Annotated in this window: 48 protein-coding genes (2 of these 48 running past the window's edge); 20 read left to right on the forward strand and 28 right to left on the reverse strand. The window is 62.9% G+C overall.

Translation table 11 applies throughout. The features are described from left to right. Together C4J84_RS11180 and C4J84_RS11185 are read right to left on the reverse strand one after the other, a co-directional pair. Positions 1–655, reverse strand: partial view of a TonB-dependent siderophore receptor gene (locus C4J84_RS11180; protein ID WP_124370473.1) — the 5' end (the start) only. 1,787 nt of this gene lie to the left of the window's left edge; only the first 655 of its 2,442 coding nucleotides appear in the window; the start codon lies at positions 653–655; the stop codon falls past the left edge of the window. 109 nt (positions 656–764) lie between these two features. After that, positions 765–2,417, reverse strand: coding sequence for a cyclic peptide export ABC transporter (locus C4J84_RS11185; RefSeq protein ID WP_124370474.1), 1,653 nt, complete (start codon positions 2,415–2,417; stop codon positions 765–767). A 199-nt stretch (positions 2,418–2,616) separates the two neighbouring features. On the opposite strand from C4J84_RS11185, the gene C4J84_RS11190 reads away from it, so the two are divergent. Continuing rightward, positions 2,617–3,444, forward strand: coding sequence for a N(5)-hydroxyornithine transformylase PvdF (locus C4J84_RS11190; protein ID WP_124370475.1), 828 nt, complete (start codon positions 2,617–2,619; stop codon positions 3,442–3,444). A 624-nt stretch (positions 3,445–4,068) separates the two neighbouring features. Here the strand turns inward: C4J84_RS11190 and C4J84_RS11200 are convergent. Genes C4J84_RS11200 through pvdM form a run of 3 tightly spaced genes read right to left on the reverse strand, consistent with a single transcriptional unit; the run spans position 4,069 to position 7,598 of the window. After that, complete coding sequence (locus tag C4J84_RS11200; RefSeq protein WP_124370476.1) at positions 4,069–4,941, reverse strand: formylglycine-generating enzyme family protein; 873 nt, start codon at positions 4,939–4,941, stop codon at positions 4,069–4,071. Positions 4,942–4,971: 30 nt separating this feature from the next. Further along, positions 4,972–6,240, reverse strand: a complete 1,269-nt coding sequence (locus C4J84_RS11205) for an aminotransferase class V-fold PLP-dependent enzyme (protein ID WP_124370477.1) — start codon at positions 6,238–6,240, stop codon at positions 4,972–4,974. Next, positions 6,237–7,598 carry a pyoverdine-tailoring dipeptidase-like protein PvdM gene (pvdM, locus tag C4J84_RS11210; RefSeq protein ID WP_124370478.1) on the reverse strand — a complete coding sequence of 454 codons (1,362 nt, stop codon included), beginning with the start codon at positions 7,596–7,598 and terminating at the stop codon, positions 6,237–6,239. The genes C4J84_RS11205 and pvdM overlap by 4 nt, the downstream gene beginning before the upstream one ends. A 142-nt stretch (positions 7,599–7,740) precedes the next feature. On the opposite strand from pvdM, the gene C4J84_RS11215 reads away from it, so the two are divergent. Both C4J84_RS11215 and C4J84_RS11220 read left to right on the forward strand, forming a co-directional pair. Beyond that, positions 7,741–9,369: a PvdJ/PvdD/PvdP-like protein gene (locus C4J84_RS11215; protein ID WP_124370479.1), complete on the forward strand. Its 1,629-nt coding sequence runs from the start codon at positions 7,741–7,743 to the stop codon at positions 9,367–9,369. Positions 9,370–9,591: 222 nt separating this feature from the next. Then, positions 9,592–10,944, forward strand: a complete 1,353-nt coding sequence (locus C4J84_RS11220; protein ID WP_124370480.1) for a Fic family protein — start codon at positions 9,592–9,594, stop codon at positions 10,942–10,944. A 90-nt stretch (positions 10,945–11,034) separates the two neighbouring features. Here C4J84_RS11220 and C4J84_RS11225 read toward each other — a convergent pair whose 3' ends face one another. Beyond that, complete coding sequence (locus tag C4J84_RS11225; RefSeq protein ID WP_124370481.1) at positions 11,035–11,226, reverse strand: hypothetical protein; 192 nt, start codon at positions 11,224–11,226, stop codon at positions 11,035–11,037. A 116-nt stretch (positions 11,227–11,342) separates the two neighbouring features. Continuing rightward, a complete protein-coding gene (locus C4J84_RS11230; RefSeq protein ID WP_124370482.1) occupies positions 11,343–12,065 on the reverse strand; it encodes a pirin family protein in 723 nt (240 codons plus the stop codon). Between the two features lie 179 nt (positions 12,066–12,244). On the opposite strand from C4J84_RS11230, the gene C4J84_RS11235 reads away from it, so the two are divergent. Together C4J84_RS11235 and C4J84_RS11240 are read left to right on the forward strand one after the other, a co-directional pair. Beyond that, on the forward strand, positions 12,245–13,195 hold the full coding sequence (locus C4J84_RS11235; protein ID WP_124370483.1) for a GlxA family transcriptional regulator: 951 nt from the start codon (positions 12,245–12,247) through the stop codon (positions 13,193–13,195). A 149-nt stretch (positions 13,196–13,344) separates the two neighbouring features. After that, positions 13,345–14,796: a winged helix-turn-helix domain-containing protein gene (locus tag C4J84_RS11240; protein ID WP_124370484.1), complete on the forward strand. Its 1,452-nt coding sequence runs from the start codon at positions 13,345–13,347 to the stop codon at positions 14,794–14,796. Here the strand turns inward: C4J84_RS11240 and C4J84_RS11245 are convergent. Together C4J84_RS11245 and C4J84_RS11250 are read right to left on the reverse strand one after the other, a co-directional pair. Next, a complete protein-coding gene (locus C4J84_RS11245) occupies positions 14,743–17,514 on the reverse strand; it encodes a winged helix-turn-helix domain-containing protein (protein ID WP_124370485.1) in 2,772 nt (923 codons plus the stop codon). The genes C4J84_RS11240 and C4J84_RS11245 overlap by 54 nt on opposite strands. A 58-nt stretch (positions 17,515–17,572) precedes the next feature. Beyond that, on the reverse strand, positions 17,573–17,971 hold the full coding sequence (locus tag C4J84_RS11250) for a helix-turn-helix domain-containing protein (protein ID WP_124362564.1): 399 nt from the start codon (positions 17,969–17,971) through the stop codon (positions 17,573–17,575). Positions 17,972–18,175: 204 nt separating this feature from the next. Between C4J84_RS11250 and C4J84_RS11255 the strand changes: the two genes are divergently transcribed. From C4J84_RS11255 to C4J84_RS11275, 5 genes are all read left to right on the forward strand, one after another. After that, on the forward strand, positions 18,176–19,084 hold the full coding sequence (locus C4J84_RS11255) for a LysR family transcriptional regulator (RefSeq protein ID WP_124362565.1): 909 nt from the start codon (positions 18,176–18,178) through the stop codon (positions 19,082–19,084). 98 nt (positions 19,085–19,182) lie between these two features. Beyond that, entirely contained in the window at positions 19,183–19,773 is a 591-nt protein-coding gene (locus C4J84_RS11260) for an antibiotic biosynthesis monooxygenase (protein ID WP_124366795.1), read from the forward strand. Then, positions 19,770–21,608: an amidohydrolase gene (locus C4J84_RS11265; protein ID WP_124370486.1), complete on the forward strand. Its 1,839-nt coding sequence runs from the start codon at positions 19,770–19,772 to the stop codon at positions 21,606–21,608. The genes C4J84_RS11260 and C4J84_RS11265 overlap by 4 nt, the downstream gene beginning before the upstream one ends. Before the next feature lie 27 nt (positions 21,609–21,635). After that, positions 21,636–22,253 carry an isochorismate family cysteine hydrolase YcaC gene (ycaC, locus tag C4J84_RS11270; RefSeq protein ID WP_057722054.1) on the forward strand — a complete coding sequence of 206 codons (618 nt, stop codon included), beginning with the start codon at positions 21,636–21,638 and terminating at the stop codon, positions 22,251–22,253. Positions 22,254–22,449: 196 nt separating this feature from the next. Further along, positions 22,450–23,331, forward strand: coding sequence for a LysR family transcriptional regulator (locus C4J84_RS11275; RefSeq protein WP_124370487.1), 882 nt, complete (start codon positions 22,450–22,452; stop codon positions 23,329–23,331). On the opposite strand, the gene C4J84_RS11280 is transcribed toward C4J84_RS11275, so the two are convergent. Continuing rightward, complete coding sequence (locus tag C4J84_RS11280; protein ID WP_124407014.1) at positions 23,318–24,355, reverse strand: AraC family transcriptional regulator; 1,038 nt, start codon at positions 24,353–24,355, stop codon at positions 23,318–23,320. The genes C4J84_RS11275 and C4J84_RS11280 overlap by 14 nt on opposite strands. 1 nt (position 24,356) lies before the next feature. Continuing rightward, a complete protein-coding gene (locus tag C4J84_RS11285) occupies positions 24,357–25,271 on the reverse strand; it encodes a GGDEF domain-containing protein (protein WP_124362570.1) in 915 nt (304 codons plus the stop codon). Between the two features lie 380 nt (positions 25,272–25,651). Here C4J84_RS11285 and C4J84_RS11290 point away from each other — a divergent pair, with 380 nt between their 5' ends. The 5 genes from C4J84_RS11290 (at position 25,652) to C4J84_RS11310 (ending at position 32,110) form a co-directional block, all read left to right on the forward strand. Further along, on the forward strand, positions 25,652–28,156 hold the full coding sequence (locus tag C4J84_RS11290) for a TonB-dependent receptor (protein WP_124435337.1): 2,505 nt from the start codon (positions 25,652–25,654) through the stop codon (positions 28,154–28,156). 143 nt (positions 28,157–28,299) lie between these two features. Beyond that, entirely contained in the window at positions 28,300–30,159 is a 1,860-nt protein-coding gene (locus tag C4J84_RS11295) for a phytase (RefSeq protein WP_124435338.1), read from the forward strand. A 47-nt stretch (positions 30,160–30,206) separates the two neighbouring features. After that, positions 30,207–30,899, forward strand: a complete 693-nt coding sequence (tolQ, locus tag C4J84_RS11300) for a protein TolQ (protein ID WP_124370492.1) — start codon at positions 30,207–30,209, stop codon at positions 30,897–30,899. Positions 30,900–30,914: 15 nt separating this feature from the next. Then, positions 30,915–31,361, forward strand: coding sequence for a protein TolR (gene tolR / locus C4J84_RS11305; RefSeq protein WP_124370493.1), 447 nt, complete (start codon positions 30,915–30,917; stop codon positions 31,359–31,361). After that, positions 31,358–32,110: an energy transducer TonB gene (locus tag C4J84_RS11310; protein WP_124370494.1), complete on the forward strand. Its 753-nt coding sequence runs from the start codon at positions 31,358–31,360 to the stop codon at positions 32,108–32,110. Before tolR ends, C4J84_RS11310 begins: the two co-directional genes overlap by 4 nt. 121 nt (positions 32,111–32,231) lie before the next feature. Here C4J84_RS11310 and C4J84_RS11315 read toward each other — a convergent pair whose 3' ends face one another. The 6 genes from C4J84_RS11315 to C4J84_RS11340 form a co-directional block, all read right to left on the reverse strand. Beyond that, positions 32,232–33,176: a D-isomer specific 2-hydroxyacid dehydrogenase family protein gene (locus tag C4J84_RS11315; protein ID WP_124370495.1), complete on the reverse strand. Its 945-nt coding sequence runs from the start codon at positions 33,174–33,176 to the stop codon at positions 32,232–32,234. Further along, positions 33,173–34,342, reverse strand: coding sequence for an acyl-CoA dehydrogenase family protein (locus tag C4J84_RS11320; RefSeq protein ID WP_124435339.1), 1,170 nt, complete (start codon positions 34,340–34,342; stop codon positions 33,173–33,175). The genes C4J84_RS11315 and C4J84_RS11320 overlap by 4 nt, the downstream gene beginning before the upstream one ends. A gap of 121 nt (positions 34,343–34,463) precedes the next feature. Next, positions 34,464–35,804, reverse strand: coding sequence for an LLM class flavin-dependent oxidoreductase (locus tag C4J84_RS11325; RefSeq protein WP_124435340.1), 1,341 nt, complete (start codon positions 35,802–35,804; stop codon positions 34,464–34,466). A 10-nt stretch (positions 35,805–35,814) separates the two neighbouring features. After that, positions 35,815–36,789 carry an ABC transporter substrate-binding protein gene (locus C4J84_RS11330; RefSeq protein WP_124435341.1) on the reverse strand — a complete coding sequence of 325 codons (975 nt, stop codon included), beginning with the start codon at positions 36,787–36,789 and terminating at the stop codon, positions 35,815–35,817. 83 nt (positions 36,790–36,872) lie between these two features. After that, on the reverse strand, positions 36,873–38,456 hold the full coding sequence (locus C4J84_RS11335) for a rhodanese homology domain-containing protein (protein WP_124435342.1): 1,584 nt from the start codon (positions 38,454–38,456) through the stop codon (positions 36,873–36,875). Beyond that, positions 38,453–39,064 (reverse strand): cysteine dioxygenase, encoded by a 612-nt coding sequence (locus C4J84_RS11340; RefSeq protein WP_124366810.1) that lies wholly within the window; start codon positions 39,062–39,064, stop codon positions 38,453–38,455. The genes C4J84_RS11335 and C4J84_RS11340 overlap by 4 nt, the downstream gene beginning before the upstream one ends. 213 nt (positions 39,065–39,277) lie before the next feature. Here C4J84_RS11340 and C4J84_RS11345 point away from each other — a divergent pair, with 213 nt between their 5' ends. Together C4J84_RS11345 and C4J84_RS11350 are read left to right on the forward strand one after the other, a co-directional pair. Continuing rightward, positions 39,278–40,183, forward strand: a complete 906-nt coding sequence (locus C4J84_RS11345) for a LysR family transcriptional regulator (protein ID WP_124366811.1) — start codon at positions 39,278–39,280, stop codon at positions 40,181–40,183. 167 nt (positions 40,184–40,350) lie between these two features. Continuing rightward, positions 40,351–41,145, forward strand: a complete 795-nt coding sequence (locus C4J84_RS11350) for a class II aldolase/adducin family protein (protein WP_124435343.1) — start codon at positions 40,351–40,353, stop codon at positions 41,143–41,145. A 53-nt stretch (positions 41,146–41,198) separates the two neighbouring features. Here the strand turns inward: C4J84_RS11350 and tkt are convergent, their stop codons facing one another. After that, positions 41,199–43,256, reverse strand: coding sequence for a transketolase (gene tkt, locus C4J84_RS11355; RefSeq protein WP_124435344.1), 2,058 nt, complete (start codon positions 43,254–43,256; stop codon positions 41,199–41,201). 174 nt (positions 43,257–43,430) lie between these two features. Here tkt and C4J84_RS11360 point away from each other — a divergent pair, with 174 nt between their 5' ends. Beyond that, positions 43,431–43,655, forward strand: coding sequence for a DUF465 domain-containing protein (locus C4J84_RS11360; RefSeq protein WP_124370504.1), 225 nt, complete (start codon positions 43,431–43,433; stop codon positions 43,653–43,655). Between the two features lie 75 nt (positions 43,656–43,730). Here C4J84_RS11360 and C4J84_RS11365 read toward each other — a convergent pair whose 3' ends face one another. Then, positions 43,731–45,107: a VOC family protein gene (locus C4J84_RS11365; protein WP_124435345.1), complete on the reverse strand. Its 1,377-nt coding sequence runs from the start codon at positions 45,105–45,107 to the stop codon at positions 43,731–43,733. A gap of 198 nt (positions 45,108–45,305) precedes the next feature. Here C4J84_RS11365 and C4J84_RS11370 point away from each other — a divergent pair, with 198 nt between their 5' ends. Beyond that, positions 45,306–47,942 carry a glucosidase gene (locus C4J84_RS11370; RefSeq protein WP_124435346.1) on the forward strand — a complete coding sequence of 879 codons (2,637 nt, stop codon included), beginning with the start codon at positions 45,306–45,308 and terminating at the stop codon, positions 47,940–47,942. Positions 47,943–48,066: 124 nt separating this feature from the next. On the opposite strand, the gene C4J84_RS11375 is transcribed toward C4J84_RS11370, so the two are convergent. Further along, positions 48,067–48,381, reverse strand: a complete 315-nt coding sequence (locus C4J84_RS11375) for an SCP2 sterol-binding domain-containing protein (protein WP_124362592.1) — start codon at positions 48,379–48,381, stop codon at positions 48,067–48,069. Positions 48,382–48,436: 55 nt separating this feature from the next. After that, the gene (locus tag C4J84_RS11380; protein WP_124435347.1) at positions 48,437–49,147 is read right to left on the reverse strand and encodes a histidine phosphatase family protein; all 711 of its coding nucleotides are present in this window, start codon (positions 49,145–49,147) and stop codon (positions 48,437–48,439) included. A 192-nt stretch (positions 49,148–49,339) separates the two neighbouring features. On the opposite strand from C4J84_RS11380, the gene sohB reads away from it, so the two are divergent. Next, the gene (sohB, locus tag C4J84_RS11385; protein ID WP_124370507.1) at positions 49,340–50,365 is read left to right on the forward strand and encodes a protease SohB; all 1,026 of its coding nucleotides are present in this window, start codon (positions 49,340–49,342) and stop codon (positions 50,363–50,365) included. A 133-nt stretch (positions 50,366–50,498) separates the two neighbouring features. Here sohB and dhaL read toward each other — a convergent pair whose 3' ends face one another. From dhaL to C4J84_RS11420, 7 genes are all read right to left on the reverse strand, one after another. Continuing rightward, positions 50,499–51,143 carry a dihydroxyacetone kinase subunit DhaL gene (gene dhaL / locus C4J84_RS11390; protein WP_124435348.1) on the reverse strand — a complete coding sequence of 215 codons (645 nt, stop codon included), beginning with the start codon at positions 51,141–51,143 and terminating at the stop codon, positions 50,499–50,501. A 3-nt stretch (positions 51,144–51,146) separates the two neighbouring features. Beyond that, positions 51,147–52,148, reverse strand: a complete 1,002-nt coding sequence (locus C4J84_RS11395) for a dihydroxyacetone kinase subunit DhaK (RefSeq protein WP_124435349.1) — start codon at positions 52,146–52,148, stop codon at positions 51,147–51,149. Between the two features lie 84 nt (positions 52,149–52,232). Then, positions 52,233–53,348 carry a zinc-binding dehydrogenase gene (locus C4J84_RS11400; RefSeq protein ID WP_124370510.1) on the reverse strand — a complete coding sequence of 372 codons (1,116 nt, stop codon included), beginning with the start codon at positions 53,346–53,348 and terminating at the stop codon, positions 52,233–52,235. Positions 53,349–53,374: 26 nt separating this feature from the next. After that, entirely contained in the window at positions 53,375–54,130 is a 756-nt protein-coding gene (locus C4J84_RS11405; RefSeq protein WP_124435350.1) for an SDR family oxidoreductase, read from the reverse strand. Between the two features lie 148 nt (positions 54,131–54,278). Next, a complete protein-coding gene (locus tag C4J84_RS11410) occupies positions 54,279–55,286 on the reverse strand; it encodes a substrate-binding domain-containing protein (protein ID WP_124366823.1) in 1,008 nt (335 codons plus the stop codon). Positions 55,287–55,320: 34 nt separating this feature from the next. Then, complete coding sequence (locus tag C4J84_RS11415) at positions 55,321–56,298, reverse strand: ABC transporter permease (RefSeq protein ID WP_124362600.1); 978 nt, start codon at positions 56,296–56,298, stop codon at positions 55,321–55,323. Further along, positions 56,295–57,671, reverse strand: the 3' portion of a protein-coding gene (locus C4J84_RS11420; RefSeq protein WP_124370514.1) for a sugar ABC transporter ATP-binding protein. The gene runs 111 nt beyond the window's last position; the window shows 1,377 of its 1,488 coding nt (coding positions 112–1,488); its start codon lies beyond the right edge, outside the window — the gene reads right to left on this strand; its stop codon occupies positions 56,295–56,297. Before C4J84_RS11420 ends, C4J84_RS11415 begins: the two co-directional genes overlap by 4 nt.

Raw genomic sequence — 57,671 nt, forward strand, 5'->3', positions numbered from 1 at the left:
CGTACTGGAAACTGTTGACCGAGAAACCACGGGAATAGTAGTTGGTACGGTCGCTGTCATAGGCCGACACCGTGATGCCCGGGGTGTGGCGCATCACGTCATCCATGTTGTTGAGGCCGAAGTCCTCGATGTGCTGGCGGGTGAGCACTGTGATCGACTGCGGGGTTTGCCGGGGTGTCAGGGTCAGGCGCGTGGCGGTGGCGATAGTGCCCGGGGTATAGGAACCCGAGCCTTCGGTGATGTTGCCCAGGTAGTTGGCGGTTACCTGGGTTGGGCTCAGCTCCAGCCCGCCACCCGCGCTGGCAGCAGCAACGGTCAAGGTATTGCCGTTGAGGCTGTAGGTGGTCTGGCTGCCTGCCAGCAATGCATCGATGGCCTGCTGCGGCTGCAGCTTGCCCTTGATGGCCCGGCTGTTCTTACCCTGCACATCGCCAGGGCTGTACAACACTTGCACATTGGTCTGGCGCCCGAATTCCTGCAGCGCGCTCCCCAGCGGCTGGGCAGGAATGTTCAACTCGATCTCCTGGGCCTGTACATAGCCTGCAATCGGCAGCGACACCGCCAGTGCCAAGGCACTCGGAAGAAGGTTCATGTTCAGGGCCCTGCGCATGGATAACACTTTGCTCAGGGGGCTGAGACCGAGTCGTGCTGGCATGGATGCTTTCTCTTCTAGGTTTTAAGTGGGCAGTTATACGTATCTATTGAGGTTAATTCTCATTACCACTAGTGAGACGTTCCTACCTCGAAAAACCGGAAAATAAAATTCACGCCGGTTCCATCTCGTGCACCACTTGGCCGGCGCGCAGGCGCACCAGTTGATCGGCGATGTCGAAGTAACGGTCGTCGTGGCTGATCACGATGATGGTCTTGCCCAGGCGCTTGAGGTCCGGCAACAGCTCGGTGTAGAAGATTCGGCGGAAGGCGGGGTCCTGGTCGGCGGCCCATTCGTCGAACACCAGCACCGGGCGTTCTTCCAGCCAGGCGTTGACCAAGGCCAGGCGCTTGCGCTGGCCGGTGGAGAGGTCGGTGGTGCTGAACACACCGTCCTTGACACTGACTTTGTGCGCGATTTCCAGGCGTTCCAGGTATTTAGTGGCGCTGTCCAGGGACTGGGTGGCGCTGCCTTGCACCAGGTCGTCGAACAGGTAGTAGTCGGAAAATACCGTGGTGAACAACTGGCGGTAGTCGTCGCGTTCCGGGTCGGTGACCGCTTCGCCGTTCAGGCGAATCTCGCCTGTCTGGGGCGGGTACAGGCCCAATAAAAGCTTGATCAGGGTGGTCTTGCCGCTGCCGTTTTCACCGACGATAAACACGATGTCGCCTTGCTTGATGCTCAGGTTGATCGGCCCCAGGTGGAACGGCTCGCTGCCTTCGACCGCTGGCGGGCTATAACTCACGTCGCGCAGCTCGAGGCTGTTGACCACCGGCTTTGGCGCTTCGCTGTCGTCCATCAACAGGTGGGGTTCCGGCGACGAGAAGCGTTCCGACAGCTCACTGATGCGGCCAAAGGCAATCTTGGCCTTGCCGACCACAGGCAGGTAACCGAGCAGGTGCTCCAACGGGCCTTTCATGTACAGCAGCACCAGCACGAACCCGGTGATTACGGTCGGATCAGGATTGGGGTTGTACGCCTGCATTGCCAGGGCCAGGCCGATGACCACGAAGAACAGCATCGAGCCAAACGTCTTGGCGAGGATGTAAATATTGACCGAGCGCACCTGGATATCGCTGATGCGGTCGGCGGTTTCCTGGATGCGATGGGTGTTCATGCGAAACCGCCGTGGCCGGTGCATGCGCAGTTCCTTGGCGCCGGACGCAATCGCGTTGTAGTAACGCTGCAGCTCGTCTTCATGGCTGCGCGCCAGGTCGAAGCCCTGAATGCCTTTGCCGCCGGCGATGAATTGCACGGCGCTGCCGATAATGATCGCCACCACCATCATCAGGAACATCGGCACGGACAGGTAGGCCAGGTAGCCCAGGCAACCGAGAGTGACCGTGGCTGCGATAGCCAGGGGCGTGAATGCGAAGGAAAAGTCGCTGATGGTGTCGACGTCGTGGGTCAACACCGGAATCAGGCGGTGCGAGCGATACCGTTCGATCTGCCCGATGGGCGCCGACAGCACCTTTTCGCCCAGGTCCTTGCGCAGGGCGGCGATGATTCGTTGCCCGACGTAGTTGGTGCCGATGTCGGAAATGATCGAACTGAGCAGCGCCACCACGCACAACGCGGCAAAGGTCATCACCACGCCCTGGGTCATGCCGTCGGCCGAATGCAGCGCGTTATTGATGGTGGCCAGCAGCAGGGTAATGGCCAGGCCGCCGACCATGCCGAGGCCCACGGAGACCGTCACAATGGCGCGAAAGGGCCGGAGCAGGGCGAGCAAACCGTTGAAGGCGCCGCGTTTGGGGTCGGTCATAAATACATCCCGGAGAGTGAAAAGAGGGGCTGGGCACACAGACCCTTACCCATGACAAACGAAGTGTCGGCGCGACTATTTAGCCCGGCGTGCCGGGCGGTGCCGGCGCGGGGATAAATTGCGCGGGGGCTGGTTCGTTCCTGTTGGGTAGGCGCACGGCTATTCACGCCGTACGTATTCCTTCTGCGAGAGCGAAACAATGACGAAAAAGAACCTGGTGTATGTTTGGTCCCTGAGAAATGCCGCCGCCGACAAGGCCGGGCAGCCGGTGGCCTACAAGGACCATGAGCGCTACATGAAGTCGGTGCTGGAGTTTCTGGTGGGCTCGCTCAACGACACCTCGCTGGGCGATGCCTACAAACTGGTCGGCGTGGTGTATGACGATGATGAGCAAAACCCGCGGGATCAGGCGCTGGTCGCCGATTACGGGTTCGCTTACCAGCCTGGCCGTCAATGGCTGTACCCGGCCGACTTGCGCGTGCAGGGCACGTTGGTCAACGACCTGCTGCTGAGCGTGCCGTCGACCTACCGCCGCCTGCCACGGGGCAGCGCCGAACATATCGCCGGCAAGCAGGATTTCGAGCGGCGCCTGCATGACACGCTGGTTGAGTTGAACGCTGACATCGTGGTGCTGGATGGCTTGCTGGTGATCCTCGATGACTTGGTACGCCCAGGCGCGCCGTTTGCGCGGCGCATCATGAACATCCATCCGGGAATCACGCGTATCGAATCGCCTTACGAACGCCGTGGCGCCTATGCCACGTGGAACGCGTTATACGGCGCGCGCGGGCAGACGGTGGTGGACTGGGCGACCAAGGCCACCACGCCTTCGGAGCCGCTGTACCTCACCGGCGCGTCGTTCCACTATGTGGATAACGGTATCGATTCCGGCGAAGTGTTCCACGACGTATTGAAGACCGAGATTTCACCAGAGGACACGATCCTCGAACTGCGCTGGAACAACTTCAACAACAGCCTGTTCCCGGCGTTGCATGAAGGCCTGGAGCTGTTGGCCACAAAAGGCTGAGCGCAATCAAATGTGGGAGGGGGCTTGCCCCCGATGAGCATAGGTATCTACACAACTTTGTAGCAGCCTACGGTAACCACGATGCGAAGCGAGTCGCTCTTGATCTTGCTTTTGATCTAGGCGCCCCGTTAAACCACGCTGGCCGGAATTCGATAGTGATTTGGGGGGTAAACCGGCAGGGATGCCGGTTTAGCCGCCCCGCGCCATGGATGGCGCGTGGCGGCGGCCCCCCAAATCACTGTCGGATTACGGGCACACCGAGCCTAGGCGAGGTGCCGAGTGGTGGGGCAAGAGCCCTTTGGTTACTTTGGGGCTTTTTTCCAAAGTGACCCGCCGTCAGGGCGGAACCCTAAGCCGCCGTTACCGCAGCAACGGATATGTACTCGCTCTGAACCAACATCCTGGCCGGCCCGGAGGCCGCCATCGGGAGCAAGCCCCCTCCCACATTTGGAACGCGGGGTGTCAGTTAGAGAGGCTTCGACTCCTGAGCCGTCACAGGTTCAGGGCCGCGCCAAAATTGTGTAGATACCCATGCCCCGATGAGGAAGTGTCAGTGCCTGCATCTTTGCCTGACCCACCGCCATCGGGGGCAGGCCCCCTCCCACATTTGGATCTATTGCGCTATCAGAGGTCGCGCACTACCCGGAATCCAATCCAGTCACCGCGCGTCTGCGGGTAGATGTTGTTGCGGTTGCCGGAGCGGGAAAACACCGGCGCTTCGCCCCAGTCATTGCCGCGGATCTGGTAGGCCTCACAGTTCGGCTCCACCCAGGCACTGCCGTCAGTCGGCGCGCCGATGTAGTTGGCGTGCTCGCAATCGGCAACCCGCTCGTACACGTTGCCGTGCATGTCATACAGGCCAAACGCATTGGGCGGGTAGCTGCCCACCGGCGACGAATAGCTGTAGCCGTCCGCCGGGCCGTAGGTGTTGGCGTGCTGGGCGATGCTGTAACCCTTGCCTTCGTCGAACGGGAAGGGGAATGGCCCGCTGGTGCCGGCGCGGGCGGCGTATTCGCGCTGGGCCTCGCTGACCATGTGGTACTGCTGCCCGGTTTTCTTCGACAGCCAGCTCACGTAGCGCTTGATGTCGTCCATGTCCATGCACACGGCCGGCTGGCGTGGCCCCTGGGGGTAGCGCGGCTTGCTGGCGATGCATTCACGGCCGGGGCGGTCATCGCCATTGGCGATCTTCACCCCGGTCTGGCGCACGTAGCTGTCCCACTCGCCGGCGGTGATGTGGAAGCGGCTCATGGCGAAGGGCTTGGCGAAGGTCACTGCATGCATCGGGCCTTCGTCGGGCTCGCGGCCGACTTCGTCTTCCGGGGTCCCCATGGTGAAAGTGCCGGCGGGCAGCACCACCATTTCCGGGCAGTCCTTGCAGTCCTTGAAGACTTTGCCCGGTTGCGGTGCAGCCGCCTGGGCCAGGCCAGGGAGCAGGGCGCCGCACAATGCGGTGAGTGCCAGGGCGGTCAGGGGGTTGAGTCGAAAGGGCATCATGTGAGCGTCTCGTTCAAATAAAAAAAGGGGTCACAGCCGCTGACTCAGCAGCGCCATGAAGCGCTGGATTTCGGCCGAGCTGTTGAGCAGGCCGGGGGCGGTGCGAATGACCGGCCCGACATCGCGGTCCACCGCGTCGATCACCACACGGTTTTGCCGCATGTGCGCTGCTACTGCATCGCTGTCCTGGCCCTTGACCCGAAAGAAGGTAAAGCCCGCCGATAACTCCGGGCTGCACGGCGTGACCAGTTCGATCTGCCGATGCGCCAGCAGCTGTTCCTTAAGCTCGGTGTTGAGTGCGTGGATTCGCGCCTGCACCGGCGCCTTGCCCAGCTGCAGGTGCAACTTGAACGCTTCGTCGGCGGCCCAGCGATGTTCGAAGGCGTGGTAGCCGCCGGGGGTCATGGTGGTGGCGAAATCCTTGTCTTCTGAGAACGTCGGCACCATCGGCGTGACGTACCTGTTCTGAGGGTCGCGTGCGCACACCAGGCCGGTACCGCGCGGCCCGAACATCCACTTGTGGGTGCCAGCGATGAAAAAATCGCAATGCATGCCAGGGAAATCGAGGTCTTCCACGCCGAAGCCGTGCACACCGTCGACCACATAGAGGATGCGATCGTTGTCGTCACGGTGGCGGTTGTGTTCATCCACCAGTTGGCCGATTTCGCCGATGGGCAATTTGACCCCGCTGCCCGACTGCACCCAGGTCATGCCCAGCACACGGGTGTTGGGGCGGATATTGCGCTGGATATTGCCCAACACTTCATCGACGGACACACGGCTGGCGCTGTCGAACAGGCGGATACGGCGCACCCGGGTGCTTTCCTTGCGCACGCGAAAATCCAGCACGTTCTGTGTTGCGTAATGCTCATGCTCGGTGGTGAGGATTTCCTGGTCGGCGCGCACCTGGATCCCGCCGTAAATCATCGCCAGCCCCTCGGATGTGCTGCCGGTCAGGGCGATCTGCGGCGGCGTGGCGTTCAGGTAGCGACCGGCCCACTCACGCACCTGGCCTTCGCGTTTCCAGGTTTCCTGCAGATCCCAGTCCATCGCCAGGCCTGGGTTGCGGTCGATCTGCGCGCGGTAGCGCTCGATGGCCTCGCGCACCGGCCTGGGGTGCGACGCCACCAGGAAGTTGGAAAAGTGCAGGTAATCCGGGTCCTGCTCGAACAGCTGCTTCAATCCCGCCCAGGGGTCGTTCGCGGCGGCTGCCAGCGCCTGGGGTATCAGCGCGGCGCCCAGCGGCAGGCTGGCGGCAAACACGCCGGCCTGCTTGAGAAATGTGCGGCGGTCGGTCATGGGCTGACTTCGCGGTTGGCCAAGGGTTTGGCGGCTTTTTGCACCTGCTCCCACACCCGCAGGAAGTTGCCGCCCCACAGCTTGGCGATATCGGCTTCGGAATAACCACGCTGGATCAGTTCGGCGGTGACGTTGCGCACCTCGCCGACGTTCTCCCAACCCTGCAGACCACCGCCGTCGTTGAAGTCCGAAGCGATGCCGACGTGGTCGATGCCGATCTTGCGCACGGTGTAGTCGATGGCGTCCCCCCAGTCCTTGAGGGTTGCCTTGGGTTCTTCTTCGAGAATTGCGTACAGCTCACTGGCGTATTGGCCGAAGCGCTGTTCGGGCCACGCGGCGATGATCGCGTCGCCCGGCATCAGGGCCATCGCCAGGTTCGGCAGGGGCGGCAGGTCGAAACGTGCGCGCAGGGCGTTGAGCTTGTCCTGGGTCGGCTGGCTCAGGGGGCGCAGGTAGGCAGGAAAGCCCACCACCTGCACCACGCCGCCACTGCGTTTGATCAGTTGCAACTCCTTGTCGCTGAGGTTGCGCGGGATGTCCACCGACGCCCGGGGTGCCGAATGGGAGGCCACCATCGGCGTGCGGCTCAACTGCGCGACCTGTTCCAGGGCCTTGGTCGACATCTGCGACACGTCGATGATCACGCCCAGGTCATTGAGGCGCTGCACCGCTTGCTGGCCGATGGGCGACAGGCCTTCAAGGGCGTCGGCGGTGTCATTGAAAAACGGCAGCGGGCGCGATGAGTCCGCCCAGGCGTTGTTGCCGATGTAGCTGAAACCGAACATGCGCATGCCGCGCGCCGCCCACAGGTCCAGCTGGTTCAGGTCGTTGCCCAGCGGGTAGGCGTTGAGCATGCTGATGAAGATCGCGAACTTGCCTTCGCCATGCAGGCGGCGCATGTCGTCCGGGGTATAGGCGATGCCCACCTGGTTGGGAAAGTCGCGCACCATGCCGGAGATGATCTTGTAGCGTACCTCCTGCTCATGGCGGGCCTCTTCGACAAAGCCGTCGGTGGGTTTGTGCGGGGCGTTGGGGCCGTTCCAGATTTCCGGCCAGCCGAAGATTGTCAGGGCCGCACCGGACAAGCGGCCGCGCGACGCCTTGGCCAGGTCGAACTGGCCGCTGCCGTCCTTGTCGGCTTCATTGCCGGCGGTGCCGAAATCCATGGGCACGGTGATATGGCTGTCGAACGACAACAGGCGATCCTGCATTTCGTTGGCTTGCCTGATCACCTCCAGCGGGTAGCCGGCATTCCCCTTGAACCAGTGATCCCAGGCCAGCAGGCCGGCCCCGGCGGCGACGGCCAGTGCCAGCGGCAGGCCGATATACAGCGCCTTTTTCGAACGTGGTTTTGTCATTGCCATCTCAGTCAGTTGAGGCCGTTGCTATCAGGGAAGAACGAGCGATGGCAGGGGAAATTTAGCGGGCGGCCCAGCGCCGGTAAATTTCCCCCGGCTGAAAACGTTCTAGCTCTGATTAAGCCGTTTCCTAAGGTAGACAATGACGATCTCTCGACGTGGGTTCATCGCAGGCCTGGCGCTGACCGGCGCTGCCGTGCCTGCGGCCTTTTATGCCCATCGCGAGCTGACGCGGGAAGACGAATTCCCGATCACCCCCGGCGAAGCCACGGTCGACCTGGCCGACACCCAGGGCCAGCACTTGGCGAACACCTTGCGCGGCGTGTGGAACCTGCGTCTGGAAGGCCGCGATGCCGGCCTCAAGGGCCTGCCGTTGCAGGGCCTGCAATTGCTGCTGGATATCGCACCCCGTGGGCGGGGCTTGCGCGGCTACCTGGACACCGCCGAAAACCTGCGTGGCGACGACGAGCCGCGCTACCGTGTCTTGGGCGATCTGCTGACGGGCGAGGGCGCGTTGCTCTATTGGCGTCTGATCGACCGCGATTCAGCGGCGGGTATTCCGGCCTACGAATTCAAGATGACCCTCGATGAAGTCTGGGCCGACTTCGGCAATGCCGGCAGCGCCACCCTCAGTGGGCAGATCCTCGACCTTGAGCGGCCGTTGGCATTGACCGAGCGCGACAACCGTTTTATCGCCCACAAACAGCTGTTCCCCGAAGCCCGCCAGCGTATCGGCCTCAACGAGGCCCTGCTGGCGTGGCTGATTGCCCCCGAACATCGCCTGTTTCACCAGCTGTGGCACGCCAGCCGTGACCAATGGCACAAACTCTCCGAGGAAAAACGCGAAGCCCTGCGCGGCATCGGCTGGCAACCCGGCCCGCGTGGCCAGGAGCGCGATGCGCGGGGCAAGCGCAAGGACCGTAACGGCTCGGGCATCGACTTTTTCTTCATGCACCGCCATATGCTCGGCACTGCCCGCTCCCTGCAGGAGCTGCCGTCATGGCCGCACTTTCCCGCGCCGCAGCCGGCGCTGGAGCGTGATCGCCAGGGCTTTTTGCGTTACTTCGACAACCACGACGGCTTTGCGCTGCCGCCCTGCTGGTCGGCGCCGGACGACGCCGATTACACCCAGTGGGTCAGCGACATCAAGGCCGCCGAGACCTACCACAGCAATTTCCAGGTGTGGGAATCCCAATACCGCGACCCGCGCTACCTGGCCCGCTTGACGCTCGGCCAATTGGGCTCGGAAATGGAATTGGGCCTGCACGACTGGCTGCACATGCGCTGGGCCTCGGTGCCGCGCGACCCCTCCAACGGCGCCCCGGTGCCGTTTGCCCGCGACCCTGCGGACTTTGCCGCGCGCTGGTATGCGCCGGAAAACGACTTCCTCGGCGATCCGTTTTCATCTCATGTCAACCCGGTGTTCTGGCACTTCCACGGCTGGATCGATGACCGTATCGAAGACTGGTTTCGCGCCCACGAACGCTTTAATCCCGGCGAAGTAGCCCGGCTCGAGGTCAACGGCGTAGCCTGGTTTGCGCCGGGGCGCTGGGTTGAAATAGCCGACCCCTGGCTCGGCCCGGACACCCATGGCTGCAGCACCACGCCGGGGTTGCAGCAGGGACGCTCGATGGAAATGGACCCGGAAATCATGAAACTGGCCCTGCGCATCACCTTCGGCGCCGATGACGATCTGCTCAAGGGCCTGTTCAAGCGCGTGCCGCAGCGGCCGTGGTATGCGCGGCACTTGAAGGTCAAGCGCGAAGGGTAAGAAGAACCCGCACACCTGTGGCGAGGGAGCTTGCTCCCGTGACGGCCTCCCAATCGACACAGAAGATGGGGTGGGAGAGCTTCAGGACTGCTGCGCAGCCCAGCGGGAGCAAGCTCCCTCGCCACAAAGTGCAGCGTAATGCAGTTTTCTGCGCTGCACACGTTGACACGTTGGTCGTTAGGCGTAACGATCAACTCAATTTTCAAAAATTGAGTTTCAGTTGTGGCAAAAATCCATAAACCCACTGATTTCGGCACGTTATTGAGTCGCCATGGCTTGCAGATTTTCGAGCTTGCACGCATTTTCAAGGCAGTCGATGACAAAGGCCGATATCTGCATTGGGATGAATTTCGCCGTTACCCCACACCCGGCGTCAATAAGGAAGCGGCATGGGCCGCCATCAAGATGTCCCGGGCCTGTGCAAGCAAGACCCTTGAGCTCAAGAGCGAATGCGGTAGCGCTTTTTTCTTATGTTCCACGGATTTCAGTGATGCGGTGATTCACGCCGTCGAGTCTGTGACCTCCAGCCTGGGCGGTGCAGCAGCGGCGTCTCCTCAGTACCGCGATAATGCTCAGTACCTGGTCGATTCATTGATGATGGAGGAGGCAATCTCCAGTGCCCAGCTGGAAGGTGCGGCGACTACGCGCAAAATCGCCAAGGACATGCTGGCCAAGGAGCGTGCGCCGCAGAATGATGATGAGCGGATGATCCTCAACAACTATCACCTGATGAAACATGCCAAGTACAACCAGGGCGAAGCGCTATCTGTCGCGTTGATCTGTGAGTTTCATGCCATCGCAACGGCGGGTATTGAAGAGGACGATGTTCGCCCTGGGCATATCAGGACGACCAACGATATTTTTGTTGGCGGCGCCGGGAATGAAATCATTCATCAACCACCCCGGGCCGCAGTGCTGCCGGACAGGCTCGAGGCGCTTTGCAGGTTTGCCAACGATCAGCATGACGGCCAAGGCGGCGCGCACTTTATCCATCCAGTGGTCAAGGCCATCATCCTTCATTTCATGCTGGGTTATGAACATCCCTTCAGAGACGGCAACGGTCGGACCGCACGCGCTTTGTTTTATTGGTTCATGCTCAAAAGTGGTTATTGGCCCTTTGAGTACATTTCCATCAGCGCACTGCTTAAAGAAGCCCCCATGCAATATGGGCGTTCATATATCCATACGGAAACCGACGGGTTCGATCTGACCTATTTCGTCATTTACCAGTTGCGGATCATCGAACGCGCAATCAACGAATTCATGTTGTATTTCGAGGGTAAAAGACGAGAAGCCGTAGAGCTGATGAGCTGGTTGGATGCCCTTGATTTAAAGGAGGGGTTGAATTACCGACAGGGCCATTTCTTGAAGAAAGTGCTGCAGCATCCTGGGCGCATTTATACGCCCAAGGAACTCACCCATGACTATGACATTTCGGAAAACACCGCACGCAAGGATCTTGAAAAGCTGGTCGGTATGAAACTTTTATTCAAGGTACAGGAAGGAAAAAGTTTCCTATACATCGCGCGGGACGATGCGCAGGCCAACTTGAAGAAGCTGACAGCCATAGGTTGAGCGTTTCAAACCTGCTTTAACGCATAAATCGAAGACGAAAAAAAACCGGCTGATCAGGCCGGTTTGGGGTGTCCCTTCAACAGCAGGGGGTTATACCTGGTTGCTCAGCAAACGGTCTGCACCGCCTTCAGCCAGGCCGCGTTCCTGCAAGCGGTCCGCACCGCCTTCGGCAACGCGGGTTTCAATCAGACGTTCCGCGCCGCCTTCAGCGACTGCCGGGTGGGCGAAAGCGTTTGCAGCCAGTACCGAGAAAGCGAGGCTAAGCAAGAGTTGGCGTTTCATGAGTGTGTGCTCCGAGTGTCTTGGTTGGGTGCCGTTTGGCATGGGTTTGATGTTACGCGTCGCAGTTTTTAAGAGAACTTCATTGCGCTGATGGTGACTATCGATGCCAACAATGGTCATGGCATCTGCGGCAGTTCGTTGGGGCGCAGGTCGAACACCAGCACCTCGGCGTCTTCGCCGTGGCTCAGGCGAACCTCGCGCTCGTCCCGTACCCGCACACCATCGCCTTCCTGCAAGCGCTGGCCATTGAGCTCGACACTGCCGCGCGCCACATGGATGTAGGCGTAGCGATCCGGCGCCAGGTCCAGTTGCGCGCTTTCATCGCCATCGAACAACCCGGCGTACACCCGTGCATCCTGGCGAACGTTCAACGAACCGTCGGCGCCATCCGGCGAGATGATCAACTGCAGGCGTCCGCGTTTTTGCGCTTCACTGAAGTGCTCCTGCTGATAGCGCGGCTTGGCCCCGGCTTCGTTGGGCACGATCCAGATTTGCAGGAAGTGCACGCCCTGGCGCTGGCTGTGGTTGAATTCACTGTGAGCCACGCCGCTGCCGGCACTCATCAGCTGCACATCACCGGGACGGATCACCGAGCCGGTGCCCAGGGTGTCCTTGTGTTCCAGGGCGCCTTCGAGCACATACGAGAAGATTTCCATGTCGCGGTGCGGGTGCTGGCCGAAGCCTTTGCCGGCGGCGACGCGGTCATCGTTGATCACCAGCAGGTCGGAAAAACCCTGCTCCTTGGGGTTCCAGTAGTTGGCGAAGGAGAAGGTGTGAAATGACTTCAACCAACCGTGATTGGCGGCGCCGCGTTCGGAAGCTTTGCGAAGGGTCAGCATGGTCCAGTCCTCAAGTGAGCGCGGGCTGCGAAATGCAGGGCGCTTGCGTTGAGAAGAAGGTTAATGGTTAACCCTAAATTCATTAAGAAGATGAAATCTGAATAACTGTCATATCTGGGTTGACAGTAAAGTCATGCCATAATGCGCGTCGCCTTTCTACTTGATGGACATTCCCACCTATGAAAACCGTGGCCATGGCGTTGTTCCCGGACTTCCTGCTGCTCGACATGGCCGGGCCGCTCGAAGTGTTTTCGATTGCCAACCGCTACCTGCCGGCGGCCGACCACTACCGCATCCTCACCATCGGTACCGAACCCGGGCCGTTGCGTGCCTCCAATGGCGTGATGGTGCAGACCGACCTGCTGCTGGAACAGGCCCAGGCGGACTACGACCTGCTGCTGGTACCGGGCGGCCCGGGTGCCTATAACGAATGCCATCCTGCGCTGCTGCCCTGGCTGAAGGCGGTGGCGCCACGGGCCCGGCGTTTCGGTTCGATCTGCACCGGCGCCTTTGTGCTCGGGCATGCCGGCTTGCTTGACGGGCACCGCGTGACCACTCATTGGCACTACACCGAGCGCCTGATCAAGGCGTTCCCCCACGCCAGGGTCGAGACCGATCGCATCTACCTGCAGGACCGGCGCCTGATCACCTCGGGCGGCGTCACTGCCGGTATCGACCTGGCCCTTTCGATTGTCGCCCAGGACCACGGCAAGCAGGTGGCGGTGGACGTGGCCAAGGTGTTGCTGGTGGTGATGAAGCGCCAGGGTGGCCAGGCCCAGTTCAGCCCGATGACCGCTGCCGTGGCGCCCCAGGAAACCGCGATCACCCGTGTGCAGCACCATGTGCTGGCGCATCTGGACCAACCCTTTACCATCGAGTCCATGGCCGAGCTGGCCGGCATGAGTGCGCGCCACTTTGCGCGGCTGTTCGCCAAGGAAGTGCAGATGACACCCATGGCGTTCCTGCAAGGCGCGCGCATCGACCGCGCCCGGCAGTTGCTGGAAACCACCGATTTACCGCTCAAGACCGTGGCCTTCCACGCCGGCTTCGGCAGCGTGCGGCATATGCGCTTTTTGTTCAGTGAAAAGCTCGGCCTGAACCCTACCCAATACCGACAACAGTTCAGTTAACGACACAATGTCCGTCTGAGGCACCCGATTGTCCGTATCGCTCCCCGTGCCGGGATTGTCCTGTCATCCCTAGCTGGCAAGATAAGCCCGAGCCCACGGAAAAGGATGCGCAGGCACTCAAGCACGGGTGTTTCAGCGCGGTTACGGACATGAATGATTCTGCGGCGGTGAGCTTCGGCCCCTACACCTTTCATCGGCACCAGCGCCTGGTCAGCAAGGCCGGTTGGCCGGTGCCGCTGGGCGGGCGGGCGCTGGATATTCTCGCGGTGTTGCTGGAAGCGCCGGGGCACTTTGTCAGCAAGGCGACCTTGATCGAGCGGGTCTGGCCCAACAGCGTGGTCGAAGACAATAACCTGCGCGTGCACATTGTCGCGTTGCGTCGCGCCCTCGACGGGCAGCGTGTCATCCTCAACCATCCGCAGCGTGGCTACTGCTTCGCCGCGCCCGTGCAAGGCACACTGCCGACGGTGCCGGCACAGCACAACCTGGTGGCACGGCTCAGCCCGGTGCTCGGTCGCGATGAGCTGGTGGCTGTGCTGGTGCGGCGCATCGCCGGGCAGCGCCTGTTGACCCTTACCGGGGTGGCCGGCATCGGCAAAAGTACGCTGGCCCTGGCCCTCGCCGAGCGTGTGGTGCCCCGCTATCGCGACGGGGTGTGGTGGGTCGACGTGACCAGCCTGCAAACCCCGGGCGAACTGCTCGGCCATCTGGCCACGGTATTACAGCTGGACCCCGCCGACAGCCTCGACGAGCTGACCCGACAGTTAGCCTCGCGCCAGTTGTTGCTGGTACTCGATGGGGCCGACCTGCTGCTCGGTGCCTGTCGCACGCTGGTGCGCACATTGGGCGAACGGGCACCGCAGGTCAGCGTGCTGATCAGCAGCCGCGAAGCCTTGCTCGCGCCTGGCGAATGGGTGGTGCGGGTGCCACGGCTGAGCGTGCCGTCACCGTCAGCGTTGGCCAGTGTCGAGCAGGCCATGGCCTGGCCTGCGGTGCAACTGTTCGTCACACGGGTACGCGCCAGTCAGCAGGGTTTTGCGTTGCGGCCTCAGGAGTTGGCGCCGTTGCGTGAGATTTGCCGGCGGCTGGACGGCATCCCGTTGGCCCTTGAACTGGCCGCCGCCCAGGTCGACGCACTCGGCATCGGCGGTGTGCAGCAGCAATTGTGCATGGGCTTGCACGGGCTGAGCCGCGGGCGTCGCACGGCGGTGGAGCGGCATCGTTCGCTGACCGCCGCGCTGGAATGGAGCTATGCGCGCCTGAGTCTGCCGGAGTGCTGGCTGTTCCTGCAGCTGGGCTTGTTCAAGATGGCGGTGACCCTGCCCACCTTGAGCGAAATGGTGAGCGGTACCGAGCTTGAACACGCCGACCTGTCTTACCTGCTGACGCGCCTGGTGAATATGTCGCTGCTGAGCGTCGAGCCCGGCCTGGGCCCGACGCGCTATCGCCTGCTCAACTGCGTGCGCAGCTACGCCTTGGCGCAACTGCGTGACCCGCGTCAGGTAGCGCGCCTGCAACAAGGCTACGGGGAGTGCCTGGGCGCGTTTTCAGGCCGGCCGTTTGTCCTGCAACTCGTCGAGCAGGCGGCGTACGCGCAGTAGATCCTGGGTGGCGAAGCCTTCGGTAAATCTTGCGTAGAGGGGGTTCAGCAAGTCGATGCCTGCCTGCTTGCGTCCTTGCTGTTGCCAGAGTTGCGCCAGGGAGCCCGCACACCGCAGCTCCCAGGCCAGGGCGCCTTGCTGGCGTGCCAGGCCGAGGGCTTCGAGCAGCAGCGTCTGCGCGCCCTGGGTATCACCTTGCAGCGCTGCCTGCCCGGCGTAGACCCGCAGGATTTCCGGGGCACACCAACCCGCCGCGCCGCTGCGCGCCCGTTCGAGACCTGGCTCATCGACGTGCTGCATGCCGAAGGTGACCAGGGTGTCCTCGATCAGCCCCAGGCCCTGTAAATCCCCGTTGCCCAGGATGCCGGCGTAATGCCCGGCCCAGGTCTGGAACAGTTGCACCGAATGCGTGTGGGACTGCTCCAGCAGCAGGCTTTGCAGGGTTTGCGCATCGTCTTCGGCACCGTTGTAGCGGGCGATCACCACACCGGCCAGGGCCAGGGTGTAGCAGATCGACGTACCGTGGTTGATCTGCAGCGCCAGTTCCAGTGCCTGGCTGGCGGTGCGCCAGGCGCGTTCGGGAAAGCCCTGCAACCAGAGGATTCGCGCCAGTACGGTCAGGGACGCGACACTCTGGTCGTATTGCACGCCGATGCCGTGGGCGAAGCGGTTCACGTGGGCGCTGTGGCTCATGCGCTGCAGCACCTGCTCGGCCTGCTGTCGGGCCAGCGCCTGATGGCCGGTGTAATGCTGGGCCAGGGCGCGCAAGCGTTGGGTGCTCAGGTCCAGCAGCGGCTCGGTGCGCGGGTCGAGGCGATCGAACTGCCTGCTCTGTTCCAGCGCTTGAACATAGCGCCCGGCGCACAGGTTCGCCGCCATGTGCCCGGAGACCGCACGCAACTGGCCGGCCAGGTCCTGGCGCTCTTCAGCCAGGCGTGCGGCCCCGACAAACGCGGCGATGGTCTGGGGCGCGGCGCCCACGGCGTGGTAGGAGAGGCTGCCCAGGGCCAATTGCAGCTGCAGGGCCAATTGCGTGCAGGGCGCTTCGACCCGATCGATCAGCGCCAGTGCCTTGTCCACATAGCCGGCGTGCTCGCGCAGCAGCGACAGTTCCTGCCACAGGGGCATCGCACTGACCGTCAGCCGGATCGCCAGCAAGTGCCCCGCAGTGTCGGCAAAGCCCCAATCGAGGGCGGCGCGCACGTCTTCACGCAGCGGGGCGTAGCGGTCGATCCAGGGCTGTGTGGCAATCAGTTCCCAATCGCCCTGGGCCTGTTCCATCAGGGCCAGGCAGCGTGCCGCGTGACGCTCGCGGGTGGCTTGCAGCTCGCCGGCGAGGCTGAGCTTTTCCAGGGCGTAGGTGCGGGTGATATCGAGCAGACGATAGACCATCTCGTCCTCGCTGGCGTCCACGTTCAGCAGCGACTTGGCCACCAGTTGTGTGATCGAGCCCAGCACTTCGGTGGGGGCTATATGCTCCCCGGCGATCACCGCCGCCGCGCTGACCAGGCTGAAGCCGCCGCGAAACACCGCGAGCCGGCGCAGGCAGATTTTTTCGCAGTCGGTGAGCAGATCGAAGCTCCAGTCGAGCGTGGCCCGCAGGGTCTGCTGGCGGGGCAGGGCGCTGCGCCGCCCGCGGGTCAGCAGGCGGAAGTTATCTTCCATCTGCACCAAGAGCCCCGCTAAGCCGAAACGCTCGATCTGCGCGGCCACCAGCTCGATGGCCAGGGGAATGCCGTCCAGGCGCTGGCAGATATCAATCGCCAGCGGCAGTTCGGCGTCGCTGAGGGCAAAGCTGTCTTGATGGGACATGGCGCGTTCGATCAGCAGCTGCATGGCCGGGTAACCCAGGGCCTGGGCGCGGTTGCCGGTGGCGGGCGGGCAAGTCAGCGGTTCGAGGCGTTGCACGTATTCACCTTCGGCGCGCAGGGCTTCGCGGCTGGTGGTGAGGATGTGCAGGTGCGGCGCATGGCGCAGCAGGGTTTCGCTGATCAGGGCGATGTCGTCGAGCAGGTGTTCGCAGTTGTCGATCACCAGCAGCATCTGGCGTGCCTGCAGGCTGCGGGCAAAGCCGGTCAGCGGCGCATGCTCGCCAGGCGGGACGCCGAGTAGGGCGGCGAGGTTGGGCAGGATCATCGAGGCGGCACTGAGTGGCGCCAGGTCGAGCAGGTGGATGCCGTCGCGGTAATGGCCGATCAGCAACTCCGCCACGCGCAGGGCGACGGTGGTCTTGCCGATGCCGCCAGCACCGGTGAGGGTGATGAAGCGTTGCTGCGGCAATTGCTGCACCAGGGCGTCGATCAGCGCCTGGCGGCCGAGCATGCGCGTGCGCCGCAGAGGCAGGTTGTGACTTGGGCGTTGGGGCGCGCCGTCGGTGGGTAGCGTCATCGGTTCGATGCTCAGTGGCGCGACAAAACTGTAGCCGCGCTGGGCGACCGTGACGATATAGCGCTGCCCGGCCTGGCCGTCGCCCAGGGCCTTGCGCAACGCGGCCATGTGCACCCGCAGGTTGCCGTCTTCCACCACGCTCTTGGGCCAGACCCGTGCGATCAGCTCCTGCTTGCTCACCACATTGCCGGCGTGCTCGAGCAGGATCAGCAGGATATCCACCGCCCGCCGTCCCAGGCGCAGCGGGCGACCGGCCTCCAGCACCAGGCGCTCACGCGGATGGATGCGGTAGGGGCCGAAGTGCACGGCCTGGTCGCTCAAGTCATTCATGGCTGCACGGGTTCAGGAGTCAAGGAGGGGCCAGCATATTCCAGGTGCATCAAGACCACTAGGCGGCGATCACCTCGGGTTTGGGGCGCGAGTGGTGGTTTCGCCAGGTCATCGGGTTCACACCTTCGCTGCGAGTGAACATATGACAGAAGTGCGCCTGGTCGCAGAAGCCACATTCCAGGCTGATTTGAGTGAGGCTCAGGGACGAGCCGGTGATCAGTTCCTTGGCGCGCAGGATGCGTTGCTGGCGAATCCATTCCTGGGGCGATACCCCCGTGGAGCACTTGAATGCGCGGGAAAAATGGCTGCGCGACAAGGCGCATGCCTGGGCCAGCTCGGCAATGCTCAGGCTTTCGCCGAGGTTGGCGAGAATCAGCTGCTTGGCGATACGCTCGCGCCGGGGGCATAGGCCTCCGGTGGCGGATAAACGAGGGGCATATTGCTCGAGTCGGGCCATGACAAATATCCGCAGTCGATGGGAGCGTTCCCGGTGAATGGATGCAGTGTAGACGCCGCTTATCTTGTTGCCGGACCGCCTGGCTGACGAGTTAATCGTTGTTAATTTCGCCAGGTGCGGGCGTGGAAAAGACAGCACAGGTATGCAATCCAGAGCGTTCCGGGCATGCTTTCCTGACCCCCTGCACACCGTTTGGATACCGCCATGAACCGCAACGACCTGCGCCGCGTCGACATGAACCTGCTGGTGATTTTCGAAGCGCTGATGTTCGAGAAAAACCTGACCCGGGTCGCCGAAAAACTCTTTATGGGCCAGCCGGCGGTGAGTGCGGCACTGGGCCGCCTGCGCGACTTGTTCGACGACCCGTTGCTGCTGCGCAACGGTCGCGGCATGGAACCCACGCCACGGGCGCTGGCGATACTCAAGGAACTGCAACCGGCCATGGACACCATTTCAGGCGCCGTCAGCCGCGCCAAGGATTTCGACCCTTCCACCAGCTGCGCGGTGTTTCGCATCGGCCTGTCCGACGATGCGGAGTTCGGGCTGTTCCCACCGCTGCTCAGCCGCCTGCGCGAAGAAGCGCCGGGCATCATCGTGGTGGTGCGCCGGGCCAACTTCCTGCTGATGTCGTCGCTGCTGGCCAGCGGCGAAATCTCGGTGGGGGTGAGCTACACCACGGAACTGCCGGCCAATGCCAAGCGCAAGAAGCTGCGCGATATTCCCTGCAAAGTGCTGCGCGGCGATGATGGCGAGGCGCCACTGACCCTCGACGATTATTGCGCCAGGCCCCATGCGATGGTGTCGTTCTCGGGCGACCTGAGCGGCAATATCGACCTGGATCTGGCACGCATCGGCCGCTCGCGGCGGGTGGTGCTGGCGGTGCCGCAGTTCAGCGGGTTGCGCGCCTTGCTGGCGGGGACGCAGATCATCGCGACCGTGCCGGACTACGCGGCCTGTGCGTTAACCGAAGGCACCCGCCTGCGGGCCGAGGACCCGCCGTTCGCGATTGATGCGGCAGAGCTGTCGATGGTGTGGAGCGGGGTGCATGACAATGACCCGGCCGAGCGCTGGTTGCGGGGGCGGATTGCGGAGCATATGGCGGCGGCGAACTGACTCCCACATAAAAGCCAAACAGCACATACATCCAATTCCCCGCCGTCCCAGCTCGGCAAACTTCCCCCATCGCTCAATGCCCTGGGGAAACATCCATCATGGACCCAACACCTAACACCAGCCCCGACGAAGTCGTCACGCTGGTCGTCAAGCACCGGGTCAAGCCCGGCCGCGAAACCGAGTACGAAGCCTGGCTGCGCCGCATCGTGCGCATCGCCGGTGAACGCCCCGGCCACCTTGGCGTCGACGTAGTGCGCAGCCAGCAGGGCGGCATGGCGCTGTTTACCTGCGTACTGCGCTACCGCTCCACCGACGCCCTGGAGTTGTGGCTCGAGTCGCCACAACGCCGGGCCCTGATCGATGAAGCGGCGCCAATGCTGGCCGACGGCGACCAGACTGAAATCGGCGGCGCCAATGAATTCTGGTTCGCCCCCCAGGCCGACGGCGCGGCCAAGCCGCCGCGCTGGAAACAGGCGGTGGTGAGCCTGTTTGTGATCCTGCCGCAAACCCTGCTCCTGCCGTTTATCTGGGGCCCGGTCCTGCGGTTGCACCCGTTTTTGTCCAACTACGTGGTCTCCACTTTCCTGGTCACCCTGACCATCGTGCTGCTGGTGGTTTACCTGCTGATGCCGGCCGCCACCCGCCTGTTCGCTCCCTGGCTTGAAGCCTCTGAAAAGGAAACCCTATGAACGCCGATCTGATTCTGTTCAATGGCCAGTTCCACACCGTGGACCGGGAAAACCCACGCGCCACCGCCGTCGCCATCCGTGACGGACGCTTCGTCGCCGTGGGCACTGACGGTGAAGCCATGGCCCTGCGCGGCAGCGCCACCCAGGTCATCGACCTCAAGGGCCGCACCGTGATTCCCGGCCTCAACGACTCGCACCTGCACCTGATCCGTGGCGGGCTGAACTACAACCTCGAGTTGCGCTGGGAAGGCGTGCCGTCCCTGGCCGATGCCTTGCGCATGCTCAAGGACCAGGCCGACCGCACTCCCACGCCGCAGTGGGTGCGCGTGGTGGGCGGCTGGAACGAATTCCAGTTTGCCGAAAAACGCATGCCGACCCTGGAGGAGCTCAACCAGGCTGCGCCGGACACGCCGGTGTTCGTGCTGCACCTGTACGACCGCGCCTTGCTCAACCGGGCCGCGTTGCGCGTGGCCGGTTACACCAAGGACACGCCGAACCCACCAGGCGGCGAGATCGTGCGCGACAGTAACGGCAACCCCACCGGCATGCTGGTGGCGCGGCCCAACGCGATGATCCTGTATTCCACGCTGGCCAAAGGCCCGAAACTGCCCTTGGAATATCAAGTCAACTCCACCCGCCAGTTCATGCGTGAACTCAATCGCCTGGGCCTGACCAGCGCCATCGATGCCGGCGGCGGTTTCCAGAACTATCCCGACGACTACGCGGTGATCGAGCAACTGGCCAAGGACCAGCAGTTGACGGTGCGCATCGCCTACAACCTGTTCACCCAGAAGCCCAAGGAAGAGCTCAGCGACTTCAAGAATTGGACCGGCAGCGTCACTCTGCACCAGGGCGATGACTACCTGCGCCACAACGGCGCCGGCGAGATGCTGGTTTTTTCGGCTGCCGACTTCGAAGACTTCCTCGAACCGCGCCCGGACCTGCCGCTGACCATGGAACAGGAGCTGGAACCGGTGGTACGCCATCTGGTGGAACAGCGCTGGCCGTTCCGCCTGCACGCCACGTACGACGAGTCGATCTCGCGCATGCTCGACGTGTTCGAAAAGGTCAACCGCGACATACCGTTCAATGGCCTGCCGTGGTTCTTCGACCACGCCGAAACCATCACCCCGAAAAACATCGAGCGCGTGCGCGCCCTGGGCGGCGGCATTGCGATCCAGGACCGCATGGCGTTCCAGGGCGAATACTTCGTTGAGCGTTACGGTGCCAAGGCCGCCGAAGCCACGCCGCCGATCAAGCGCATGCTCGCCGAAGGCGTACCGGTAGGCGCGGGCACCGACGCCACGCGGGTGTCGAGCTACAACCCGTGGACCTCGCTGTACTGGATGGTCAGCGGCCGCACCGTCGGTGGCCTGGAATTGCACGCCGAGGGCTTGCCGCGCCTCACCGCGTTGGAACTGTTTACCCACGGCAGCGCCTGGTTTTCGTCCGAGCAGGGCAAGAAAGGCCAGATCAAGGTCGGCCAACTGGCAGACGTGGCGGCGTTGTCGGCGGATTTTTTCAGTGTCGATGAAGAAGCCATCAAGTGGATCGAATCGGTGCTGACCGTGGTTGGCGGCAAGGTGGTCTACGGCGCCGGTGATTTCGAAGATTACGCACCGCCACGCGTTCCGGTACTGCCGGACTGGTCGCCGGTGGTCAAGGTACCGGGGCACTGGCGCCCCAGCTCACCGCTGCAGGCTCAAGTTCACCAGTGCAGCGGCCCTTGTGGCGTGCACTCCCACAGCCATGAAAAAGCCCGCCTTTCCAGCGTGCCGGTCAGCGACTTCCAGGGTTTCTGGGGTGCGTTTGGCTGTTCGTGCTTTGCCTTCTGATTGTCACTACCCAAAGGAGTTACCCGCATGACTTATTCGCGCTTGAACAAAGATGATGCTGTTGTACTGCTGGTCGATCACCAGACCGGCCTGATTTCGCTGGTGCAGGATTTCTCCCCCAACGAATTCAAGAACAACGTACTGGCCCTGGCCGACGTGGCGAAGTTCTTCAACCTGCCGACCATCCTGACCACCAGCTTCGAAAGCGGCCCTAACGGCCCGCTGGTACCGGAACTCAAGGCGCTGTTCCCGGACGCGCCGTACATCGCCCGCCCTGGCCAGATCAACGCCTGGGACAACGAAGAGTTCGTCAAGGCTGTCAAGGCGACCGGCCGCAAGCAGATCATCATTGCCGGTGTCGTAACCGATGTGTGCGTCGCGTTCCCGACCTTGTGTGCCCTCGATGAAGGCTTTGAGGTGTTCGTGGTCACCGACGCCTCCGGCACCTTCAACGAAACCGTGCAACAAGCCGCCTGGGCGCGCATGACTGCGGCCGGTGCGCAACTGGTGAACTGGTTCGCCGTGGCCTGCGAGCTGCAGGTTGACTGGCGCAACGACATGGAAGGCCTGGCCAACCTGCTGTCGCCGCGCATCCCCAACTACCGCAACCTGATGAACAGCTACTCGGCGTTCACCGCCAAGTAACTCGTCCTCAAACCTGTCGGTAATCCCTGTGGGAGGGGGCTTGCCCCCGATAGCGGTGTATCAGTCAGCTTATTTGTAGCTGACCGACCGCTATCGGGAGCAAGCCCCCTCCCACATTTGCCTGTGTTCACATTTTGATTTGTGGTGCTGCGACCAACCGGTTATAAAACAGCCCATCGTCCACCGAGAAGCGACAATGAACCCTTTCGAAGACATGCGCCTGTTTTGTCAGGTCATGGAATCCGGCAGTTTCACCGCCGCCGCCGAGCAACTGGGCCTGTCCAAGCAGTTTGTCAGCCGCCGTCTGATCCAGCTCGAAGATCGTCTCGGCGTGCGCCTGCTCAACCGCTCCACGCGTCGCCTGGATGTCACGCCTCTGGGCCAGAGTTACTACGAATCCGCCTTGCGCCTGCTCAGTGATGTGGAGCAAGTGGAGCAGGGCATCGCCGGTCAGAACAGCGAACCGCGCGGCACCATTCGCCTCAGCGCGCCGTTGTCATTTGCCATGGCGCATCTGGGTTGCCTGTTGCCGCTGTTCTTGCAGCGCTATCCCGAGGTGGCGGTGGAAGTCGACCTCAGCGACCGCCCCGTGGACCTGATCGGCGAAGGCTACGACCTGGTGTTGCGCATCGGCACCCTGGAAGATTCCACCTTGATCGCCCGGCGTATCGCCAGCATCCCACGGGTCTACTGCGCCAGCCCCGACTACCTGGCCCTGCGCGGCACCCCGCAAAAGCCCGATGACCTCTCCGCCCACGATTGCCTGCCCTACGGCCACGGCCGCCACGTGCAATGGCGCTTCAAGGGCAAGCTGCAAGCGCTGAACGTGAGCGGGCGCATGCGGGTCAATAACGGCGACCTGCTGCGTGACACCGCGATTGCCGGCCTGGGCGTGACCTACCTGCCGACCTTTATCGTCGGCGACGCGTTGAAGGACGGCCGCCTGGTCAGCGTACTGGACGCGTTCGCCCCCGAAGCTCTGACCTTGTCGGCGGTGTACCCCCAGCATCGGCAGAGTTCGCGGCCGGTGCAGGCGTTGGTCGAGTTCCTGCGCGAACGCCTGGCTAGCGGCTGCTGAACAACTGGCGGATCAGGCTGGGCGTGCTGCCGGTCCAGCGCTTGAACGCGCGCCGAAAGTTCGCCGCATCGTTGAAGTTCAGGTACGCGGCGACTTCATCGTTGCTCAAGCCTTTGACCTGATACAGGTGCAACGCCATGTGCTTGCGTACCCGGTCCACCTGTTGCTGAAAGCCGGTGTCGTGCTTGTGCAGCTTGCGCTTGAGGGTCGCCGGACTCATGGCGAAGGCCAGTGCGGCCTGTTCCAGGCTCGGCGGCTGGCGTACGTGCTCGCGCAGGTAGTCATGGAGGCAGTCGAGGAAGCTGGCGGCAAAGCCCAACTGGTCGATCTGCTCGCGGGCGTGCTGGCGCGCCACCTGGCCTGCCGTGGCCGAGGCACCGGGCCAGGCGCGGGTCAGGTACTCGCGCGGCAGGCACATCATGTCCAACGGACGTTCGAAGCGCGTGTGTTCGCCCAGGTGCACCCAGTATTGCTCCACATAGCGCGGCTCGGCGTGGCTGAAAGCGCACACCCACGGCAGGCGCTGGCCGCTGAGCCATTGGCTCATGGCCACCAGCGAGGTCATGCTCGCCTCCAGCACAAAGCGCCAGTGCTCGCCGGCGCCACAACTGTCCCGCCAGTACAGGTAGGCATGGTGCTCATCCAGCTCCAGGTTCAACGTAACCAGCGGGCTGAGCAGCACCTGTTGCTGGATCAGGATCTCCAGCGCCTGGTGCAGATTCTGCGCATGCCCCAGTGCATGGCTGGCCGCGCCATAGTGGCCGGGCAGCAAGCGTTGGCCAAACAGGAAACTGCTGTCATCGGCGTCCAGCAGTTTGCGGCTGTTGCCGATCACGTCGAGGAACTGCCGGGGGCTCAAGCGGGCGTTGCCGGCCAGGATGTCTTCGTGGAACAGCCCGGTGCCGCGCAGCAGGCGATGGCTATCGATGTCCCGGGACAAGGCCAGGTCGATCAACGTGGCGGGCTGGTAATGGCCGGGAATGAAGCGGCTGTCGCTTTCATACCAGCTGGCTTTGACGGCCATCTCAGGCGCTTTTCGCAAGGGGTTGCTTAGCCCGCGCCAGGGCCAGGTTCAAGCGCCTGAGCAGGTCGTGGGGCGGCTCGTCCAGGGCCATTACCACCGCCGTGGTCGCCGCCAGTTGCAGACGCTCGCCCTGCAGTCGGGTTTTGTGCGCCAGGCTCTGCACCGCCTGCTGCAACTCCAGCGCCAGCCCTTGGGCCTGGCGCTCGCCGGTGTTGGCCAGCAGCACCACAAAACGGTCGCCGGCCAGGCGGCACAACAGGTCCTGGCGGCGCAGGTTGAGCAACAGCACATGGCTGACCGCCTGCAGCACCGCATCGCCCTCGGCATGCCCGTAGGCCTGGTTGATGGCGGCGAAGTGGTCCAGGTCCAGGGCCAGCAGCGACAGCGGTTGCTGCTGGTCGCGGCTGTCGTGCAGGCTGCTTTCGAGCTGGCGCTTGAGGTAGTCGGCACCGGCCAGGGGCGTGAGTTTGTCGAACAGCCGATGCTCGCGGAACAGGCGCTCGCGCTTTTCCATCTGTGCGCTGATCGCCAGTTGTTCGCGGTGCCAGTGGTAGATGCCGATCGTCAGCAGGATCATGCCCACCGGCATCGGCCCCGACTCCAGCCAGTGGTCCCAGGTGATGCTGTCGGGCAGGCGAATGAACTCGTCGAGGCTGTCGATCCACCAGGAAAAGAAGATGCACGACAGGCCCAGCGCCAAGTAGTTGGTGACTCGTCCGGCGGGGCGGCTTTTCAGCACCAGGCCCAGCCATATCAACGCGAGCAGCGCCGAACCGCCTTCACCGACGATATCCAGCCACACCCACTCACTGAGGCTTTTGAGCTCGCCGCAGGCCAGGTGCAGGATCAGCCCGAGGTTGGCGGCGATCAGCAGCAGGGCGAGCTTCCAGCGATGGGGTTTGAGCACGCAGAACATGGGGGCGGGTCCTTGGGTGATCCAGTCGTGGGCGCCAGCACAGCAGATGCATGTGACGGTTGGATGACGGTGGGGGAGGGTCGGATCAGCTCACGTCAAAGGGCGATGAAAATCAAAATGTGGGAGGGGGCTTGCTCCCGATAGCGGTATATCAGCCAGCCTATTTGTCGCTGACCCACCGCTATCGGGAGCAAGCCCCCTCCCACAGGGGAACTGCTGAGGTCATATCAGCTCATTTCAGGCCGAAAACCTTTGCTAACCCCCGGTTTACGGGCCTTCACACCGAGTTCTGTCACAGAACCGTCATCCCCCACCCCTAGCTTGCCCTTCCAGTTGCCGGGCCCCTTGCCTGGCGCCAACGGATTCTTGGGGAGGGTTTCATGTACAAGCGCACCGGGCTCGTCAGCTTTACGCTTACCGCCTTGGCCCTGGCGATCACCTGCGAGCGGCTCAACGCTGCCGAGACCGAGCATGTCGAGGTGGTTGGCCAGGCCGCCGCCATCGGCAGCGCCCTCAAGGAACAGCGCAGCTCCGACAGCATCAAGAGCGTGGTGCATGCCGACGGTGTGGCGCAGTTGCCGGACGAGAACGTCGCCGAAGCGGTGCAGCGGCTGCCGGGGATCAGTGTGGAGCGCGACCAGGGCGAAGGCCGGTTTGTCAGCGTGCGCGGCCTGGGCCCGGACCTCAACAGCGTGACCATCAACGGCACCCTGGTGCCGTCGCCCGAGAGCGAGCGCCGCGCGGTGGCCCTCGACGTACTGCCCTCGGAACTGGTGCAGTCGCTGTCGGTGATCAAGACCCTCACGCCGGACATGGACGCCAACTCCCTCGGCGGCACCGTCGACGTGAAAAGCCTGTCGGCGTTCGACCACAAGGGCCTGTTCTATACCGGCAGCACCGAGGCCAGCTATGACAAGAACACCGCCCAGACCAGCCCGAAACTCTCCGGCGCCGCCAGCAACCGCTTCAGCCTTGGCGACGGTGTCGACAACTTCGGCGTGGCCGCGGCCCTCAGTTGGCAGCAGCGTGATTTCGGCTCGGACAACGTCGAGACCGGCGGCGCCTGGGATTTCAGCAACGGCGCCAGGCTCAACGAGTTCGAACAGCGCGACTACGACATCCGCCGCGAACGCGCCGGTGGCGGGCTGAACTTCGACTACAAGCCCGATGACCTGAGCAGCTACTACCTGCGCACGCTCTATAGTCGCTACAAGGACACCGAAACCCGCAACGCCGCCAGCCTCGAATTCGCAGACCCCCAGGCGCCCGGCGAACTGGGCGAAGCCGAGGGCAAGCGCAAGCTGAAGAACCGCGAAGAAACCCAGCAAATCCAGTCCTACGTGTTCGGCGGCGAACGCATGCTCGGCCTCTGGACCTTGAGCGGCCAGGCCGGCTACAGCCGCTCCAGTGAAGACAGCCCGGCGCATATCGCCGGCGCCACCTTCGACGGCGGTGACTTTGCCGACAGCGGCTTCTACGACACGGCCAAGCCACGCCCGATCATCGGCAGCGGCTTCTACGACCCCGGCAATTTCACCCTCGACAAGGTCGACTGGGAAAAACAGCACACCCAGGACACCGAGAAAAACCTGCGCCTGGACCTGGCCCGCGACTATGACCTGAGTGGCTACGCCTCCCAGTTCAAGTTCGGCGGCAAGGTCAGTCGGCGCCACAAGGACAACGACCTGGAGGCCTGGGTCTACAAGGACTTGGATGAACATGGCTTGACTGACGAACAGCTCAACCTCAGCCAATTCCAGAAGGGCAATGTCGACTACCGTCTTGGCCGCTTCGGGCCGGGCATCAGCGCGGGTAACATCCGCCAACTGATCGGCGGTCTCAACCGCGATGACTTCTACGACCCCACCGAATCCCGGGTCAACGACTTCACCATCCACGAAGACATCAACGCCGGCTACCTGATGAACACTTTCGATATCGACGACTGGCGCTTCATCGCCGGGATGCGCTACGAGGGCACCGAGTTCGACGCCAAGGGCACCGGCGCCACGGACGGCCAGTTCAGCGCCACCGAGACCAAACGCCGTTATCACCACTGGCTGCCGGGCCTGCATGCGCGCTACCAGATCGACAAGAACACCCAGGTGCGCGCTGCCTGGACCAAATCCGTGGTGCGCCCGACCTTTGGCCAACTGGCTCCCGGTTTCGTGATCGACGATGACGAGGCCACCTTCGGCAACCCGGACCTCAAGCCCCTGGAATCGAGCAACCTGGACCTGGGCATCGAACACTTCATGGGCCGCGCCGGTACCGTGTCGGCGTTCGTGTTCTACAAGGACATCCAGAATTTCGTCTACAACACCGACGTCGCCGGCACTGGTGCCTGGGCCAACTTTGCCGAGGCCCACACCTTCGCCAACGGCGACAGCGCCAAGCTGTATGGCCTGGAACTGGCCTACTCGCAAAAATTCGACTGGCTGCCCGCGCCGTGGAACGGCCTGCTGATCGGAGCCAACAGCACCTTCAGCCGCTCCAGCGCGGATATCGAGGGCTTCGACAGCGCCAGCGGCGGTAACCGCAAGCGCAACATCAGCCTGCCCAACCAGTCGGACACCGTCGGCAACCTGATGCTGGGCTGGGAGGACGACAGGCTCAGCCTGCGCGTTTCGGCCAACTACAAGTCGGCCTACCTGTACGAACTGGCGTCGATCAACGACAAGGCCCACGACCTGCATGTGGATGCGCAGACCTTCGTCGATTTCAGCGCGCGTTATTCGCTGAGCAAAAACCTGCAAGTCAGCTTCGAGGCGCAGAACCTCACGGATGAGTCGTACTTCGTCTACACCGGCCACCGCAGCTACAACGGCCAGTACGAAGAGTACGGGCCTACTTACAAGCTGGGCCTGACCTTCACCCATTTTTGAATTCAACCCATTCCCAATGTGGGAGGGGGCTTGCTCCCGATAGCGGTGTGTCTGGCAGCACATGCATTGACTGAGCCACCGCCATCGGGAGCAAGCCCCCTCCCACATTGGATCTTCATCGTATTCGAAGGATTTGCCTGTTCATGAGAATTTCCAAGCTGTATCTGCTGATCGCCCTGGTCACCAGCGCCAATGCGTTCGCCATCGACATGACCCCGTGGGCACCCAGCCTGAATGCCGAAGCCGTGGTCTTCCTGCCCAACGCCACTCAACGCCTCGCCGCCAGCACCCGCGATGGCCTGTTACTGCTTGACGATAAAGGCGCCGAACTGGCCCGGTTCAAGGGTAATTTCAGCAGCCTCGACACACGCACCGTTGGCACTCAAACGCTGGTCGCCAGCCTCGACAACGATCGCCAACAGGCCTTGCTGATCAGCCTGGACAACGCCGGCAAAACCTGGGGCAAACCCCTGTACCTGCCGACCCGCGATTACCCGGTGAATGGCCTGTGCCTGTACCGCGATTCGGCGGCCAACCTGTTTGTGTTCCTGGTGGGCGAGGAGGGCAAGGGCGAGCAATGGCTGGTGGGCAACGGCGCGACGCTGCTGGCCCAGGCGCAGCGTGTACGCGGGCTGCCGCTGCCGCCATCGGCGCAGTTCTGCCAGGTGGACGATGCGGACGCGCGCCTGGTGGTGAACGAGGCCAATATCGGCTGGTGGGCCTACCCGGCGCACCCGGAAGCCGCGGTGAAACGCACGCCCGTGGCGCTGTTCGATGATCCTGCGCGCGAAGCCGGCGCCATGGCGCTGGTGCCGGGTGGAATGGTGGCCCTGGACCCGAAAACCGCGCAATTGCATCTGTTCCAGCAAACCGGCGAACGTTGGGTCGAGCAGTCGAGCCTGAGCTTGCCGGGCCTCAAGGAGCCGGAGCAACTGGCGATCCACGGCCGGCAGTTGCTGGTACGCGATGACGACAGCGGCCAGCTGTATCAGGGCCGCCTCGACTGGCAGGCCACGCCGGTGCCGGCTGCCCCGGTGTTGCCCCACGTCGCCGCAGTGCGCCAGACCGAACCGGTGAGCCGCCAGGGCGATGCGGCGGATGATCCCGCGATCTGGATTCACCCGCACACCCCCGCGAAAAGCCGTGTACTGGGCACCAACAAAAAACAGGGCCTGCTGGCCTACGACCTCAACGGCAAGCTGTTGCAGGAACTGGCCGTGGGCCGCCTGAACAACGTCGACGTGCGCCCCAACTTCAAGCTTGGTGCACAGACCGTCGACCTCGCCGTCGCCAGCAATCGCGATCGCAACAGCCTGAGCCTGTTCAGCATCGACCGGCAGAGCGGCGAGCTGCAGGCAGCCGGCGAAGTGCCGACGCCGCTCAAGGAAATCTACGGCATTTGCCTGTTCCAGCCCGCCAGCGGCGAGCTCTATGCGATCGCTAATGGCAAGGACGGCACCTTCCTGCAATACCGCCTGAGTGCGCCGGCCGGGCGCGTGCAGGGCGAGCTGGTGCGCCAGTTCAAGGTCGACAGCCAGCCGGAAGGCTGCGTGGCCGACGATCAACGCCAGCGCTTGTTTCTCGGGGAAGAAGACGTCGGCGTGTGGGCGGTGGATGCGCGTGCCGACCAGCCGGCCACCTTGACCAGCGTGATCAAGGTGGGTGCGCAGCTGCATGCGGACGTCGAGGGCCTGGCGCTGTACCAGAGCCCCGCGCGGGATTACCTGGTGGTCTCGAGCCAGGGCAATGACAGCTACCTGGTGCTCGACGCCGAACCGCCGTTCGCCGTGCGAGGGGCGTTTCGCGTCGGTTTGAACGCCGCCGCCGGCATCGATGGCGCCTCGGAAACCGACGGCCTCGAGGCCACCGCCGTCAACCTGGGTGGGCCGTGGAGCCAAGGCATGCTGGTGGTGCAGGACGGGCGCAAGCGCATGCCCGAGCAAGCCCAGAATTTCAAGTTCGTGCCTTGGGACGAGGTGACCCGCGCATTGAAATTACCCTGAGCTGTCATCACCCAGTCACGCGTATTTAATCGAATAGGAGCTTCACCATGCATGCGACGATGGAACATATGACGATCTGGAGCTTGATCAGCGACGCCAGCCTGTTGGTCAAGGCGGTCATGGTCACCTTGCTGTTGGCATCCTTGATCAGTTGGTACCTGATCATCCGGCGCGGCAGTGTGCTGCGGCGCCTGGAGCGGCAGTTGCACGCCTTCGTGGTGCGCTTTCGCGCCGCATCGGATCTGCAACCGCTGTATCGCGACGCGGTGCAGGCGGGCGAGGGCGGTGTGGCGCCGATTTTTATCGCCGGCCTACAGGAATACCAGCACCTGCACCACCACGATCCCGCAGTGCTCGAAGGCGTGGAGCGCGCCTTGCAGGTGGCGATCACCGAGCAGGAGCTGGAGCTGGAAAAGGGCCTGCAATTTCTCGCGACAGTGGGCTCGGTCAGCCCCTACATCGGCCTGTTCGGCACGGTGTGGGGCATCATGAATTCGTTCCTCGGCTTGTCCCAGGTGCAACAGGCCACGCTGTCGACGGTGGCGCCGGGCATCGCCGAAGCCTTGATTGCCACGGCCATCGGCCTGTTCGCGGCGATCCCGGCGGTGATCGCCTATAACCGCTTTGCCGCGCGCAGCCAAAGCCTGCTCACCCGTTACTACGCCTTCGGCAACGAACTGCAAGTGCGCCTGCACCGTGCCCTGCGCGGTACCCCGATCAACCTGGCCGTGGCCGCCTGAACAAGGAGCGAACCGATGTTGACCAGGCCGCAACGCAAGCACGGGCCCAAGGCCGAGATGAACGTGGTGCCTTACATCGACGTGATGCTGGTGCTGCTGGTGATCTTCATGGTCACCGCGCCCATGCTGACCCAGGGCGTGAAGATCGAGTTGCCCAAGGTCGCCGCCGAGGCGCTGGCCACTGACACCCGCCAGCAGATCCTCACGCTGTCGGTGCAGGCGGACGGCGGTTACTACTGGAACCTGGGCGGCGAGCTGGATACCCGGCACCAGACCGACAGCGCCGTGAGCCTGGAAGAAATGGGCGCCAAGGTCATGCAGGTGGTGGCGGCGCGCAGCGACACCCAGGTGTATATCCGCGCGGACGACAACGCCGGGTACGGCCGCGTGGTGGCGGCCATGGCGGTGTTGCAGAAGGGTGGTGTCAGCAACCTGGGGCTGGTGACCGAGGCCCCGCAATGACCGCGATGATCATGCACAGCCCGACACAGGCGCGGGCGCTACACAGCGACGGAATGTGGCGCATCAGCCTCGCGGCAGGCCTCGCCGTGGCGCTGCATGTGGCGGTAGTGGCGGCACTGATGCTGGGATGGTCGCCGGAGAAACCGGTGGTGGACGCGCCTCGGGTGATGCACACGCAACTGGTGATGATGCCGGCGCCGGCGCCGGCGCCGGCGCCTGAGCCTGAGCCTGTAGCGCCCGCATTGCCTGAGCCGGTTGCGGTCCCGCTACCGGTACCGGCCAAACCGACGGTTGACCCGCAGATCCAGGCGCAGAAAATCGAGAAGGCCGCGCTGGCGCGCAAACGGGTCGAAGCGCAGAAAATCGAGCAGCAACAGCAGCGCCTGGCCACCGAGCAACGCAATCGGGAGCTGGAACAGCAACGGGTGGCCTCCAAGAAAGCCCAAGTTGCCGTACCGGCACCCGCTCCCGCGTTCGACAGCCGCCAATATCAGCCCTTGAGCAAGGAAGCGCCGGACTACCCGGAGCGCGCACTGGACAAAAATATTGAAGGCGACTGTTCGGTGGAATACACCGTCAATACCCAGGGCCGCGTGGAAAATCCCAAGGTGCTGGACGGCTGTCACCCGTTGTTTATCCGGCCTTCGCTGGCGGCGGCGAATACCTTTCGCTATCAGCCCAGGGTCGTCGACGGCCAGCCAGTCGCCGTGCCGGCGGTGCGCAACACCTTCCACTACCGCATCAAATAATGGCGAACACCGAACCAAATGTGGGAGGGGGCTTGCTCCCGATAGCTGAGTGTCAGCCACTGCATCTTTTGACTGACCCACCGCTATCGGGAGCAAGCCCCCTCCCACAGTTGGTTTTGCATCAGGCGTTCGCTACGTTGGCTAACTCAAGGCCGTCCACGTAGCGCTCCAGATTGGCCAGAAACGTATCGGCAATCTCATTGCGGCTATTGGTCGAAATCGCCGACGTATGCGGCGACAACCGCACCCTCGGATGGCTGTACAACGGATGTCCATCCGGCAACGGCTCCGGCTCGGTCACGTCCAGTGACGCCAGGCCGATCTGGCCGTTATCCAACGCTTCCAACAATGCTTCCTGATCCAGCAACCCACCGCGCGCGATATTGATCAGGTGCAGCCCCGGCTTGGCGCTGCCCAGCACGTCACGGTTGATGATGTGCCGCGTGGCCTCGGTCAGCGGTGCTGCCACCACCAGGTGGTCGGCACGGGCGAACAGGTCGTGGATATCCTTGGCGGCTTCTACACCCACGCCAAATGGTGCCTGGCTCTGCCGCAACGCGACGACATGGATGCCCAGGGCCAGGGCTTTCTGCGCCAGGCTTTGACCAATCGCGCCGAAGCCGAGGATGCCCAGGGTGGTGCCCTTGAGTGGGCGCAGGGCGGTGAATTGCCATTGCGCGTCTTTCACCCAAATGTCCGGCAAATGCTTGGAGGCGGCAAAGATCGCCGCCAGGGCGAACTCGGCGAGGTTGTCGGCGGCGCTGCCCCGTGAGGTGGTGACCGGAGGGCCGTTGAACAGCCAATGCGGGTAGAAGTCGATGCCCGATGACACCAGGTGCACCCATTGCGCGCCGTAGGGCCAGCCCGGTGGTGGCGTGTCCGGTGCAGTGTAGCCGCGCACATTGATGGGGCGCAGCAACAGGATATTCGCCTGGGGCGGCAGGTCGCTCGGCACGCCGGCGGGCACGCCGATCACCTGGGCGTGGGGGTGCCGCGTGGCCAGACGTGCGCGGATTACGTCGTTGTAGTCCTCGTCCAACTGGCTGGCAATAATCAGCTGACTCATGTGCGTTCCTTCTGACGTTGGGCGAACACCGCTTTACCGACGCCTTGCAGCACGGCGTCGTTCTGCGGGGTGTGGACGCGACTGCACAGCACATCGCGGTAGTGCCGTTGCAGTGGGCTATGCCGTGACAGGCCGGGGTTGCCCGAGGCCTCGATAGCCAACTCGACCGCGCGGATAGCGTTGCCAGTCACCAAGTACTTCAATTGCGCTGCATTGGCGGCCGGCGTGTGGCCGTCGGCGGCGGCATCGAGCAGGCTGCGGTTGGCAAACAGCAGGGTGTCGATATGGCCGACGGTCTCCTGGAAACGCGGCAAGGTGGACAGCGCCGCGCCGAGGTTCGACGGTTGGCGTTCTTCGAGCCAGTTCACCAGCCAGTCCCGCGCGGCTTGGGCCACGGCGTCGTACACCGAGGACAGCAGCACCGACATCCACAGCAGGCCCTCGCCATCCAGCTCCGGCTGCGGCGCGCTGCGCGGGCTGACGCTGACGGCGTGGTCCAGCGGCACCAGCACGTTGTCGAGCACCACTTCATGGCTGCAGGTGGCGCGCATGCCCAGGTGATCCCAGGTGTCGATGATGCTCACGCCGGGGCTGTCCTTGGGCACCAGCCAGGCGCCCACCAGCGGGTCGGCATCGTCGCTGCGCGCCCACACGCTGAACCAGCTCAGGCCATGGCTGCCGGTGGAGTAGATTTTGCGCCCGCTGATACGCCAGCCTTCGGCGCTGCGTACAGCGGTGGTCGCCGGCAAGCCGCCACGGGCCGGCGTGCCCAGGTCCGGCTCGACGCGCAGGGCGTTGATCAGCGCGCCATGGCGCACCGCATCTTCGCCGACACGCTCACGCAAGTGCCGGGGCCAGGTCTTGCTGTCCTGCAAGCGGCTGTGCTGCAGGTATTGCATCACCAGGATCAGCGCGGTGGAGGGCTCGCCCTTGGCGATTGCGCTGATAGCCTTGCGCGCCAGGGGCAGGCCGGCACCGCCGCCGCCGAGGGCGCTGGGCACGGTGAGAGCGATCAGGCCGTGCTCATGCAGCCGCTTGAAATTATCGTGGGGGAAGGCGCCGCTTTCATCATAAAGGTGGGCAGTGCTGGCCAGCTCGGCGCTGAGGCGCTCGAGGGTGGCGTCGAAATCGACGGTTTCCACGGCACGTAGAGACGATTGAGTCATCAGTATGTACTCGGTCAAAAATGTGGGAGGGGGCTTGCTCCCGATAGCGGTGGTTCAGCCAGTGGATGTACCGCCTGACAGATTGCTATCGGGAGCAAGCCCCCTCCCACAGGGGATGGTGTCAGGCCAGGGCTGTCTCAGGGGCTTCAACCGAGCTGTAGCGGTTGGCCGGTACGTCCAGGCCGAGGTTGTCGCGCAACGTCTGGCCGCTGTACTCGGTACGAAACAGCCCACGCTGCTGCAGCACCGGCACCACCAGCTCAGTGAAGTACTGCAAGCCATCGGGCAGCACCGAGTTGATGATGAAGCCATCGCTGGCTCCCTCTTCGAACCAGCGCTGGATCGCATCGGCGACCTGCTCCGGCGTGCCGACGAAGTCGCGCTTGGGCCGCGAGAACCGCAGCGCCACTTCGCGCAGGGTCAGGCCTTCGTCCCTGGCCAATTGCTTGATGCGTTCGGAACCGCCTTTCTGGCTGTTGGCACCCAGGTCGCCGAGTTCCGGGAACGGTGCGTCAAGCGGGTATTGGCTGAAGTCATGGTCGTTGAACGGACGGCCGAGGGCGACGATGGCATCTTCGACGGTGACCAGTTCCACCGCCTGCTGATAACGGTTTTCCACTTCGGCGGCATCGCGCCCGACAATCGGGCGGATACCCGGCAGAATCGACAGGCTGTCGGGCTCACGCCCGAAGCCCTTGGCCCGGCGTTTCAAGTCGGCGGTATAGGCTTTGCCCTCGTCGACAGTCTCCACATGCACAAAGATCGCATCGGCATTCTGCGCGGCGAAGTTGCGCCCGTCTTCCGAGGTGCCGGCCTGGAAAATCACCGGCTGGCCCTGGCGCGAACGCGCGATATTCAGCGGGCCCTTGACCGAGAAAAATTCGCCCTGGTGGTTAAGCGCATGCAGCTTGTGCGGGGTGAAGAATTCGCCGCTGTGCTTGTTATAGGCAAAGGCGTCGTCTTCCCAGGAGTCCCACAGGCCCTTGACCACATTCAGGTGTTCCTTGGCGATGCGGTAGCGCACGGCGTGAGGCGGGTGTTCGGCTTTGCCGAAGTTATCGGCGGTGCCGCTCAGCCACGAAGTGACCACGTTCCAACCGGCGCGGCCACCGCTGATATGGTCCAGCGAGGCAAACTGGCGCGCCACCTGGTAGGGCTCGGTGTAGCTGACGGTCACGGTGGCGACCAGGCCGATGTGCGTGGTCAGCGCGGCCAGGGCCGACAGGATGGTCAGCGGTTCAAACCGGTTGAGGTAGTGCGGGCTGGACTTGGCGTGGATATGCAGGCTGTCGGCGATGAACACGAAGTCGAACCGAGCGGCTTCGGCCAGTTCGGTCTGCTGTTTGTAAAAGCCGAAATTCGTGCTGGCGTTGGGTTGCGCCTGCGGGTGGCGCCATTCGCCCCAGCCGTGGCCGACACCGTGAACCATGGCACCGAGTTTCAATTGACGTGGCTTGCTCATGTTCTGCTCCTTAGCGCGATGCTTGGGAATTGGGGGCACGCTGGGTGTTGAAGCTTTTGTCGAAGCCTTGGGACACGTCGATGCGCCGGCTCAACAGGCCTTCCTTCTGGTAGGTGTCGGCGGTGGCTTGCAGGCCGCTGATCACCGCGTCGTCAATTTGTACCGGGGACAGGTGGGTGTCCTTGGCCACTTCAATGTGCACCGCCAACGGCAGGCCGGTGATTTTGGCCTGGGCGGCGGCGTATTCGTCGGGGTGCTTGTTGGCCCAGGCGTAGGCCCGGTCGACGCGGGCGACAAAGTCGTCCAGTTGCACGCGCTTGTCGGCAATGGCCTGGCTGGTGGCGGCGAAGTACAGGTGGTTGCTCAGCAGGTTCCTGCCGCTGACCAGCACACGGGCGTTGCTTTGTGAGGTGACTACGGTGGTGTAGGGGTCCCAGGTCGCCCAGGCATCGGCGGTGCCGTTATCCAGCACCAAGCGGGATTCGGCGGGCAGCAGGAAAATGAACTGCACATCCTTTGAGGTCAGGCCGGCGCTGGCCAGGGCCTTGATCGCCAGGTAATGGCCGATGGAGCCGCGCCCGGTGACGATTTTCTTGCCCTTGAGGTCGGCTGCGGTCTTGATCGGCGAATCCTGGGGCACCAGCAACGCGGTGGTGTTCCGCCCTTCGGCATGGATGATGCTGATCACTTTGAGCGACGCACCGGCGCCGAGGGCGAACACATAGGGCGCATCGCCCAGGGCGCCGACATCCACCGCACCGGCATTCAGCGCTTCGCCCAGGGGCGAGGCCGAGGGGAATTCCGACCACTTGATCTCGTAGGGTACGTTTTTAGTTTCGCCGGAGGCTTCCAGCAGCGCCTTGATCGTCGACTTCTGGTTGGCCACGCGCAGGGGTTGCAGGTCGGCGGCGTGGGCATTGGCAAGCAGGCCGAGCGCCAGGGCGCCGCCCAGCAGCAGGCGTGAGAGGGGGGTATTGAACAGCATGGGACAAACTCCAGGCGTTGGGTAAAGGAAGGTACCTCCGCCTGGAGAAGGGGTCGGATTTCCGGGAACGGTGCAGCGGTGGATCAGATCACGTAGAAACCGTGGGTGCCGTCGCGAGCCAGTTGCTCGACCAGGCCGAATTCCCAATCCAGGTAGGCTTGCATGGCTTCCCGTGGGTTATCGGTGCCTTCATAGGGGCGGCGGTAGCGGTCGATACGCGGTGACGCCAGGTGCGTGTCGCCTTCTTCGAGCGGCAGTTGCGCGGCGATCCAGGCGGCGGTGCCGCCCTCCAGCAGGAACACTTGCCGGCCGGTCAGGGCTTCGACTTCGGGCACCGCCAGGCGCGCCAACTGGCTGCTGCCGCAGGTCAATACGTAGCGCTGCGCGCGGGGCACCTTTGCCAGCGCCTGGGGCAGTTGCGCACGCAACGTCCACCACGCACCGGGGATATGGCGCTTCACGTAATTGGCGCTGGCGGTGAAGTCCAGCACCACCGTGTCGCCATGTTCGAGCCAGTCGGCGAGGGTGTGCGCGCTGATCAGTTCGGCCTGGGGTGGCGCGGGCACCGGCGCGACCCAGGCGCCGTGTTCGCTGAAATGCGCGGCGTGCACCTCGTCGAGCACATAGACGTCCCAACCCAGCTGGGCGAGCCAGGAGGCCGACATATTTGCACGCACGCCGTCATCGTCCACCAGCACCAGGCGCGCGCCACGCACGCTGGCGACATGGTCGGTTTCCTGCACCAGTTGCCCGCCCGGTGTGGAGCGGGCGCCGGGCAGGTGGCCGGCCTCGAATTCTTCCGGGGTGCGCACGTCGAACAGGTAGGTGGTGCGTGTCGCGTCCTGCTGCCAGCGTTGCAGATCATCGAGGGTGGCACGGCCGACGCGGGCCTTGTCGGCCACGCCGCGGGCAGCTTGAGCGGCGATCTGGCGATGTTCCTCGCTGGTGGGCGCAAAGCGCCTTGCTTGACCATGGGCGAGTGTCTGCCCGGCCAGGGTCCAGCCGATGGTGCCGTTGCGCAGCGCCGACACCGGGTTGGCTACGCCGGCATTGATCAATGACTGGGTGCCGATAATGCTGCGGGTACGCCCGGCGCAGTTGACGATAATGCGCGTAGCCGGGTCCGGGGCCAGTTCACGGGCGCGCAGCACCAGTTCGGCGCCCGGCACGCTGATGCCGGTGGGGATGCTCATGGTCTGGTATTCATCGAAACGCCGGGCGTCGAGCACCACCACATCGGCCTGGCTGTCGAGCAGCGCCTGGACTTCCTCGGCCGCCAGGGACGGCGTGTGGCGCTGGCTTTCCACCAGTTCGCCAAAGGCCTTGCTCGGTACGTTGACGTCGATAAACAGCTCGCCACCAGCCTGGCGCCAACCCTCAAGCCCACCTTCCAGCAGGCTGACCTGGGTGTAACCCAGCGCAACCAGGCGTTCGGCGGCACGCTCGGCCAGACCTTCACCGTTGTCGTACAGCGTGACCTGGGTATCGCGACGTGGGATGCGCGCATACACCTCCAGTTCCAGCCTGGACAGGGCAATGTTCACGGCAAACAGCGGGTGGCCTTCGGCATATGGCGCTTCCTCGCGCACGTCTACCAGGGCGACTTCCTCATGGTCCAACAGGGCCTGGCGAATCCGGGCGTAGTTGCGGGTCGATACGGTGCTCATAGGGCAGGGCTCTTTTCTTTGGACAGGTCCCAGATATTCGGGAGGTAGGCGTTGGAATAACCGGAGATAAACAGCTTCTCGCTGCCGTCGGGTTGATACACCGCTCGACGCACCGCGCCGATGTTGGCGCCGTACACATGAATGCTGATGGACACCTGGTCGTCGTAGGCATTGCTCACCTGATGGATATCACCGATCTTGGGCGACACCGCTTCGACTTGGCCCGGCAGCAGTTGCACCGGCGTGCCCTCGGCGACCAGCGCGCCATCGGGCGCCCGGGCAAAACCCTGGGAAAATTCCGCGCCGCGCAACATGCCGATCAGCCCCCACACCCGATGATCATGAATCGGCGTGCGTTGACCCGGCCCCCACACAAAGCTGACGATACTGAAACGCTGGCGCGAGTCGGCATGCAGCAGAAATTGCTGATAGCGCTCGGGGTCGGGTTGGGCGAATGCGTCGGGGAGCCAGTCATCATGGCTGACCAGTTGCGCCAGCAGCTTGCCGCCACGGTGCAGCAGGTCGCCCTCGCGCGGGTTGCCGTCGATCAGCTCAGCCAAGGCGCCGATAAAGGCGCGTAATCTCTCGGGGTGTCGGGCCTGGCTCATGAACATTCCATTCGCGGTAGTTGATGGGCTTATCTAAGCATAATGTTTGTGGTTAATATGCTATTTTTTAATGATTAGCTTATAGCTGTAAGTAATTTAGAATCGTCCTGTATAGCGTTAGACGTTATTGATCACAGCACGGGCTATCCAGACCGGGTGACGCCAACTATGCTTGGCGCACATCTTAATGACTGTTCTCTATGTGCGGCCCAAATGAAAATTGACGATATCGATGCCTTTGTCGAAGTGATTCGTTGCCAGTCCATCAGCCATGCCGCCGAGTCGTTGCAGTTGACCCAGCCGGCCATCACCCGCCGTGTGCAGAACTTCGAGCAGGCGCTGGGGGTTGAGCTGTTCGACCGCAACACCAAACCGCTCAAGCCTACGCTGATCGGCACCCGGGTGTATGAGCAGTGCCGCTCGATCCTGCGCGAGATGGACGCGCTGCGCGAGCTGGTTGCCACCGACGCACCGCCCAGCGGCGTGCTGCGCCTGGGGGTGCCGCAGACCATCGGCGACGTGGTGCTGCTCGATGCGCTCAAGCACCTGCGCAGCGAGTACACCGACCTGCGCGCCCAGGTGGCTACCGGCTGGGGCAGCCAGTTGGTCGGCAAGATCGAGCGCGGCGAGCTGGATGCGGCGGTGGCGTTATTCCCGGCGGGCAAGATTTTTCCGGACAATATCGTCGGGGAGTCCATCGGTAAAATGGACCTGGTGGTGGTGTGCGCCACGGCGCAACTGCCGAAAAAGCCGTGCAAGCTGGCCGACGTGTACCAGCACGGTTGGATCCTCAACCCGGACGGCTGCGGCTTCCGTGCCGGTCTGCAACGAACCCTGTCGGACCAGGGCCTGGCCTTGCGGGTGAACCTGGAAACCTTCGGCACCGAGTTGCAATTGGGGCTGGTGGCGGATGGGCTGGGCCTTGGCCTGGTGCCGCGCCCGTTGCTTGCGCGCAGTGCCCATCGCGAGCAACTGGCGGTGATGCCGTTGAAGGACTTCAAGCCGGTGATGGATTTATGGCTGATCTATCCGCACTTTCTTGGCAACCTGCAAGGGCCGGTGGATGCGTTTGGTCAATGGGTAGCCGATTCCCTGCACAAGATCCGCAACGCTGCCTGAATCCGTGTGGGAGGGGGCTTGCTCCCTCCCACATTTGTTATGTGTAGTTGCCGAGAATTTTATAAAAATTAATAATAATTAGGTTAGATTAAAATGTGCTTTTTATTATTTTTGCGCATCGCCTAGGCTGGCCTGGAAGTCCTTAAGGCCATCCAGGAAGTTTTGCCATGAGCAGCGTCACCTCGCTATCGAGCGTTTCCAGTACCGTCCGCCAACGCGTCACGCCAGAGGAATGGGAGGTGCGCGTCAAACTGGCCGCCGCCTATCGACTGGCGGCCTTGTACAACTGGACCGACCATATCTACACGCATTTCTCCGCCCGTGTGCCAGGCCCTGAGGAACATTTCCTGATCAACGCCTTCGGCCTGCTGTTCGATGAAATCAGCGCCTCCAACCTGGTCAAGGTCGACCTCGACGGCACCCTGGTCGATGACCCCACCGGCCTTGGCATCAACTACGCCGGCTACGTGATCCACAGCGCCATCCATGGCGCGCGCCACGACCTGCAGGCGGTGCTGCACACCCATACCCGCGACGGGATTGCGGTATCCGCGCAGAAGGACGGGCTGTTACCGATCTCCCAGCATTCCATCGCGTTTTCCGGACGCGTGGCCTATCACGGCTACGAAGGCGTGGCCCTGGACCTGGACGAACGCGAGCGGCTGGTGGCGGACCTGGGCGACAAGAGCGTGATGATCCTGCGCAACCATGGGCTGTTGACCGCAGGCATCAGCGTGGAGCATGCATTCCAGCAGCTGCAGGGGTTGGAGCGCGCCTGCAACATCCAGATTGCGGCGCAGGCAGGCGGGAATGCGGAACTGGTATTTCCACCGGCTGAAGTGGTGGCCAGGGTCGAGCAGCAGGCCAAGGTCTTCAGCAGTGGGGAAGGGCCGGGGGTGGCGCGCCATTGGAATGCCTTGATCCGGCAGTTGGAGCGTAGCGATACCGACTACAAGAATTGAGCCATCGCTGGTCCGGTGCAGCAGGGGAGCAAGCCCCTGCGCATCGAGAGGGGTTACTCAGCCCGGTTGTGCTGGAGTTGCTGCTTGGCCAGCTTCACCACATTTTCCTTAGTGAACCCGTACTTTTCCTGCAACTTCGCCAGCGGTGCCGACGCGCCAAAGCTGTTCATCACCACCTTGGCGCCGGTCTGCCCGACGTAGCGGTCCCAGCCCAACGGGCCGGCCTGTTCCACCACCACGCGCGCCTTCACCGCCGGCGGTAACACGCTGTCGCGGTAGGCCTGGTCCTGGTCTTCGAACAGTTCCCAACTGGGCATCGACACCACCTGCGCGGCAATGCCTTCGTCCGTGAGTTGTTCGTAGGCGGCGACCGCCAGGCTGACTTCACTGCCCGTGGCGATCAGGATCACTTCAGGCTTGTCTGCGCCGGCCAGCACGTAGGCGCCTTTGGCCGCACCGGAGGCGGCGGCATAGCGGCTGCGATCCAGGGTTGGCAGCGGTTGGCGCGACAACACCACGCAGCTTGGCCGATCGGTCTGCGCCAGCGCCACTTTCCACAATTCCAGGGTTTCGTTCGCGTCTCCCGGGCGCAGGGTCAGCAGGCCTGGGGTGGCGCGCAGTTGGGTCAGCTGTTCGATGGGCTGGTGGGTGGGGCCGTCTTCGCCGACGCCGATCGAGTCATGGGTAAACACGAAGACCACCGGCAACTCCATGATCGCCGCCAGGCGGATCGGCGGTTTCATATAGTCGCTGAACACCAGGAACGTCGAGGTGTACGGCCGCAGGTAGGACAGCGCCATGCCGTTGGCAATTGCGCCCATGGCGTGCTCGCGAATGCCGAAGTGCAGGTTGCGCCCGCTGTAGTCATCGGCGCTGAAACGGCCGGCGCCGTCGAAGGTGAGGTTGGTCTTGGTCGAGGGCGACAGATCCGCCGAGCCGCCGAGCAGCCAGGGGATCTGTTGAGCGAAGGCGTTCAGCACCTCGCCGCCCGATGCCCGGCTGGCGACACCCTTGGCATCGGTCGCAAAGCGCGGCAGGTCGGCCTGCCAGTGCTCGGGCATTTCCCCGGCGCGCATGCGCTGCAGCTCATCGGCGCGTTGCGGGTCGAGGGATGACAAGGTCTGGTTCCACTCGGCGTACAGCGGTTCGGCACGCTCATGCAGTGCGTCGCGCAACGTGGTGCGTGCCTCATCCGGCACCAGGAAACTGGAATCCTCTGGCCAGCCATACGCGGCTTTGGTCAGGCGAATTTCATCCTCGCCCAACGGCTCGCCATGGGCCGCAGCGGTGTTGTGTTTGTGCGGCGAACCGTAGCCGATCACGCTGTCGACCACGATCAGGGTCGGCGCGCCGGTATTGGCCTTGAAGGTTTCCAGCGCCACGCTCAAGGCTTGCAGGTCATTGGCATCGGTGACGTGCACGGTGTGCCAGCCATATGCCTGGAAACGCTTGATCACATCTTCACTGAAGGCCAGCTCGGTGTGGCCCTCGATGCTGATGGTGTTGTTGTCGTAGATCCAGCACAGGTTATCCAGCCGCAAATGCCCGGCCATCGACGCCGCTTCGCTGCTGATGCCTTCCATCATGTCGCCGTCACCGCACAGGGTGTAGACGTCGTAGTCGAACAGCACCTGGCCGTCGCGGTTGAACCGCTGGGCCAGCCACCGCTCGGCCATCGCCATGCCCACGCTGTTGGCGCAGCCCTGGCCCAAGGGGCCGGTGGTGGTTTCCACCCCGGTGGTCATGCGGTACTCGGGGTGGCCCGGGGTTTTGGAACCCATCTGCCGGAACTGCTTGATGTCGTCCAGGCTGACCGCCGGCTGCCCGGAGCGCTTGCCGTGGGCGTCGATTTCCACCACGCCGGCCAAGTGCAACAGCGAATACAACAGCATCGACGCATGCCCCACCGACAACACAAAGCGGTCGCGGTTGGGCCAGTCGGGATGCTCCGGGTGGTAGCGCAGGAAGCGACTCCACAACGTGTAGCCCACCGGCGCCAGGCCCATGGGCGTGCCGGGGTGGCCCGAGTTGGCCTTCTGCACGGCATCCATGGCCAGTGTGCGGATGGTGTTGATGCATTGCGTGTCGGCAGCAGTGGCAGTGTGATTCATAAAACCGGTCTCCCTCGGGTGGCGATCTACAGTGGAGGGCAGGGCACGGCAAAGGTTTGATCCCATCGCCGGGGTTACGACGAACGGGGATGGTTTGACCTCGAACATGACAAGACCCCCGGGAATGGGCTAGTTTCAAGGGGTAGACCATTGATCCATTTGTGGAGGTACGCCATGCCAGTGAAACACGACCTGTATCAGGACTTGGGGATGAGCAAGGAAGTTGTTCACGAACGCAGGGCGAGTGACAAGCGTCTGGACTCGTTGCTCACGCAATACGACGCTGCCGATGGGGAGGTGCTGAAGGCGGAGTCGGCAAGTGCCAACGATGAGGATGTGGAAAAACTGAAGAAGAAACGGTTGCTGATCAAAGATGAAATTGTCGCAAAGTTGAGTTAAGCAAAACTCCAACCCGTGGCGAGGGAGCAAGCTCCCTCACCACAACCCGTGCCCCATTCGAATGTGCATGTTTTTTTATACCAGCAGCGTGCTCATGCATTGATCCACGGAACGCTGCTGCGTCTCGCCATACAGCTGCAACTCGTCAATCGTGCTGCGGCCCAGCGCCTGCTCGAACTCATCCTTGTTTGAATTCGCCGCATAGTGACTCTGCGCCGCATCGCCCAGGTTCGACTGAAAAATCCCCGCCGCGCTCACCGGCAGGAAATCCTCGTACACCAGCGGTTCCATCTCTACATGCCCCGCGCTGATCAATGCCTCCAGTGTGCGCGGTTGGTCGGACTTGCCGCGGGCTGCCAGGCCTTTTTCAGTGGGGAAATAGCGGAAGTACGCCAAGCCTTGTTCACGCATTTGCGCGTGATCATCCGGGAAGGCCTGAAAGTGTTGCTCCATCAATTGTTCATAACGCTTGGCGTTGGACTCGTTGGGGAAGGCGCCCAGTTCATCGCGGGCGGCATTCAGCAGTTGGTCGTACAGGGCGCGCCCCTTGGGGGTGAGCGCGACGCCGCGCTGTTCGATTTCGCCGAAGCGTGCGCTGTGGCTGCCCTGGGCATCGGTAAAGCCAATGGGTTCGTCGAGGGCCTTGAAGCTGGTCTGGCGCAGCAGGATCGGGCAATTGCGCCGAGGTGGGCCTTCGATCACGGCTTTGGGGGTGATGCCGTGGCCGGGCATGGCCGCCTGCACCTGGTCGATGTCCAGGGTGCGCGGGGTGAGGTGATTGATGTGCGGGCCTCTGAAGGCCACCACGTCGGCGATCAGGCGATGCTGGTCGCTGAGTTGCCGATACTGCGCGGCCGTGACGGTGGCAGTCGGGTGCCAGCGGAACGTCTCCAGCGCCTGGCGAATGAACTCCTCGGCGGCAGAGGCTCCGAGGCCGCCGTCTTTTTCGGCCTGTTCGATCAGCGCCAGGGCGCCGGGGGTGAAGATCGAGCGCTTGGCCAGGGCGGTTTCGGCAAAGCTGCGCAGCGCCGGGCTTTCGATCAGCTCCAGGCGCAGCAGCGAGGTGAACACGCGAAACGGGCTGGTTTGCAGCGACTGTTCGTGGACGGCGCGAAAGGCCGTGGAATGGACCGGCACGCCAGCCGGTGTGAGGTCGTAATAGCCCACCGGTTGCATGCCCATGACCGCGAACAGACGGTTGATGGTCGCCAGTTCCGCAGCGGTGCCCAGGCGGATCGCACCGTGGCGCTCCATGTCCAGGCGCTCGATCTCACCCGTACGTCGCAGGTGCTCGGCCAGGCCCGGGTTGCGCTCCAGCACCTGTGCGTTGGTCTGCGCCACCAGGCTCATCAGCGCGCCGTACAACGGCACTTCGTCCCTGTACATATCGGACATCGCCCGGGAAAAGCCCTTACGGATCTCGTCGGGGCTGATATGTGCGGTACCTGGCATAGAAAAATTCCTGAAGGCTGAGACGAAGTGTGTGGCTTTCCCTGGATTTTGTTGGGCCCAAGAGGCGCGTGCAAACGAAGTTTCCTCTGGACTTCATTCTGCAAATGAATGAGGTGACGGCCCTATGCAGTCTTCATGTGCATCCGGGCGGCATTGGGTTCTACACTGCTGCTCATCCGACCGGCGATGGAGGACTCAATGACGGCCACACCCACACCCCGATTGCTCGACACCCTCGAAGGCCAGCGCCTGGCGACGGGGAATGCGGAGTGCTGGCGCGAGTGGGGGCCGTACCTGAGTGAACGCCAATGGGGCACCGTACGCGAGGACTACAGCGCCGACGGCGACGCCTGGGCTTATTTTCCCCATGAACATGCCCGCAGCCGTGCCTACCGGTGGGGCGAGGATGGCCTGGCCGGTTTCAGCGACAAGGCGCAACGCTGGTGCCTGGGCCTGGCGCTGTGGAACGAACGTGACGCGATCCTCAAGGAGCGCCTGTTCGGCCTCGATAACGCCGAGGGCAACCACGGTGAAGACGTCAAGGAACTGTACTTTTTCGTCGATGGCGTGCCGAGCCATGCCTACATGCGCATGCTCTACAAATACCCCCATGGAGCGTTTCCCTACGCCGACCTGATCGCCGAAAACGCCCGCCGTGGGCTGGCTGACGCTGAGTATGAAATCCTCGATGCCGGCGTGTTTGACGACAACCGTTACTGCGACGTCAGCGTTGAGTACGCCAAGCATCAGCCCGACGATATTTTCATGCGCATCACCGTGCACAACCGTGCCGAGCAACCCACGCGCCTGCAGGTATTGCCCCAGCTGTGGGCGCGCAATGACTGGAGCTGGACCTTCGGCGCCCCCAAGCCCGGCTTGACCCTGGACGGTGACCGCGTGCGAGCGCGTCATCATGAGCTGGGCGACCGCCATCTCAGCGCCTGGGGCCAGGACGGCGTGGAATGGTTGTTTTGTGAAAACCAGACCAACGTCCCCAGGCTGGGTGGGCCAGCGGCGCCGGGGCCGTTCAAGGACGGCATCAACGATTACGTGGTCGACGGTGTGCAAGGCGCGATTCGCAGGGATACGGGCACCAAGGTGGCGGCGCGGTTCGTGCTGGAACTGGCAGGCGATGAGCGCAAAGTCCTGTACCTGCGCTTTGCCCCTGTGGACGCGCCCGAGATCAACGCGCGCAAGCTGTTCGAGCAGCGCCGCCAGGAGGCCGACGACTTCTACGCGGCGCTGCAACAGGGCATCGCCGACGACGATGCACGCAATGTGCAGCGTCAGGCCCTGGCCGGGTTGTTGTGGTCCAAGCAGTTGTACTATTTCGACGTGAACCAGTGGCTCGACGGCGACCCGGCCCAGCCCGCGCCGCCGCCCGAGCGCCTGCATTTGCGCAATACCCATTGGCGGCACCTGTCCAACTTCGACATTCTCTCCATGCCCGACACCTGGGAATACCCCTGGTACGCCTCGTGGGACCAGGGCTTCCAGGCGGTAGCGATGGCGCTGATCGATCCCGGCTACGCCAAGCAACAACTGCTATTGCTGGTGAAGGACCGTTTCATGCACCCCAATGGCCAATTGCCGGCTTATGAGTGGCGCTTCGACGATGCCAACCCGCCCGTGCATGCCTGGGCCAGCTGGCGCGTCTATCAGCAGGACAAGGCGCTGACCGGTGTGGGCGACCTGGACTTCCTGGAGCGAATTTTCCACAAACTGCTGCTGAATTTTTCCTGGTGGGTCAACCGCAAGGACGCCGAGGGCCGCAACTTGTTCCAGGGCGGCTTTCTCGGGCTGGACAATATCGCCTTGTTCGACCGCTCTGCCGCGCTGCCGCCGGGCTATCAGCTGGACCAGGCGGACGGTACGGCGTGGGTGGCCGCCTATGCGCTGGACCTGATGCGCATCGCCCTGGAGCTGGCCAAGCGCAATGGCGTGTACGTGGATATCGCGGTGAAATTCTTCGAGCACTTCCTGTATATCGCCGGCGCCATCAACCGTGTCGACGACAGCGCCGACGGACTGTGGGACGAGCAGGATCGGTTTTTCTACGACGTGCTGCATCGCCCCGATGGCGAGAGCGAACCGGTGCGCCTGCGCTCTATTGTCGGGCTGATGCCGTTGTTCGCGGTGCTGGTGCTGGAGCAGCGCGAGCATGAAGGCCTGACGGGCTTGCGCGAGCGGCTGTTGGGCTTCATGCACCATCGGCCGGACCTGGCCAGGCTGGTATCGCGTTGGAACGAACCGGGGCAGGGCAATCGGCTGCTACTGGCATTGCTGCGCGGCGAGCGCACCAAGGATTTGCTGCGGCGCATGCTGGATGACGATGAGTTCTTGTCGGCGTTTGGCGTGCGCTCCTTGTCCAAGGCCTTCGCCGAACAGCCCCTGGCCCTGAAGATGAATGGCGACACTCTGTGCGCCAGTTACCAGCCCGGCGAATCCGATTCACGTTTGTACGGTGGCAACTCTAATTGGCGCGGGCCGTTGTGGATGCCGGTCAACTACATGCTGATCGAGTCGCTGCGCGAATTTCATCGCTATTACGCGGATAACTTTTCGGTGGAATACCCCAAGGGCAGCGGGTATCTGTCATCCCTGGAGGAAGTGGCCGACAGCCTCAGTCAGCGACTGACCGGCTTGTTTCTAAGGGACGAAAATGGCCTGCGCCCGTCGATGGCGGCGTATGCGCAGTTGGAGGCGGACCCGCTCAGCCGTGACCTGGTGTTGTTCCATGAGTATTTTCATGGGGAAACTGGCAGGGGGCTGGGGGCGTCGCACCAGACAGGGTGGAGTGCGCTGGTGGCGTTGTTGCTGCAACCTGAAAACTAAATGTGGGAGGGGGCTTGCTCCCGATGGCGGTGTGTCAGCCAGCTCATCTGTTACTGATATACCGCTATCGGGAGCAAGCCCCCTCCCACCCTGGATCTTTATCTGACTCAGGATTGCCCTGGAATCAGGAAGGAAACAGTTCGCTCAGCTTCATGGCCAGCATCATGTCGCCTTCGGTGCGCAGTTTGCCGCCCATGAAGGCCTGCATGCCGTCGGTGGAGCCGTCGACAATGCCTTCCAGGGTTTCGCTGTCCATCACCAGGGTCACTTGAGCGTCCGGGTTTTCACCTTCCTGCAGTTCGCAGGTCTTGTCTTTGACCACCAGCGAAAAGTTCTTGGTGTCGTCGATACGGAAACCGAATACCAGGTCCAGGCCTTCAGCAGCGGCTGGGTTGAATTTGGCTTTCATTGCTTCTACGGCTTTAGCTACGTCAGTCATGGTTTCGATCCTTTAGGGTAGAGTCCAGTGACCTTGGGGTCACGGTTGGCCGCATTCATCGGAAAGTGATGAACTGCGGCGCCTTCAACAGCTGCAAGTGGGTATGACTGTTGAAGGAAGCCAGTGCCACCTCGCGACCACGGAATTTCAGTTGGTTGAGCGAGGTGTTGACAATTTGCCAGTTCAGTTCGAATGCCTGGGCGGCCGGCATCCGGGTAATCAGGTGGAGCAGGGCGGTGATGGTGCCGCCGGAGGTAAATACCGCGATCTTGTGCGAGTTGTCGGCCGCTTCAAGGATGCGCTGCAAGCCGCCCTGGACACGTTCGACAAACCCCAGCCAGCTTTCCAGTCCCGGCGGGTCGTAGGTGCCGGCCAGCCAGCGCTCGATGATCAGGGCGAAGATGCGCTGGAATTCGCTGCGGTTTTGCGCACCATTGCGCAGGATGTGCACGGCGTCGGGTTCGGCGCCGAGCAGGTCGGGGAGCAGGCCGCGAATAATCGCCTCGCCGTCGAATTCGTTGAACGCGCTGTCGATTTCCAGCGGCGGAACCGGCAGGCCGAGGGCGCTGTATTGATCGAACGTGGCGGTGGCGGTGTGCTGCTGGCGGCGCAGGTCACCCGACAGGCAACGATCGAACCTCAGCCCCAGGTCGGCCAGGTGGCGACCGAGTACCTGGGCTTGTTCCACGCCAACGGGCGACAGCACGTCATAGTCGTCTGCACCGAAGGAGGCCTGGCCATGTCGAATCAGATAGATGCTGCCCACGTCCGTTTTCCCGGTACGTTGAAAGTCTGGCGAGGTTATGAGGATGCCCGCGAGCTGTCAATGAAAAAACATACGCTTGTTTTAAAAGCCTGTTAGAGGTGCGCTGGTGGCGGTTTGGGCACTGGTCCGCGGGCATTAGCGCCGGTATGCTGGGCCATCCGCGCCTGGCGCAGTGCATTCTTAAGGAGACATATGGATTTTTTGGCCGAATATGCGAGCTTTCTGGCGAAGACCGTCACCCTGGTGGTCGCTATTCTGGTGGTGCTGATCAGCTTCGCGGCGCTGCGCAGCAAAGGGCGTCGCAAATCCGCTGGCCAGTTGCAGGTCAGCAAGCTGAACGATTTCTACAAGGGCTTGCGCGAGCGCCTGGAATCGAGCCTGCTCGACAAGGACCAGCTCAAGGCCCTGCGCAAATCCGAAAGCAAAGCCGAAAAAAAGCAGGGCAAGAAGAAGCCCGAGCCTAAGGCGCGGGTATTCGTGCTGGATTTCGACGGTGACATCAAGGCCTCCGCCACCGAAAGCCTGCGCCATGAAATCACCGCACTGCTGAGCCTGGCCACGCCCAAGGACGAAGTGGTGCTGCGCCTGGAAAGCGGCGGCGGCATGGTGCACAGCTACGGCCTGGCCTCTTCCCAACTGGCGCGTATTCGTCAAGCGGGCGTGCCATTGACCGTGTGCATCGACAAGGTCGCGGCCAGCGGCGGTTATATGATGGCGTGCATCGGCGAGAAGATCATCAGCGCCCCGTTCGCGATCCTCGGTTCCATCGGCGTGGTTGCCCAGTTGCCCAACGTCAACCGCCTGCTGAAAAAGCATGATATCGACTTCGAAGTGCTCACCGCCGGCGAATACAAGCGCACGCTGACGGTGTTTGGCGAAAACACCGAGAAGGGGCGCGAGAAATTCCAGGAAGACCTGGACATCACGCACCAATTGTTCAAGAACTTCGTCTCGCGTTATCGCCCGCAGTTGGCGATTGACGAGGTAGCCACCGGAGAAGTGTGGCTGGGTGTTGCCGCCCTCGACAAGCAACTGGTCGACGAGCTGCAGACCAGCGACGAATACCTGGCCACCAAGGCCAAGACCGCCGAGGTGTTCCACCTGCACTACGCCGAGCGTAAAAGCCTGCAGGAGCGGGTAGGGCTGGCGGCCAGTGGTTCGGTGGACCGGGTGCTACTGACCTGGTGGAGCCGGCTGACTCAGCAGCGGTTCTGGTAACCCACTACCAACTCGATCGCTCCCACGCTCTGCGTGGGCGCGCATCCCGTGACGCTCTGCGTCACCCTCGCGCAGGCGGGACGCGGAGCGTCCAGGGCTGTATTCCCACGCGGAGCGTGGGAACGATCACCGGTCAGTTCAAGCGGGGCTGGATGGAGTCTGCCAGCCGCGTGAGAATCAAGCAGCACGACACCGCCCCAGCATCCAGCGCCCCTAGCGAGCGTTCACCCAGGCGGCTGGCCCTGCCGATCTTCGCCACCAGGTCCCTGGTCGAATCACGCCCCTGGGAAGCAGCGCTTTTCATTGCTTCCAGCGCCGTGTTGAACGAGGCCCCATCGGCATGCGCTCGCTCAAAGGCTTCCACCGCCGGAATCAGGGTGTCCATCAAACACTTGTCACCCACACCCGCCTCGGTAATGTCCTGCAACGACGTCAGGCCGCCGCGCAGCAAGCGGGCGAAGGTGGCGGCGTCGATGTCTTCACTGCCGCGCACTTCGTCGGCCATGCCGATAAACAGGCTGCCATACAACGGGCCCATCGAACCGCCGATGCCCTCCATCAGGCTCAGGGTCAGTTCGTCCAAGGCTGCCGCCAGGGTCAGTTGGCGACCTTCAAGCGCGCGCCCACAATGGGCGAAGCCTTTGGCCATGTTGATGCCGTGGTCACCGTCGCCAATCGCACCGTCGATTTCGCTGAGGTAGTCACGGTTGGCCACGATCACGCTGACCAGGTCGGCGACGATGGCGCTGCCGTCGTGGCTGGAAAAATGCTCACTCATGGTTCACTCCGCCTGGGTCATGCCGATGGAACGGCAGGGTTGGTCGATCAGGGTTTTCAGCTCCGCGTCCAGGCCGAGCAGGGTCAGGGTTACGCCCATCATTTCCAGGGAGGTGAAGTAGTTGCCGACATAGCAGCGGTGAATCTTCAAACCCTTGGCCGTGAGCTGGCGTTCCACCTCGGCATAGAACACGTACAGCTCCATCACCGGCGTGGCGCCGAGACCGGAGACCAGCACCACCACGCTGTCGTCCTGGCTGAAGTCGCGGTCTGCGAGGATGGGGGCAAGCATGCGCTCGGCCATGGCGGCGGCGGACTCGATGGGAATCACTTCGATGCCCGGTTCGCCGTGATGGCCGATGCCCAGCTCCATCTGGCCGTCGGGGATCTGGAAGTTCGGCTTGCCCACTGCGGCGATGGTGCAGGGCGTGAGGCCGATGCCGATCGAGCGACAGTGGTCGACGGTTTTCTGCGCGACGCGAATCACACCGTCCAGGTCGTAATGCTGGGCGGCGGCGGCTCCGCCGATCTTCCACATGAAGATTTCCCCGGCCACGCCGCGCCGCTTGGCGATATCCGCCTGGGGGGCGGAGGCGACGTCGTCGTTGGCGACCACGGTGCGAATACGCATGTCTTTGCTGGCGGCCATTTTCATCGCCAGCTTCACGTTCATGTTGTCACCCGCGTAGTTGCCGTACAGGCAGGCCACGCCCGCGCCATGGTCGGCAGCGCGGAAGGCGTCGAAAAAGCTCTTGGCAGTGGGTGAGGAGAAAATCTCGCCGACCGCCACCGCATCCACCAGGCCCGGGCCGACGTAGCCGAGAAAGGCCGGTTCATGCCCGGAACCACCGCCGGTGACGATGCCGACACGGCCCTGGGCCGAGGGCTTGGCCTTGACGATGACTCGTGGGTTGGCTTCGTACTGGCGCAGTTCAGGGTGCGCGACCAGGACGCCGCGCAGCATGTCTTCGACCACTTGGTCCGGATCGTTGATGACTCGATTCATAACGCGGGTTCCTGTTTTTTTATTGGTTCACCGCTATCCGGTGTGGGAGGGGCAAGCCCCCTCCCACATGGATCTGTGGTGTGCTTAGGGCTCAAGTACCACCTTGAGCGACTTGTCGCCACGCTCCATCACCGCAAACGCTTCCTTGAAATCCGCCAGCGCAAACTTATGGGTTACCACATCGCGCATGTCGATCTTGCGACTGCCAATAAAGTCGATGGCGCGCGGGTACATATATGGCCCCAGGTGCGAGCCGAGAATATCGAGCTCCTTGCGGTCGCCGATGATCGACCAATCCACCGTGGCTTCATCATTGAACACGCTGAATTCAACGAAACGTCCCAATTTGCGCAGCATCGCCAGGCCCTGGTTCACTGCCTTGTGGTGCCCGGTGGCTTCGATATAGATGTCGCAGCCGTAGCCATCGGTGATCGCGCGGATTTTCGCCAGCACGTCGACCTCGGCCGGGTTCCACACTTCGTCGGCGCCCATGCGCAGGGCCAGGGCGGCGCGTTCGGGTTTCATGTCCAGCACGATGAGTTTTTTCGGGTTGCGCAGACGCACCGCGCCGATGATGCCCAGGCCCAGGGTGCCGGCGCCGGCGACCACTACGATGTCGTCGTGGTCGACATTGGCGCGTTCTGCCGCGTGCAGCGAGCAGGCCAGGGGTTCGATCAGGATCGCTTCATCCGGGGCGATGGATTCCGGCACCTTATGGATGATGCCTTCCTTGGTGAAAATCATGTACTGGGCCATGGCGCCCTGCACATTGTTCTGGAAGCCGTAGAGGTCATGCTTCTGGCACATCCAGTATTGGCCGTGGTTGCAGAACCGGCAGCCCCAGCACGGCACGATCTGCTCGGAAATCACCCGCTCACCGACTGCCACGCCGCGTTTTTCCGCGCCTGGGCCAAGGGCAACCACACGGCACACGAATTCATGCCCGGGGATCATCGGCGGTTTCACGTAGCGTGGCTGCTCGGCATCGCCCCAGAACGACGGCGCGCCGCGGTAGGTCTTGATGTCGCCCATGCAGATGCCGCACAGCTCGACCTTGGTGAGAATTTCATCAGGCCCCGGTGTGGGCACGTCGACGGTTTCCAGGCGATAGTCTTCCGGGCCATGGCACACCACGGCCTGCATGGTTTTCGGGATGACTGGAGCGAGTTGTTCAGCACTGCGTTCGGTAACGGTGGACATGACAAACCCTCACGACATAAAGATGATTACTGAATGCTGTAGCCGCCGTCGATCAGCATGTTCGCGCCTGTGATCATCTGCGCGGCATCGCTGAGCAGGTAAAGTGCCAGCCCGGCGATTTCCTCGGGCTGGGCAAACCGTCCCGCCGGGATCTGCGCCTTGGCCCGTTCGCCCACGGCGCCGGCCCAAGCTTTCTTGCCCAGGGCGGTCTCGACGATGGTGGGGGAGATGGCGTTGACGTTGATCTGCGGCGCCCATTCCATGGCCAATACCTTGGTCATGCCGACAATGGCGGCCTTGCTCGCGCAGTAGGCGACGTGGCGGTCCAGGCCGATCACGGCAGCCTGGGAGGCGAGATTGACGATGCGCCCGCTGCCCTGGGCCAGCATGTGGCGGGCACAGGCCTGGGCCACGAAGAAGCTGGCCTTGAGGTTGATATCCAGGGTGGTGTCCCAGGCGCTTTCGCTGACCTCGACGGCCTTGTCCAGCAACACCACGCCGGCGCTATTGACCAGGTAATCCAGGCGTTGGAACTGTTCGAAAACGTGATCGATAGTGGGTTGTATCTGGCCGATCTGGCCGAGGTCGACGGCAATGCCCAGGTGCCCGGCACCGAGGCGGGCGGCCACCTCGACCACTGCCGGATCGCGGTCCAGCAGGGCCACGCGTGCACCACGTTCCGCCAGCAGGCTGGCGCAGGCCAGGCCGATGCCGGCGGCGCCCCCAGTGATCACGGCGCAACGGCCGCTGAGGTCGAAGGCTTGGTTCCAGAAACCTGACATGAATGACTCCTCTTTCAATAACGCTGGAGATCCAATGTGGGAGGGGGCTTGCTCCCGATGGCGGTGTAACAGTGATAAATCAGGCGACTGACACACCGCTATCGGGAGCAAGCCCCCTCCCACACTTGCTTGTATTTCAAGTCAATAACTACTTACCGCCACTGACCTGCTTGTACAGCGCATCGGCATTGGCATTCGTAACCGGCACCCACGGCAGGATGTAGTTCTTGGCCGTGCCATCCCCCCATTTCACGTCGTTGCCGTAGCGCGCCCAGATCACCGATTGCGGCTTGTAGTCCTTGCCGGCCAATGCGCGCAACGCCACGTCCAGCGCACCCTGGGACTGGGCCTGGGCATCCTGGAGGAAGGTGGTGACTTCGTCTTTTTTCGCCGCCTGGATCGCATCCGGCATGCCGTCGATGGAGGTGACGGGCACGTCCTTGGAAGTCAGCCCATGGGACTTCAACGCCTGTACCGCACCGAGGGCCATGTCGTCGTTCTGGGCGATGACGCCATTGATGCCTTTGGGGTGGGCGTTCAGCCAGTCTTCGGTGAGGGTCAGCGCCTGGGCGCGGTCCCAGTTGGCGGTTTTTTTCTCGATGATCTTGATGTCCGGGTGTTTGCCCAGCACTTCCAGTTCGCCCTTTTCCCGGTCGATCTGTGCCGACTGGCCAATCGGGCCCTGGATGATCACCACGTTGCCCTTGCCATTGAGCTTGTCGACCATGGCCTGGGCCTGCAAGCGGCCGCCTTCGACATCGTCATTACCCACATACGGCACGTTGGCATCGGCTACTTTCGTATTGGAGGCGATGACCACCACGTCGTTGCTCATGGCGGCTTTCACCGTACCGACGCCGGCCTTGGTATCGATGGGCACGAACAGAATCGCGTCGTAGCGCTGGGTCACCATGTTTTCGATCTGGTTGTTCTGCGTCAGCGCGTCGTAGTTGCCGTCGAACACGGTCAATTGCACGGTGCCGTCCTTGACCGCAGGGTGTTCCTTGAGCTCACGGACCCAGTTCTGCATGAACTGGCCCTTGAGGCCGTAGACGGCGGCGCCGATCTTGTAGGTCTTGCCATCGGCGGCCAGGGCGATACTGCTGGCCAGCAGGGTAAAGGTCGCCGCAGCGGCCAAGGTGGTACCCAGTTTCATAAGTAGAACTCCGGTTATTGTTGTGGGTCGTTCTCTAGCGTTTTTTCTTGCGCCACACGTCGATCAGTACTGCAAACACGATGATCAGGCCCTTGGCGACCTGCTGGTAATAGGAGGACACGCCGAGCAGGTTCAGCCCGTTGTTGATCACGCCGATCAACAACGCACCGAACAATGTGCCGACGATGCTGCCGGTGCCGCCCGACAGGCTGGTACCCCCGATCACCACGGCGGCAATCGCATCCAGCTCATAGGAAACCCCGGCCTGGGGCAGGGCGGAGGTAGTGCGCGCCGACAGCACTACGCCGGCCAGTCCGGCCAGCAGGCCCGACACCACATACACCGAGAACATCACCTTGCGCACACCGATACCGGAGGTGCGCGCGCTTTTTTCATTGCCGCCCACCGCGTACACATAGCGCCCGTACGTGGTGTAGCGCAGCACCATCCAGAAGATCAGCGCGACCACTGCGAAGATGATGATCGGCACGCCAATCGGGCCGATCTTGCCGATGCCCAGCGCCAGGTAGGCGTCGGGCAGGTCGGTGATCGGGCTGCCGTCGTTGAGGATGAAGGTCATGCCGCGGGCAATGCTGAGCATGCCGAGGGTGGCCACGAACGGCGGGATCGACAGGTTGGCGACCATGAAGCCGTTGACCACGCCAAGCATCGCCCCAGCGAACATCCCCGCGCTGACCGCCGCCAGCAGGCCATAGCCCTGGGTCGCGACCATGGCGCTGCACAACCCGGCAAACGCCAGGATCGACCCCACCGAGAGGTCGATGCCCTTGGTCAGGATCACATAGGTCATGCCCACGGCAAGGATGCCGTTGATGGAGGTCTGGCGCAGGATGTCCATCCAATTGCGCCAGGTCATGAAGTACTCGCTGGAAAACGCCATCACCACGCACAGCAAGATAAACACCAGCGGCAGGCCGAAGCGGTCGAGGGACAGGCGCAGGCGGTTGCGCGGTGCGGCGGTAACGGGCGCAACAATCGTTTTGGCATTCATGAGGCAAGACTCAACAAGGCTTCCTGGGAAAGGGCGGTGTCGCTGCTGATAGTCACCAGCCGGCCGCCCTTGAATACAGCGATGCGATCGCTCAGGTGCAGCAGCTCCGGGGCTTCCGACGACACCACGATGGCCGCGCCCCCGGCGCGTACGAACTGGTCGAGCAAGTGGTAGATCTCTTGCTTGGCGCCTTCATCGATGCCCCGGGTCGGTTCATCGCAGAGCAGGCAGATCGGTTCGGTGGACAAGCATTTGGCGAGCACCACTTTCTGCTGGTTGCCGCCGCTCATGGAGGCCACCGGCAGGTCCAGGGAGCTGGTCTTGATCTGCAGGCGCTTGACCATGTTTTCAGCCAATTGGGTTTCCTTGCGTGCGTTGATCAGCGACCAGCTCGACAAACGCTTGTAGGCCGACAGCGCAATGTTGGAAAGAATGCTGCCGGTCAGTACCAGGCCGCTGTCCTTGCGGTCTTCGGTGACCAGCGACATGCCGGCGTTGATGGTCGCCTTGGGCAGCCCGACAGGCATGGGCTTGCCTTGCAGGGTGACGCTGCCGGAGTCCGGCGTGGTCAGGCCGTAGATGCAATTGAGGAATTCGCTGCGCCCCGAGCCCATCAGGCCGTAAATGCCGAGGATTTCGCCCTGGCGCAGTTGCAGGCTGATGTCGTGAAACTCGCCATTGCGGCTCAGGTTGTCGACTTGCAGGCAGGTGGCGGCGGCGCATTCACGGCCGACCTTGTGATCGATCCGCGTCAGCTCCTGGCCGACGATGCCGCGCACCAGATGGTTGCGGTCGATATCGGCCATGCGTCCGCTTTCCACAAAGGCGCCATCGCGAAAGATGCTGTAGTCGTCGGCGATCTGCGCCAACTCGCTCAGGCGATGCGACACGTACACAATGCCGGCGCCGCGTGCAGTGAGGCGGCGAATCGCCTTGAACAGGGTTTCTGCCTCGCGCTCGCCGATGGCCGAGGTGGGTTCGTCCATGATCATCACCTGGCAGTCATGGCTGAACGCCTTGGCGATTTCCACCAGTTGGATCTGCGCCACGCTCAAGCGGTGCATGGGGCTGGTGGGGTCGACGTCGAACTCCAGGCCTTCGAGCAGCTCGCGGGTGCGGCGGTTGAGGGCCTTGCTGTCGACAATGCAACCGGCGCGGCGCGGTTCGCGGCCCAGCCAGATGTTTTCGGCGACGCTCATGTAGGGAATGGGTTCCAGCTCCTGGGTGATCATCGCGATCCCCGCCGCCAAGGCTTCGCTCGGGCGGTTGAACTGCACGGCAACGCCATTGAGCAGGATGCTGCCGGCGTCGCGCGGGGTGATGCCCATCAGGATGCTCAGGAAGGTCGACTTGCCGGCGCCGTTGCCGCCACA

The organism is Pseudomonas sp. R11-23-07, from assembly GCF_003852295.1.
Taxonomy (GTDB): domain Bacteria; phylum Pseudomonadota; class Gammaproteobacteria; order Pseudomonadales; family Pseudomonadaceae; genus Aquipseudomonas.

Excerpts from the sequence above, each read along its gene's own strand:
- C4J84_RS11285 (WP_124362570.1), bottom strand. The coding sequence starts at position 25,271 with ATGTTCTGCGTGCTCAAACCCCATCGCTGGAAGCTCGCCCTGCTGCTG.
- C4J84_RS11415 (WP_124362600.1), bottom strand. The coding sequence starts at position 56,298 with ATGAATGCCAAAACGATTGTTGCGCCCGTTACCGCCGCACCGCGCAAC.
- C4J84_RS11310 (WP_124370494.1), top strand. The coding sequence starts at position 31,358 with ATGACCGCGATGATCATGCACAGCCCGACACAGGCGCGGGCGCTACAC.
- tkt (WP_124435344.1), bottom strand. The coding sequence starts at position 43,256 with ATGAATCACACTGCCACTGCTGCCGACACGCAATGCATCAACACCATC.
- ycaC (WP_057722054.1), top strand. The coding sequence starts at position 21,636 with ATGACTTATTCGCGCTTGAACAAAGATGATGCTGTTGTACTGCTGGTC.
- C4J84_RS11185 (WP_124370474.1), bottom strand. The coding sequence starts at position 2,417 with ATGACCGACCCCAAACGCGGCGCCTTCAACGGTTTGCTCGCCCTGCTC.
- C4J84_RS11320 (WP_124435339.1), bottom strand. The coding sequence starts at position 34,342 with ATGACTCAATCGTCTCTACGTGCCGTGGAAACCGTCGATTTCGACGCC.
- C4J84_RS11230 (WP_124370482.1), bottom strand. The coding sequence starts at position 12,065 with ATGCTGACCCTTCGCAAAGCTTCCGAACGCGGCGCCGCCAATCACGGT.
- C4J84_RS11325 (WP_124435340.1), bottom strand. The coding sequence starts at position 35,804 with ATGAGCAAGCCACGTCAATTGAAACTCGGTGCCATGGTTCACGGTGTC.
- C4J84_RS11340 (WP_124366810.1), bottom strand. The coding sequence starts at position 39,064 with ATGAGCCAGGCCCGACACCCCGAGAGATTACGCGCCTTTATCGGCGCC.
- C4J84_RS11410 (WP_124366823.1), bottom strand. The coding sequence starts at position 55,286 with ATGAAACTGGGTACCACCTTGGCCGCTGCGGCGACCTTTACCCTGCTG.
- C4J84_RS11275 (WP_124370487.1), top strand. The coding sequence starts at position 22,450 with ATGAACCCTTTCGAAGACATGCGCCTGTTTTGTCAGGTCATGGAATCC.
- C4J84_RS11250 (WP_124362564.1), bottom strand. The coding sequence starts at position 17,971 with ATGGCCCGACTCGAGCAATATGCCCCTCGTTTATCCGCCACCGGAGGC.
- pvdM (WP_124370478.1), bottom strand. The coding sequence starts at position 7,598 with ATGACAAAACCACGTTCGAAAAAGGCGCTGTATATCGGCCTGCCGCTG.
- C4J84_RS11315 (WP_124370495.1), bottom strand. The coding sequence starts at position 33,176 with ATGAGTCAGCTGATTATTGCCAGCCAGTTGGACGAGGACTACAACGAC.
- C4J84_RS11260 (WP_124366795.1), top strand. The coding sequence starts at position 19,183 with ATGGACCCAACACCTAACACCAGCCCCGACGAAGTCGTCACGCTGGTC.
- C4J84_RS11200 (WP_124370476.1), bottom strand. The coding sequence starts at position 4,941 with ATGATGCCCTTTCGACTCAACCCCCTGACCGCCCTGGCACTCACCGCA.
- tolR (WP_124370493.1), top strand. The coding sequence starts at position 30,915 with ATGTTGACCAGGCCGCAACGCAAGCACGGGCCCAAGGCCGAGATGAAC.
- C4J84_RS11345 (WP_124366811.1), top strand. The coding sequence starts at position 39,278 with ATGAAAATTGACGATATCGATGCCTTTGTCGAAGTGATTCGTTGCCAG.
- C4J84_RS11190 (WP_124370475.1), top strand. The coding sequence starts at position 2,617 with ATGACGAAAAAGAACCTGGTGTATGTTTGGTCCCTGAGAAATGCCGCC.
- C4J84_RS11280 (WP_124407014.1), bottom strand. The coding sequence starts at position 24,355 with ATGGCCGTCAAAGCCAGCTGGTATGAAAGCGACAGCCGCTTCATTCCC.
- C4J84_RS11290 (WP_124435337.1), top strand. The coding sequence starts at position 25,652 with ATGTACAAGCGCACCGGGCTCGTCAGCTTTACGCTTACCGCCTTGGCC.
- tolQ (WP_124370492.1), top strand. The coding sequence starts at position 30,207 with ATGCATGCGACGATGGAACATATGACGATCTGGAGCTTGATCAGCGAC.
- C4J84_RS11375 (WP_124362592.1), bottom strand. The coding sequence starts at position 48,381 with ATGACTGACGTAGCTAAAGCCGTAGAAGCAATGAAAGCCAAATTCAAC.
- C4J84_RS11330 (WP_124435341.1), bottom strand. The coding sequence starts at position 36,789 with ATGCTGTTCAATACCCCCCTCTCACGCCTGCTGCTGGGCGGCGCCCTG.
- sohB (WP_124370507.1), top strand. The coding sequence starts at position 49,340 with ATGGATTTTTTGGCCGAATATGCGAGCTTTCTGGCGAAGACCGTCACC.
- C4J84_RS11350 (WP_124435343.1), top strand. The coding sequence starts at position 40,351 with ATGAGCAGCGTCACCTCGCTATCGAGCGTTTCCAGTACCGTCCGCCAA.
- C4J84_RS11335 (WP_124435342.1), bottom strand. The coding sequence starts at position 38,456 with ATGAGCACCGTATCGACCCGCAACTACGCCCGGATTCGCCAGGCCCTG.
- C4J84_RS11235 (WP_124370483.1), top strand. The coding sequence starts at position 12,245 with ATGAAAACCGTGGCCATGGCGTTGTTCCCGGACTTCCTGCTGCTCGAC.
- C4J84_RS11360 (WP_124370504.1), top strand. The coding sequence starts at position 43,431 with ATGCCAGTGAAACACGACCTGTATCAGGACTTGGGGATGAGCAAGGAA.
- C4J84_RS11395 (WP_124435349.1), bottom strand. The coding sequence starts at position 52,148 with ATGAATCGAGTCATCAACGATCCGGACCAAGTGGTCGAAGACATGCTG.
- C4J84_RS11365 (WP_124435345.1), bottom strand. The coding sequence starts at position 45,107 with ATGCCAGGTACCGCACATATCAGCCCCGACGAGATCCGTAAGGGCTTT.
- C4J84_RS11225 (WP_124370481.1), bottom strand. The coding sequence starts at position 11,226 with ATGAAACGCCAACTCTTGCTTAGCCTCGCTTTCTCGGTACTGGCTGCA.
- C4J84_RS11400 (WP_124370510.1), bottom strand. The coding sequence starts at position 53,348 with ATGTCCACCGTTACCGAACGCAGTGCTGAACAACTCGCTCCAGTCATC.
- C4J84_RS11265 (WP_124370486.1), top strand. The coding sequence starts at position 19,770 with ATGAACGCCGATCTGATTCTGTTCAATGGCCAGTTCCACACCGTGGAC.
- C4J84_RS11215 (WP_124370479.1), top strand. The coding sequence starts at position 7,741 with ATGACGATCTCTCGACGTGGGTTCATCGCAGGCCTGGCGCTGACCGGC.
- C4J84_RS11205 (WP_124370477.1), bottom strand. The coding sequence starts at position 6,240 with ATGACCGACCGCCGCACATTTCTCAAGCAGGCCGGCGTGTTTGCCGCC.
- C4J84_RS11240 (WP_124370484.1), top strand. The coding sequence starts at position 13,345 with ATGAATGATTCTGCGGCGGTGAGCTTCGGCCCCTACACCTTTCATCGG.
- C4J84_RS11370 (WP_124435346.1), top strand. The coding sequence starts at position 45,306 with ATGACGGCCACACCCACACCCCGATTGCTCGACACCCTCGAAGGCCAG.
- C4J84_RS11255 (WP_124362565.1), top strand. The coding sequence starts at position 18,176 with ATGAACCGCAACGACCTGCGCCGCGTCGACATGAACCTGCTGGTGATT.
- C4J84_RS11405 (WP_124435350.1), bottom strand. The coding sequence starts at position 54,130 with ATGTCAGGTTTCTGGAACCAAGCCTTCGACCTCAGCGGCCGTTGCGCC.
- dhaL (WP_124435348.1), bottom strand. The coding sequence starts at position 51,143 with ATGAGTGAGCATTTTTCCAGCCACGACGGCAGCGCCATCGTCGCCGAC.
- C4J84_RS11295 (WP_124435338.1), top strand. The coding sequence starts at position 28,300 with ATGAGAATTTCCAAGCTGTATCTGCTGATCGCCCTGGTCACCAGCGCC.
- C4J84_RS11245 (WP_124370485.1), bottom strand. The coding sequence starts at position 17,514 with ATGAATGACTTGAGCGACCAGGCCGTGCACTTCGGCCCCTACCGCATC.